General features: G+C 57.2%; 58 protein-coding genes and 1 other RNA gene (2 of these 59 only partly in view). 27 read left to right on the top strand and 32 right to left on the bottom strand.

The features are described from left to right. The 3 genes from EKL29_RS07735 to ykgO form a co-directional block, all read left to right on the top strand. Positions 1-1,367, top strand: partial view of a multidrug efflux RND transporter permease subunit AcrB gene (locus EKL29_RS07735; RefSeq protein WP_120451312.1) — the final stretch only. It extends 1,789 nt beyond the left edge of the window; 1,367 of the gene's 3,156 nt are visible here — the last part of the coding sequence; the start codon falls outside the window, past its left edge; it ends in the stop codon at positions 1,365-1,367. Positions 1,368-1,526: 159 nt separating this feature from the next. Further along, the gene (locus EKL29_RS07730; protein ID WP_120451311.1) at positions 1,527-1,778 is read left to right on the top strand and encodes a type B 50S ribosomal protein L31; all 252 of its coding nucleotides are present in this window, start codon (positions 1,527-1,529) and stop codon (positions 1,776-1,778) included. A gap of 11 nt (positions 1,779-1,789) precedes the next feature. Further along, positions 1,790-1,930, top strand: coding sequence for a type B 50S ribosomal protein L36 (gene ykgO / locus EKL29_RS07725; protein WP_071997379.1), 141 nt, complete (start codon positions 1,790-1,792; stop codon positions 1,928-1,930). 42 nt (positions 1,931-1,972) lie between these two features. On the opposite strand, the gene EKL29_RS07720 is transcribed toward ykgO, so the two are convergent. From EKL29_RS07720 to EKL29_RS07710, 3 genes are read right to left on the bottom strand one after another with little or no spacing between them, the layout of a single operon-like run. Continuing rightward, positions 1,973-2,851, bottom strand: a complete 879-nt coding sequence (locus tag EKL29_RS07720) for a metal ABC transporter substrate-binding protein (protein WP_120451310.1) — start codon at positions 2,849-2,851, stop codon at positions 1,973-1,975. Between the two features lie 12 nt (positions 2,852-2,863). Continuing rightward, positions 2,864-3,703 (bottom strand): metal ABC transporter permease, encoded by an 840-nt coding sequence (locus tag EKL29_RS07715; protein WP_126689267.1) that lies wholly within the window; start codon positions 3,701-3,703, stop codon positions 2,864-2,866. After that, complete coding sequence (locus EKL29_RS07710; protein ID WP_311778982.1) at positions 3,700-4,368, bottom strand: ABC transporter ATP-binding protein; 669 nt, start codon at positions 4,366-4,368, stop codon at positions 3,700-3,702. Before EKL29_RS07710 ends, EKL29_RS07715 begins: the two co-directional genes overlap by 4 nt. A gap of 349 nt (positions 4,369-4,717) precedes the next feature. On the opposite strand from EKL29_RS07710, the gene EKL29_RS07705 reads away from it, so the two are divergent. The 3 genes from EKL29_RS07705 to EKL29_RS07695 all read left to right on the top strand — a co-directional run bounded on the left by EKL29_RS07705 (position 4,718) and on the right by EKL29_RS07695 (position 5,839). Next, entirely contained in the window at positions 4,718-5,071 is a 354-nt protein-coding gene (locus tag EKL29_RS07705) for a hypothetical protein (RefSeq protein WP_120451307.1), read from the top strand. 148 nt (positions 5,072-5,219) lie between these two features. Further along, positions 5,220-5,597, top strand: coding sequence for an Hha toxicity modulator TomB (gene tomB / locus EKL29_RS07700; protein ID WP_120451306.1), 378 nt, complete (start codon positions 5,220-5,222; stop codon positions 5,595-5,597). Between the two features lie 23 nt (positions 5,598-5,620). Next, on the top strand, positions 5,621-5,839 hold the full coding sequence (locus EKL29_RS07695) for an HHA domain-containing protein (RefSeq protein ID WP_120451305.1): 219 nt from the start codon (positions 5,621-5,623) through the stop codon (positions 5,837-5,839). Positions 5,840-5,963: 124 nt separating this feature from the next. Here EKL29_RS07695 and ffs read toward each other — a convergent pair. Beyond that, positions 5,964-6,060, bottom strand: an RNA gene (gene ffs, locus EKL29_RS07690) — signal recognition particle sRNA small type. Positions 6,061-6,225: 165 nt separating this feature from the next. On the opposite strand from ffs, the gene EKL29_RS07685 reads away from it, so the two are divergent. Further along, on the top strand, positions 6,226-6,537 hold the full coding sequence (locus tag EKL29_RS07685; RefSeq protein WP_120451304.1) for an MGMT family protein: 312 nt from the start codon (positions 6,226-6,228) through the stop codon (positions 6,535-6,537). Positions 6,538-6,569: 32 nt separating this feature from the next. Here EKL29_RS07685 and EKL29_RS07680 read toward each other — a convergent pair whose 3' ends face one another. After that, positions 6,570-7,127 (bottom strand): YbaY family lipoprotein, encoded by a 558-nt coding sequence (locus EKL29_RS07680; RefSeq protein WP_120451303.1) that lies wholly within the window; start codon positions 7,125-7,127, stop codon positions 6,570-6,572. Between the two features lie 189 nt (positions 7,128-7,316). Here EKL29_RS07680 and tesB point away from each other — a divergent pair, with 189 nt between their 5' ends. Beyond that, positions 7,317-8,180 carry an acyl-CoA thioesterase II gene (gene tesB / locus EKL29_RS07675; RefSeq protein WP_120451302.1) on the top strand — a complete coding sequence of 288 codons (864 nt, stop codon included), beginning with the start codon at positions 7,317-7,319 and terminating at the stop codon, positions 8,178-8,180. A 118-nt stretch (positions 8,181-8,298) separates the two neighbouring features. On the opposite strand, the gene amtB is transcribed toward tesB, so the two are convergent. The 5 genes from amtB to EKL29_RS07650 all read right to left on the bottom strand — a co-directional run bounded on the left by amtB (position 8,299) and on the right by EKL29_RS07650 (position 14,243). Beyond that, positions 8,299-9,591, bottom strand: a complete 1,293-nt coding sequence (amtB, locus tag EKL29_RS07670) for an ammonium transporter AmtB (protein WP_120451301.1) — start codon at positions 9,589-9,591, stop codon at positions 8,299-8,301. 33 nt (positions 9,592-9,624) lie between these two features. Continuing rightward, the gene (glnK, locus tag EKL29_RS07665) at positions 9,625-9,963 is read right to left on the bottom strand and encodes a P-II family nitrogen regulator (RefSeq protein ID WP_033752690.1); all 339 of its coding nucleotides are present in this window, start codon (positions 9,961-9,963) and stop codon (positions 9,625-9,627) included. Between the two features lie 257 nt (positions 9,964-10,220). Next, positions 10,221-11,996: a SmdB family multidrug efflux ABC transporter permease/ATP-binding protein gene (locus EKL29_RS07660; RefSeq protein ID WP_126689266.1), complete on the bottom strand. Its 1,776-nt coding sequence runs from the start codon at positions 11,994-11,996 to the stop codon at positions 10,221-10,223. Continuing rightward, positions 11,983-13,758 (bottom strand): SmdA family multidrug ABC transporter permease/ATP-binding protein, encoded by a 1,776-nt coding sequence (locus EKL29_RS07655; protein ID WP_126689265.1) that lies wholly within the window; start codon positions 13,756-13,758, stop codon positions 11,983-11,985. The genes EKL29_RS07660 and EKL29_RS07655 overlap by 14 nt, the downstream gene beginning before the upstream one ends. Before the next feature lie 23 nt (positions 13,759-13,781). After that, positions 13,782-14,243, bottom strand: coding sequence for an Lrp/AsnC family transcriptional regulator (locus tag EKL29_RS07650; RefSeq protein WP_126689264.1), 462 nt, complete (start codon positions 14,241-14,243; stop codon positions 13,782-13,784). A gap of 115 nt (positions 14,244-14,358) precedes the next feature. On the opposite strand from EKL29_RS07650, the gene EKL29_RS07645 reads away from it, so the two are divergent. Beyond that, positions 14,359-15,390: a PLP-dependent cysteine synthase family protein gene (locus EKL29_RS07645; protein WP_218834573.1), complete on the top strand. Its 1,032-nt coding sequence runs from the start codon at positions 14,359-14,361 to the stop codon at positions 15,388-15,390. 34 nt (positions 15,391-15,424) lie between these two features. Here EKL29_RS07645 and cof read toward each other — a convergent pair whose 3' ends face one another. Beyond that, entirely contained in the window at positions 15,425-16,246 is an 822-nt protein-coding gene (gene cof / locus EKL29_RS07640; RefSeq protein WP_126689263.1) for an HMP-PP phosphatase, read from the bottom strand. 92 nt (positions 16,247-16,338) lie between these two features. Here cof and EKL29_RS07635 point away from each other — a divergent pair, with 92 nt between their 5' ends. Continuing rightward, complete coding sequence (locus EKL29_RS07635) at positions 16,339-18,021, top strand: SgrR family transcriptional regulator (RefSeq protein WP_126689262.1); 1,683 nt, start codon at positions 16,339-16,341, stop codon at positions 18,019-18,021. A gap of 77 nt (positions 18,022-18,098) precedes the next feature. Next, positions 18,099-18,794, top strand: coding sequence for a 7-cyano-7-deazaguanine synthase QueC (queC, locus tag EKL29_RS07630; RefSeq protein WP_120451295.1), 696 nt, complete (start codon positions 18,099-18,101; stop codon positions 18,792-18,794). 21 nt (positions 18,795-18,815) lie between these two features. On the opposite strand, the gene EKL29_RS07625 is transcribed toward queC, so the two are convergent. The 9 genes from EKL29_RS07625 to bolA all read right to left on the bottom strand — a co-directional run bounded on the left by EKL29_RS07625 (position 18,816) and on the right by bolA (position 29,207). After that, entirely contained in the window at positions 18,816-19,214 is a 399-nt protein-coding gene (locus EKL29_RS07625; protein WP_120451294.1) for a YbgC/FadM family acyl-CoA thioesterase, read from the bottom strand. Positions 19,215-19,316: 102 nt separating this feature from the next. After that, positions 19,317-19,640 carry a helix-hairpin-helix domain-containing protein gene (locus EKL29_RS07620; RefSeq protein WP_126689261.1) on the bottom strand — a complete coding sequence of 108 codons (324 nt, stop codon included), beginning with the start codon at positions 19,638-19,640 and terminating at the stop codon, positions 19,317-19,319. A gap of 139 nt (positions 19,641-19,779) precedes the next feature. Then, positions 19,780-21,648 (bottom strand): peptidylprolyl isomerase, encoded by a 1,869-nt coding sequence (ppiD, locus tag EKL29_RS07615; protein ID WP_120451292.1) that lies wholly within the window; start codon positions 21,646-21,648, stop codon positions 19,780-19,782. A 246-nt stretch (positions 21,649-21,894) separates the two neighbouring features. Next, positions 21,895-22,170: a nucleoid-associated protein HU-beta gene (hupB, locus tag EKL29_RS07610; protein ID WP_120451291.1), complete on the bottom strand. Its 276-nt coding sequence runs from the start codon at positions 22,168-22,170 to the stop codon at positions 21,895-21,897. A 214-nt stretch (positions 22,171-22,384) separates the two neighbouring features. After that, positions 22,385-24,739, bottom strand: coding sequence for an endopeptidase La (gene lon, locus EKL29_RS07605; RefSeq protein ID WP_120451290.1), 2,355 nt, complete (start codon positions 24,737-24,739; stop codon positions 22,385-22,387). 190 nt (positions 24,740-24,929) lie between these two features. Further along, positions 24,930-26,201 carry an ATP-dependent protease ATP-binding subunit ClpX gene (clpX, locus tag EKL29_RS07600; protein WP_120451289.1) on the bottom strand — a complete coding sequence of 424 codons (1,272 nt, stop codon included), beginning with the start codon at positions 26,199-26,201 and terminating at the stop codon, positions 24,930-24,932. Between the two features lie 127 nt (positions 26,202-26,328). Next, positions 26,329-26,952 (bottom strand): ATP-dependent Clp endopeptidase proteolytic subunit ClpP, encoded by a 624-nt coding sequence (clpP, locus tag EKL29_RS07595; protein WP_033752709.1) that lies wholly within the window; start codon positions 26,950-26,952, stop codon positions 26,329-26,331. A 336-nt stretch (positions 26,953-27,288) separates the two neighbouring features. Further along, positions 27,289-28,593, bottom strand: a complete 1,305-nt coding sequence (gene tig, locus EKL29_RS07590) for a trigger factor (protein WP_120451288.1) — start codon at positions 28,591-28,593, stop codon at positions 27,289-27,291. Positions 28,594-28,892: 299 nt separating this feature from the next. Continuing rightward, positions 28,893-29,207, bottom strand: coding sequence for a transcriptional regulator BolA (bolA, locus tag EKL29_RS07585; RefSeq protein WP_120451287.1), 315 nt, complete (start codon positions 29,205-29,207; stop codon positions 28,893-28,895). Positions 29,208-29,485: 278 nt separating this feature from the next. Here bolA and EKL29_RS07580 point away from each other — a divergent pair, with 278 nt between their 5' ends. The 8 genes from EKL29_RS07580 to EKL29_RS07545 all read left to right on the top strand — a co-directional run bounded on the left by EKL29_RS07580 (position 29,486) and on the right by EKL29_RS07545 (position 38,310). Next, positions 29,486-30,064: a lipoprotein gene (locus EKL29_RS07580; RefSeq protein WP_120451286.1), complete on the top strand. Its 579-nt coding sequence runs from the start codon at positions 29,486-29,488 to the stop codon at positions 30,062-30,064. A gap of 51 nt (positions 30,065-30,115) precedes the next feature. Next, entirely contained in the window at positions 30,116-31,606 is a 1,491-nt protein-coding gene (ampG, locus tag EKL29_RS07575) for a muropeptide MFS transporter AmpG (RefSeq protein WP_126689260.1), read from the top strand. Positions 31,607-32,052: 446 nt separating this feature from the next. Beyond that, a complete protein-coding gene (gene cyoA, locus EKL29_RS07570) occupies positions 32,053-32,979 on the top strand; it encodes a cytochrome o ubiquinol oxidase subunit II (protein WP_120451284.1) in 927 nt (308 codons plus the stop codon). Between the two features lie 4 nt (positions 32,980-32,983). Next, the gene (gene cyoB / locus EKL29_RS07565; protein WP_120451283.1) at positions 32,984-34,966 is read left to right on the top strand and encodes a cytochrome o ubiquinol oxidase subunit I; all 1,983 of its coding nucleotides are present in this window, start codon (positions 32,984-32,986) and stop codon (positions 34,964-34,966) included. Next, positions 34,966-35,583 carry a cytochrome o ubiquinol oxidase subunit III gene (locus tag EKL29_RS07560; protein ID WP_120451282.1) on the top strand — a complete coding sequence of 206 codons (618 nt, stop codon included), beginning with the start codon at positions 34,966-34,968 and terminating at the stop codon, positions 35,581-35,583. The genes cyoB and EKL29_RS07560 overlap by 1 nt, the downstream gene beginning before the upstream one ends. Next, the gene (locus EKL29_RS07555) at positions 35,583-35,912 is read left to right on the top strand and encodes a cytochrome o ubiquinol oxidase subunit IV (RefSeq protein ID WP_120451281.1); all 330 of its coding nucleotides are present in this window, start codon (positions 35,583-35,585) and stop codon (positions 35,910-35,912) included. Before EKL29_RS07560 ends, EKL29_RS07555 begins: the two co-directional genes overlap by 1 nt. Positions 35,913-35,925: 13 nt before the next feature. Next, positions 35,926-36,813, top strand: coding sequence for a heme o synthase (cyoE, locus tag EKL29_RS07550; RefSeq protein WP_120451280.1), 888 nt, complete (start codon positions 35,926-35,928; stop codon positions 36,811-36,813). A 132-nt stretch (positions 36,814-36,945) separates the two neighbouring features. After that, entirely contained in the window at positions 36,946-38,310 is a 1,365-nt protein-coding gene (locus EKL29_RS07545; protein ID WP_120451279.1) for an MFS transporter, read from the top strand. Between the two features lie 74 nt (positions 38,311-38,384). Here the strand turns inward: EKL29_RS07545 and adhP are convergent, their stop codons facing one another. Then, positions 38,385-39,410, bottom strand: a complete 1,026-nt coding sequence (gene adhP / locus EKL29_RS07540; protein WP_120451278.1) for an alcohol dehydrogenase AdhP — start codon at positions 39,408-39,410, stop codon at positions 38,385-38,387. Positions 39,411-39,564: 154 nt separating this feature from the next. Next, positions 39,565-40,056, bottom strand: coding sequence for a YajQ family cyclic di-GMP-binding protein (locus EKL29_RS07535; RefSeq protein WP_120451277.1), 492 nt, complete (start codon positions 40,054-40,056; stop codon positions 39,565-39,567). Positions 40,057-40,194: 138 nt separating this feature from the next. Between EKL29_RS07535 and panE the strand changes: the two genes are divergently transcribed. After that, positions 40,195-41,115 (top strand): 2-dehydropantoate 2-reductase, encoded by a 921-nt coding sequence (panE, locus tag EKL29_RS07530; RefSeq protein ID WP_120451276.1) that lies wholly within the window; start codon positions 40,195-40,197, stop codon positions 41,113-41,115. Next, positions 41,069-41,665 carry a protein deglycase YajL gene (gene yajL, locus EKL29_RS07525; protein ID WP_126689259.1) on the top strand — a complete coding sequence of 199 codons (597 nt, stop codon included), beginning with the start codon at positions 41,069-41,071 and terminating at the stop codon, positions 41,663-41,665. Before panE ends, yajL begins: the two co-directional genes overlap by 47 nt. A gap of 51 nt (positions 41,666-41,716) precedes the next feature. Here the strand turns inward: yajL and thiI are convergent, their stop codons facing one another. After that, positions 41,717-43,165 (bottom strand): tRNA uracil 4-sulfurtransferase ThiI, encoded by a 1,449-nt coding sequence (gene thiI, locus EKL29_RS07520; RefSeq protein WP_120451274.1) that lies wholly within the window; start codon positions 43,163-43,165, stop codon positions 41,717-41,719. A gap of 231 nt (positions 43,166-43,396) precedes the next feature. Here thiI and xseB point away from each other — a divergent pair, with 231 nt between their 5' ends. The 4 genes from xseB (at position 43,397) to EKL29_RS07500 (ending at position 47,460) form a co-directional block, all read left to right on the top strand. Continuing rightward, complete coding sequence (gene xseB / locus EKL29_RS07515) at positions 43,397-43,639, top strand: exodeoxyribonuclease VII small subunit (protein WP_120451273.1); 243 nt, start codon at positions 43,397-43,399, stop codon at positions 43,637-43,639. After that, positions 43,639-44,538: a (2E,6E)-farnesyl diphosphate synthase gene (gene ispA / locus EKL29_RS07510; protein ID WP_126689258.1), complete on the top strand. Its 900-nt coding sequence runs from the start codon at positions 43,639-43,641 to the stop codon at positions 44,536-44,538. The genes xseB and ispA overlap by 1 nt, the downstream gene beginning before the upstream one ends. Positions 44,539-44,557: 19 nt before the next feature. Beyond that, positions 44,558-46,423: a 1-deoxy-D-xylulose-5-phosphate synthase gene (gene dxs, locus EKL29_RS07505; protein WP_126689257.1), complete on the top strand. Its 1,866-nt coding sequence runs from the start codon at positions 44,558-44,560 to the stop codon at positions 46,421-46,423. A 62-nt stretch (positions 46,424-46,485) separates the two neighbouring features. Continuing rightward, a complete protein-coding gene (locus EKL29_RS07500) occupies positions 46,486-47,460 on the top strand; it encodes an aldo/keto reductase (protein ID WP_126689256.1) in 975 nt (324 codons plus the stop codon). 160 nt (positions 47,461-47,620) lie between these two features. Here the strand turns inward: EKL29_RS07500 and pgpA are convergent, their stop codons facing one another. The 6 genes from pgpA to nrdR all read right to left on the bottom strand — a co-directional run bounded on the left by pgpA (position 47,621) and on the right by nrdR (position 51,687). Then, positions 47,621-48,160, bottom strand: a complete 540-nt coding sequence (gene pgpA / locus EKL29_RS07495; RefSeq protein ID WP_371315516.1) for a phosphatidylglycerophosphatase A — start codon at positions 48,158-48,160, stop codon at positions 47,621-47,623. After that, the gene (gene thiL / locus EKL29_RS07490; RefSeq protein ID WP_126689255.1) at positions 48,105-49,082 is read right to left on the bottom strand and encodes a thiamine-phosphate kinase; all 978 of its coding nucleotides are present in this window, start codon (positions 49,080-49,082) and stop codon (positions 48,105-48,107) included. The genes pgpA and thiL overlap by 56 nt, the downstream gene beginning before the upstream one ends. 50 nt (positions 49,083-49,132) lie before the next feature. Next, on the bottom strand, positions 49,133-49,552 hold the full coding sequence (gene nusB, locus EKL29_RS07485) for a transcription antitermination factor NusB (RefSeq protein ID WP_120451267.1): 420 nt from the start codon (positions 49,550-49,552) through the stop codon (positions 49,133-49,135). Positions 49,553-49,571: 19 nt separating this feature from the next. Further along, positions 49,572-50,042, bottom strand: a complete 471-nt coding sequence (gene ribE / locus EKL29_RS07480; RefSeq protein WP_103795113.1) for a 6,7-dimethyl-8-ribityllumazine synthase — start codon at positions 50,040-50,042, stop codon at positions 49,572-49,574. Positions 50,043-50,131: 89 nt separating this feature from the next. Beyond that, a complete protein-coding gene (gene ribD / locus EKL29_RS07475) occupies positions 50,132-51,235 on the bottom strand; it encodes a bifunctional diaminohydroxyphosphoribosylaminopyrimidine deaminase/5-amino-6-(5-phosphoribosylamino)uracil reductase RibD (protein ID WP_126689254.1) in 1,104 nt (367 codons plus the stop codon). A 2-nt stretch (positions 51,236-51,237) separates the two neighbouring features. Beyond that, positions 51,238-51,687 (bottom strand): transcriptional regulator NrdR, encoded by a 450-nt coding sequence (gene nrdR, locus EKL29_RS07470; RefSeq protein WP_120451265.1) that lies wholly within the window; start codon positions 51,685-51,687, stop codon positions 51,238-51,240. 176 nt (positions 51,688-51,863) lie between these two features. On the opposite strand from nrdR, the gene lysM reads away from it, so the two are divergent. Together lysM and EKL29_RS07460 are read left to right on the top strand one after the other, a co-directional pair. Next, complete coding sequence (gene lysM / locus EKL29_RS07465; protein WP_120451264.1) at positions 51,864-52,301, top strand: peptidoglycan-binding protein LysM; 438 nt, start codon at positions 51,864-51,866, stop codon at positions 52,299-52,301. Between the two features lie 17 nt (positions 52,302-52,318). Beyond that, positions 52,319-52,882: a DUF3251 domain-containing protein gene (locus EKL29_RS07460; RefSeq protein WP_126689253.1), complete on the top strand. Its 564-nt coding sequence runs from the start codon at positions 52,319-52,321 to the stop codon at positions 52,880-52,882. 141 nt (positions 52,883-53,023) lie between these two features. On the opposite strand, the gene secF is transcribed toward EKL29_RS07460, so the two are convergent. The 3 genes in view from secF to yajC are tightly spaced (at most 25 nt apart) and all read right to left on the bottom strand, a layout consistent with a single transcriptional unit that may run on beyond the window. After that, the gene (gene secF / locus EKL29_RS07455) at positions 53,024-53,992 is read right to left on the bottom strand and encodes a protein translocase subunit SecF (RefSeq protein WP_120451262.1); all 969 of its coding nucleotides are present in this window, start codon (positions 53,990-53,992) and stop codon (positions 53,024-53,026) included. Positions 53,993-54,002: 10 nt separating this feature from the next. Beyond that, positions 54,003-55,850, bottom strand: a complete 1,848-nt coding sequence (gene secD / locus EKL29_RS07450) for a protein translocase subunit SecD (protein WP_120451261.1) — start codon at positions 55,848-55,850, stop codon at positions 54,003-54,005. 25 nt (positions 55,851-55,875) lie between these two features. Next, positions 55,876-56,197: the 3' portion of a preprotein translocase subunit YajC gene (gene yajC / locus EKL29_RS07445; protein ID WP_120451260.1), read on the bottom strand. 11 nt of this gene lie beyond the right edge of the window; the window shows 322 of its 333 coding nt (coding positions 12-333); its start codon lies beyond the right edge, outside the window — the gene reads right to left on this strand; its stop codon occupies positions 55,876-55,878.

Below are 56,197 nucleotides of genomic sequence, written 5' to 3'. Positions count from 1 at the left end.
TCCTGAATAAAGAGAAGGACAGCGTGCAGTCGGTGTTTACCGTTAACGGCTTCGGCTTCTCCGGCCGCGGTCAGAACACCGGTATCGCCTTCGTCAGTCTGAAACCCTGGGATGAACGCAGCAGCAGCAATCTGAAGGTACCGGCTATTGCCGGCCGCGCCATGGCGGCGCTGGGCCAGATTAAAGATGCGATGGTGTTCCCGTTCAACCTGCCGGCGATTATCGAACTGGGTAACGCCACCGGCTTCGACTTTGAACTGATCGACCAGAACAACCTCGGCCATGAAAAACTGACCGAAGCGCGTAATCAGCTGCTGGGTATGGTGGCGCAGCACGCCGATACGCTGGTAGGCGTGCGTCCTAACGGTCTGGAAGATACGCCGCAGTACAAGCTGACTATCGATCAGGAAAAAGCGCAGGCGCTGGGCGTGTCGCTGTCTGATATCAATACCACGCTGGGTGCGGCCTGGGGCGGCTCTTACGTTAATGACTTTATCGATCGCGGTCGTGTGAAGAAGGTCTACGTGATGGGCCAGGCCAAAGACCGTATGCTGCCTGACGACATCAGCAAGTGGTACGTGCGCAACAGCAGTGGCAACATGGTTCCCTTCTCCGCCTTCTCGTCGGCGAAGTGGCAGTATGGTTCGCCGCGTCTGGAACGCTATAACGGCCTGCCGTCAATGGAGATTCTGGGCCAGGCTGCGCCAGGCAAAAGCTCCGGCGACGCCATGAACCTGATGGAACAGCTGGCGGCGAAACTGCCTGCGGGCATCGGGTATGACTGGACCGGCATGTCCTATCAGGAACGCCTCTCCGGCAACCAGGCTCCTGCGCTCTATGCTATCTCGCTGATTGTGGTCTTCCTCTGTCTGGCGGCGCTTTATGAGAGCTGGTCAATTCCGTTCTCGGTAATGCTGGTGGTGCCGCTCGGTGTTATCGGCGCGCTGATCTTTACCACGCTGCGCGGACTGAGTAATGACGTTTACTTTGTGGTGGGTCTGCTGACCACCGTCGGTCTGTCGGCGAAGAACGCCATTCTGATCGTCGAATTCGCTAAGGATTTGATGGAGAAAGAGGGCAAAGGTCTGGTAGAAGCGACGCTGGAGGCGTGCCGTATGCGTCTGCGTCCTATCCTGATGACCTCGCTGGCCTTTATTCTCGGCGTGTTGCCGCTGGCGATCAGCACCGGCGCGGGCTCCGGCGCGCAGAACGCCGTCGGTACTGGCGTAATGGGCGGCATGGTCACGGCGACCGCGCTGGCAATCTTCTTCGTTCCGGTGTTCTTCGTGGTGGTACGCCGCCGCTTCAGCAAGAACAAATCGGAGCTGGAAAAAGGTCACCCGACCGAACAAAGCCATCAGCACTAATCTGATGCTGACTCAAAAAGGCCGCGCAAGCGGCCTTTTTTATGGGCTCCGCACCCGCTTCCCTTTTCACTCTTCCCGTTCAACCATTTATCAGAGTTGCATTCCGAATTGATGCGCGCCATAATAATGTTACTTTATAACATAACATTTGGAGGCGTTATGAAACCGAATATCCATCCTGCTTACCGCCCGGTCGTCTTCCATGACACTACCGTCGATCAATATTTCAAAGTCGGCTCCACCATTAAAACGGAGCGCACCATCGAGTTTGAAGGCGAAACCCTGCCCTATGTGACGCTGGATGTCTCTTCCGCTTCCCACGTCTATTACACCGGCAAGCAGAAAGAGTTTACTAAAGAAGGCAGCGCCGCTCGCTTCAACCAGCGCTTCGGTCGCTTTCTTAAAAAATAGAGGCGTAACAGATGCAGGTATTAAGCTCGCTGGCGTCAGCAAAGAAGCGCCACAAGGATTGTAAGATCGTTCGTCGTCACGGACGTGTGTTTGTGATTTGCAAATCGAATCCGCGCTTTAAGGCGGTGCAGGGAAGAAAGAAAAAACGTTAGGATGTGTCGTGATAGCTGGCCGGGGCTCTCCCCGGCCTTTTTTTATTTCATACTGCGGATCATGGCATCTACGTTATGACGGAATGCCGCGACATAGGTCGGCGCCGGGCCGGAAGGCTGTGACAGCGCTTCCGGATAGAGTTCGCCGCCCGGCTGAGCCTTCGTTGCACTGGCGATTTGCTTCACGAGGCGCGGGTCGGTCTGATTCTCAATAAAATAGGTATGGATATGTTCGGCCTGTAGCTGCTTTATCAGGCTCCCCACCTCGCTGGCGCTGGCCTCCGCTTCGGTAGAAAAGCCCACCGGCGCAAGAAAGGTTACGCCGTATCGCTGGCCGAAGTAGCCAAACGCATCGTGGCTGGTCAGCACCTTGCGCTTCGCCGCAGGTACCGTCGCGAAGGACGTTTTCGCCCAGCTGTCCAGCGCCTGCAGCTTCTGAATATAGTTTTCGCCGCTGCGTCGAATAGCGTCGGCATCCTGCGGGTCAGCTTTAATCAAGGCGTTCATCACGTTGGTGGCGTAGATAACGCCGTTATACATGCTGTTCCATGCATGGGGGTCGGTGACGGTTTTGCCCTCTTCCTCCATACTGCGCGTCGAAACGCCGCGTGAGGCGACCACCGGTTCGCCTTTATAGCCAGAGGCGCTGACCAGACGATCCATCCATCCTTCAAGGCCAAGGCCGCTGACGAATACGATATCTGCTTTAGCCAGCGCCTGGCTGTCCTGCGGCGTGGGTTCAAAGGTGTGAGGATCGCCGTTCGGCCCCACCAGCGATTTCACATTGACATGCTCGCCGCCGACCTGTTTCACAATGTCCGCCAGTACGGTAAAGCTTGCGACGGCATTAACGGTTTTCGCCATGGATAACGGGCTGATCAGCAGCGCGCCGATCGCCAGACTTAATGGTAACTTCTTCATAAATACCCCTGTTTAATGGCGGCGCAAAATGCCGCCGCATGGCCCTGCCAGAATGGAAAGAAAAAATATCAGCGCGGCGCTCAGCACCACCGCCGGGCCCGCCGGCAGCGAGTAGCGCCAGGAGAGCATAAGCCCGATAACGGCTGAAGCTATCGCCAGCGCCATGGCGACGGCCAGCATCCATGCCAGATGCCGGCTCCAGAATCGGGCGCTGGCGGCGGGCAGCATCATCAGCCCGACCGACATCAGCGTGCCGAGCACCTGAAAGCCCGCCACCAGATTCAGCACCACCAGCATCAGAAAAAGGCCGTGCACCAGCGGCGCACTCCATTTGCCCTGAGCTCGCAGAAAATCGGGATCGAAAGCGTCAATCACCAGCGGTCGGTAAATAACCGCAAGCATCAACAGGGTAAAGGCGGCGATGCCGCCTACCAGCAGCAGCGCCGGGTTATCCACCGCCAGCAGCGAACCGAACAAGACATGCAGCAGATCGACACTGGAGCCGCGCAGCGACACCAGCGTGACGCCAAGCGCCAGTGAACCCAGGTAGAAACCGGCAAAGCTGGCATCCTCTTTCAGTGGCGTATAGCGACTGACCGCGCCAGAGAGCAGCGCGACCGCCAGCCCGGCGATCAGCCCGCCGACGCCCATCGCCACCAGCGATAAGCCAGAAATCAGGTAGCCGATAGCCGCGCCGGGCAAAACCGCGTGAGACAACGCATCGCCAATCAGGCTCATCCGACGCAGCGACAAAAAGACGCCAAGCGGCGTAGCGCTGACGGCCAGCGCCACGCAGGCGATCAGCGCGCGGCGCATAAAGCCGAATTCGATAAAAGGCTGAATCAGCATCATGACGCCTGGCTCCGTAACGAGACTGACGCCTCAGCAGCAAGTCGGCCCGAGTCGTCGTCCATTGACAGCACGTCGCTGAAGTAGCGCTCGACCAGCGGTCGATCGTGCAATACCACCAGCAGCGTTGTGCCCGCCTGCTGCTGCCGCTGCAGGATTGTCATCAGCAGCGTCACCGTTTTGCTATCAATGCCGTTAAAAGGTTCATCCAGCAGCCACAGCGGACTGCGCTGCATTAACAGCCGGGCGAAAAGCACGCGCTGCAGCTGACCGCCTGACAGCGTGGCAGGCTGCGCCTCGGCGAAGTCGCGCATCTGTACCGCATCCAGCGCCTCGTCGATCTCGCGCCGCATGGCGCGATTGATACCACCGAACCAGCCGCAGCGCGGCCAGCAGCCCATCGACACCAGTTCGAAAACCGTTAAGGGAAAGCGCGTTTCCAGCTCGCTGCGCTGCGGCATCCAGCCGATGGCCTTGCGGGGAAGTTGCAGTTCGCACTTTCCGGCCACCGGTTTGATGAGTCCGGCAATGGTTTTCAGCAGCGTAGACTTACCGCTGCCGTTGGCGCCGATCAGCGCCGTCATACTTCCAGACGTTAATTCAGCATTAATGACTGGCGTCACCGCTCTGTTCTGATAACCCGCCTGGAGCTGAATAAAACGCATCACGAGACGATCCCCCACGCTATTGCCAGCGCCAGCAGGACGATAATCCCCAACGCGATGGCTAATCTTCCTGCCAGCGAAAGCAGCATTCCACTCTGATTCATCACTTACTCATTATGTTATAACATAACGTTACTCTATCGTATCTCTCTACTGTCGCGCGTGAGGAATATGTTTCAAAAGGTATCAGTATTCGCTGACGGCCTGACGATACGTCCCGCCATTTATCTGATTCAATGAGGAAAAAAGCTTTACGAATAATAACAATAGGTTTTGTCGTTAACAGATGAGTTGCAAAGAGGTTGCACAAGCCTAATGATCGGTTTATCACTCTACTGAACCGGTAAACGTTATGTCACTGCAGCTTGAAAGCAATATCAACCCGGATAACCCAGACGTCCCAGAATTAAAGGCGTTTATCCAACGGAATATTCCCAAAATAGCGCAACCCCTGGCAGGCGATCTGCAATGGTATTCACCACACGCTCAGTTAGTTCCTGAGAGTTTTAAAATAAAGTCTGTTGAAAAGTTAGCCAGCAATCGTTTTAAAATGCTTTATCAATTCGATGGACATATATTTAGTCCTTGCCTGGATTTAAATGAGACTTTTACCAGGGAAGAACAGGTTCTGTTTCATGTTTTTCCCGGCAGACTTGAGTTTGAGCTGATTGAGAACCAGCAACCCTCGCCCGCTGACGAATTGTAATATTTGGTAATTGAGGTGAGCAAAACTAATGATTGTGATTTATATTTAATGTAACCCTAGCTCTGACCGCTATTCATAATCGCTTCCTGGCCGCTTAACCTTAACTCGCCGCATTGCGGTATCTGTGCAAGCTATGGAGGGGAAAAAGATGGACGAGTACTCACCGAAACGGCATGATATTGCCCAGCTTAAATTCCTGTGTGAGAACCTGTTTGATGAAAGTATGGCGACGCTAACCGACAGCCATCACGGCTGGGTTAACGACCCGACTTCAGAGAACAATTTACAGCTTAATGATTTGATTGAGCACATTGCTTCTTTCACGATGAATTACAAAATAAAGCATGCTGAAGATGAAGATCTGATAACGCAAATCGACGACTATCTTGACGATACCTTTATGTTATTCACTAATTACGGTATCAATGCGCAAGATCTGAATCGGTGGCAGCGTTCCGCCCGGCGCTTATTTAATCTTTTTAGCGAAGAGTGCGCTTACCTTCAGCAACCCAGCCACTCCATTTAGGTAAACATGAGACCGGTTTATTTATGAACGATAAAACTCTGACTAAAACTGATTATTTGATGCGGCTGAGACGTTGCCGCTCGATCGATACGCTTGAACGCGTGATTGAAAAGAATAAGTATGAATTATCCGATGATGAACTGGCGGTATTCTACTCTGCCGCCGATCATCGTCTGGCTGAACTGACGATGAATAAGCTTTACGACAAAGTCCCTGGCTCAGTATGGAAGTTCGTGCGTTAACACACTGTTTTTCCTTTCTCTTTGCTACAACCTATCCCTTTTTCTGAATAAATCTGTAACTGGCCATGGAGTGGCGGTTATAAGAGACGTATGAAGATTTTTCGAGGGGAGAAAGTGGTGGAGGCTCTGCCAGCCACATCCCGGCACACGCGTCGCCTGCTGCGGCTGCTTCCTTCCGGACCTGACCGAGTTCACAAGTTAGCATTGCGGGAGGACCAACAGAGCCTCCATTGATAAGCCCTCTTTCGAAGGCGGGGGCATTATCAGGGAAGCCCCCGGCAATTGCAAGCGCCGTCCGGATGACCGTTGTTTTCTTGAACAATGGGTGCCGCCTGACGCCGCGCCGCTATGCTAAAGTAGGTCTTTACGCCTACCGGAACGACGTTATGGATCCGCAAGAGAGTTTTCAGCAGCGCATATGGCATATTGTCGCCGCTATTCCGCAAGGAAAAGTCGCTACCTATGGCGATATCGCCCGGCTGGCGGGTTCTCCACGCGCTGCGCGCCAGGTGGGCGGCGTATTGCGTCGTTTACCGCAAGGCACGCAGCTGCCATGGCATCGCGTGATTAACCGCCACGGCGCTATTTCTTTACAGGGCGACGATCTGCTACGACAGCGCGATGCGCTGGCGGCCGAAGGCATTGAGATAAGCGATGACGGGCGTATCGCGCTGGAACAGTATCGCTGGCGGCCCTGACAGCGGGGCTATAACGCCCCGCTCTCATCAGATTACAGGCTGGTCGGCGCAGGTACAGAAGAAGATGGGGTCACCTGCGTCGGAGAGGTTGACGGCACCGTAGTGGCCGCGCCGGGCTGTGTAGGCAGCGCCGTTTGCGGTACCGGCACCAGCAGCAGTTCCGCTTTGGTTCCGCCCTGGTTAATTACTGGCTTAACGGAATCGGTAATAAACGCCAGCTTGCCGTCAATAGTGATGGCCGCACTCAGCAAAATACGCGCGTTGGGCTGAATGTCAGCAGGATTAAACGGCAGCACGAAATGGAACGGCGCCTGCTTGCCCTGCGTGTGTACGGCGCGCTGCGAAAGCACTTTCGATGGCGCGTTCGCCATTGACGCATCGGAGAGCGTAACCGTCAACACCGCGTCAGGCGGTAGCGCGACGCGCTGACGAATATAGACTGAACCGCTCACGTTTGGCTGCGCAATCGCTGCCTGCTGTCCTGCTGCGCTTGCGCCCAGCGTCGGCACCGGTACAGATTTGCTGTGATCGGCACAACCTGCGGCGGCTGCAATTAACGTAATACCACTTACCACTTGCCAGAGTTTCATTGATGTCGTCTCCATCTGATCACTATGATTATCGGCTGCGAATTTATCGACTGGGATTTCATTCGCCTTATAGGGTTAATCCTGGCATAAAATCCAGATATTTCCTGTCGGTGCCTGATGCACTCTTTGATTGACGTTAACTGGTCGGATCTTTCACACTGAGCCGGTTAACTTTGTGAGGATTGCACTATGAGCCAGGCGCTGGAAAATCTGCTGAATTTATTAAATCTGGAAAAGCTGGAAGAGGGCCTCTATCGCGGCCAGAGCGAAGACTTAGGACTGCGTCAGGTCTTTGGCGGTCAGGTCGTCGGCCAGGCGCTCTACGCGGCGAAACAGACGGTGCCGGAAGAGCGCATCATTCACTCTTTCCACAGCTACTTCTTACGACCGGGCGACAGCAAGAAAAGCATTATTTACGATGTGGAAACGCTGCGCGACGGCAAAAGCTTCAGCGCGCGGCGCGTCAGTGCGATTCAGAACGGCCAGCCTATATTCTATATGACCGCCTCTTTCCAGGCGCCGGAGAGCGGTTTCGAGCATCAGAATGAGATGCCTGCGGTGCCCGGCCCCGAAACGCTGGCATCGGAACAGGATCTGGCGCAAAAGATGGCGCATCTGCTGCCGGAAAAGGTGCGTGAAAAATTCATCGCCGAGCGACCGCTGGAGATACGCCCGGTACAGATTCACAATCCGCTCAAAGGCCGCGTCGACGAGCCGGTGCGCCAGGTCTGGATCCGCGCCAACGGCGGCTTGCCTGGCGATCTGCGCATCCATCAGTATCTGCTGGGCTACGCCTCCGATTTAAATTTCCTGCCGGTGGCGCTTCAGCCGCACGGCAAGGGCTTCCTTGAGCCAGATATGCAGGTCGCCACTATCGATCACTCGATGTGGTTTCACCGCCCGTTTAACTTCAGCGACTGGCTACTCTACAGCGTGGTAAGCACCTCCGCCTCCGGCGCACGCGGTTTTGTGCGCGGCGAGTTCTATAACCAACAGGGGGTGCTGGTCGCCTCCACCGTGCAGGAAGGGGTGATGCGCCAGCGCAGCGAATAACTTATCCGGGCGCTGAAAAACGCAGCGGGCTGGCCCGGCGACGGGCAAAAAATAAGGGGCGAATAGTCGCCCCTTGTCGCGTTATAGTAGGTTGTGCACTGCTCTTCTTTGCCCCGGCTTACTGGTTGTAAGCGTTCTCGCCGTGGCTGTTCACATCGAGACCTTCGCGCTCCTGCTCTTCCGGCACGCGCAGACCCACGATCATATCTGCCAGCTTAAAGCCGATAAAGGCGACCACCGCAGACCAGACGATAGTAATGGCGACGCTGTAGAGCTGCACCCATACCTGATGTCCCATGGTGACCCCTTCCGCATAACCGACGCCGCCCAGCGAAGAGGAGGTGAATACGCCGGTCAGAATACAGCCAATAATGCCGCACACGCCGTGCACGCCGAAGACGTCACAGGGATCGTCCACGCGCAGCATTTTCTTCAGCGAGGTTACGCCCCACAGCCCAGCCAGACCGCCCACCAGGCCGATAATCAACGCCCCGCCGACGCCTACATAGCCACAGGCTGGGGTAATGGCGACCAGACCGGCGATAAAACCTGAACAGGCGCCCAGCAGCGACGGTTTGCCGCGTACGGCCCACTCGCCGAAGGTCCAGGAGAGCACCGCGCCTGCGGTCGCTACTACGGTGTTCAGAAAAGCCAGCGCGGCGATCTCGTTAGCGGCAGAGGCCGAACCGGCGTTAAAGCCAAACCAGCCCACGTAAAGGATCGCCGTACCGGTGAAGACCATCGGCAGGTTATGCGGTTTAAACGCCTCTTTGCCGAAGCCCGCGCGCTTGCCTACCAGATAGGCGCCCACCAGTCCGGCAATAGCGGCGTTAATATGCACGACCGTACCGCCTGCGAAGTCCAGCGCGCCATCCTGCGCCAGGAAACCGCCCGCCCAGACCATATGCGCAATCGGCAGATAAGCCAGAGTGACCCAGACGCCGACAAAAATCAGCACGGCGGAGAAGCGAATACGCTCGGCGATAGCGCCGACGATCAGCCCCACGGTAATACAGGCGAACGACGCCTGGAATGCGACGTGGATATACTGATAGAAGGTGCCCATCACCGCCTTCAGCTCGATGTTTTTCAGCATCGCCCACTGGAAGCTGCCGAAAAAGGCGTTGCCTTCGCTGAACGCCAGCGAATAGCCATACACAATCCACAGCACGCAGACTAACGCAAAGGTCACCGCGACCTGCGTCAGCATAGAGAGAACGTTTTTGCCGCGGATCAGGCCGCCGTAAAAGAGTGCGATCCCTGGAACCGTCATAAACAGCACCAGTGCGGTGCAAATCATCATAAATGCGTTGTCGGCCTTATCCGCAACCGCCGGCGCGGGCGCAGCCATCGCCAGCGAGGGTAACAGGGCCAGGCTGATGAGGCCCAACAAGGTCAGTGCTTTATTCATTTTTTTCCATCCCATCAGATTACGTAGCCGAAATCAGAGCGCTGCTTCGTCGGTTTCACCGGTGCGAATACGAATAACGCGCTGAAGCTCAGCGACAAAAATTTTGCCGTCACCGATCTTGCCGGTGTAAGCCGCCTTGCTGATCACATCCACCACTTCGTCGAGCTGGTCGTCGGCAATAGCGACATCAATCTTGACCTTGGGCAGAAAGTTCACGCTGTATTCAGCGCCGCGATAGAGCTCTGCATGGCCTTTCTGACGGCCAAATCCTTTAACCTCAGAAACGGTCAGCCCCTGAATGCCGATAGAGGAGAGCGCTTCGCGCACATCCTCCAGTTTGAATGGTTTGATGACTACGGTAACCAGCTTCATTACATCCCCTCCGGGTAGTAGACAAGTGAGTCGCCTCAGACGTGCAGAGACAGAAGCAAAGGCTGTGCCAGGAATGAAAAAGCGTGCGCGGTGCGCCCTGAATGCAGCGCAGTATGGCTTAACGTGGCAGGAAAAAAGGACCGGGAGAGAAAAGCGAAACGAGATAACGACAGGGCTGCACTTCTTTGGTGCTTCGGGCCTCAAAGAAGTGCAGCGATACGGAACATTCTGATAAATGCGCGCAAAAAAGGTGCAATTTACTCGACGGAGGCGACGGCTGTGCCCGACACCAGTTCATCGCCCGCCTGCTGCAGCTGATACATTTGCCAGTATCGCCCCTGACGCGCCAGCAGCCCGACGTGATCGCCCTGCTCCACCACCTGACCGCGATGCAGCACCAGAATGGTATCGGCCTCGGTAATGGTCGACAGACGATGGGCGATGACCACCAGCGTGGTGTGCTGACGCAACGCGCGCAGGGTCTGCTGAATCGCCTGTTCGGTGCCGGAGTCGATATTGGCGGTCGCCTCGTCGAGGATGAGGATCTGCGGCATCTCTACCAGCACGCGCGCCAGCGCCAGCAGTTGCTTCTGTCCCACCGACAGATTGTTCCCCTGCTCGCCTAAACGCGTATGAATGCCGTCAGGCATATCGCGCGCCAGCGAGGCGAGCTGCACCTGTTCCAGTACCTGCCAGACCGCCTCTTCACTGATATCGCGGCCGAGGCGCACGTTAGCCAGCAAACTGTCCGCCAGCACCACAGGATCCTGCTGCACCATGGCAATGCCGCGACGCAGAGTCCGATGGCTGAGCTGGCTGACGGGACGATCGTCCAGCCTTATTTCGCCGCGTGTCGCCGGGTAATAGCCCATTAAAAGGCTGGCGAGGGTGCTTTTTCCGCTGCCGGTATGCCCTACCAGCGCGACGAAACTGCGCGCTGGCACGTCAAGATTGATATCGCTCAGCACGTCACGATCGCCGCGATAGGCGAAGCTCAGGTGACGCAGCGAGATACGTCCTGAACTCAGCGGGCGATCGTCATCGCCGTAATGCTGCTGCGTCGCGTCCATCAGCTCGAAAATGCGTTCGCCCGACACCACCGCCTGCTGCAGCATCGACTGTTGCGTCGTCAGTTCGATCAGCGGTTCGTTGAGACGACCAAGGTAGGTGATAAAGGCATAGAGCACACCGACCTCAAATATGCCCGGCGAGGAGAAGCTGAACAGCATCAGCAGACCGCAAAGGATCAGCGCGGAAAAGAGGCTAAGCAGCGGGCGCAGCAGAAAACCGTCCAGCCGCAGCGTCTGCATACGCGCCAGATAGTGCGAACGACTGGCTTCGTTCATACGCTCGCCGAAGCGCGCCTGCTGACGAAACTGCTGGATCACGCTCATGCCGTTGATCACTTCGTTAAAACCGTTGTTGATATCCGCCAGATAGCTGCGTACGCGGCGCGCAATCGGCGTGCTGTAGCGCTGATAAATCAACATCACCGTCAGCACCAGCGGAAAGATCACCATCGCCACCAGCGCCATGCGCCAGTCAAGGCTGAACATCGCCACCATCATCGCGCCGATCAGCGCCGCGCCGCGCAACACTGTCGCCACCACCGTGACGTAGAGATCTTTAATCACCTCGGTGTCGTTGGTAACGCGTGAAATAATCTGCCCGACCGGCTGGGTATCGAAGGCGCTGAGCGGCTGACGCAGCGCCGCGTCCATAACGTCGCTGCGCAGCCGCTGCACCACGCCGATCGCCGCGCGGTTAAACAGCAAAGCCTGAAAATAGTGCAGTCCCGCCGCCAGCAGCTGCAGCAAAATAAAGCTCACCACCAGCCCGGCGACGATGCCCCAGGGCATCCGGTGTTTCGCCACCAGGTTGTCGATAAAATAGCTGACCAGCACAGGTCCGGTCACCTCGGCCGCGGCGGCGATCCAGAGCATGCCGACCGCGAGGCCTAGCGACCGGCGCCATGGTTTGCCATAGGCGAGCAGCCGCTTCAGCGTCGGCCATAAGCGTTTAGACTTCGCCATCGGGCGCTCCTTTTGCTGATTCATCCTCATCCAGCGCCGCCTCAAGCTGCTGATAGCGATACATATCGCGATACCATCCCGGCTGCGCCGCCAGCGCATCGTGATCCCCGCGCTGGGCGACCACGCCCTGTTGCAGCACCAGAATTTCGCTCGCCTCCGCCAGCGCCGACAGACGATGCGCGCTGATGATCAGGGTGCGGCCCTGCCCCCAGCGGCGCAGGTTATGCAGGATGTCATGTTCGGTGCGGCCATCGACCGCCGACAGGGCATCGTCGAGGATCAGGATCTCCGCGTCGAGCAACAGCGCGCGCGCAATAGAGATACGCTGCTTCTGGCCGCCGGAAAGCATTACGCCGCGCTCGCCCACTTCAGTGTCATACCCCTGCGGCAGACGCAAAATATCCTCGTGCACGCAGGCCAGTTGCGCTGCGCGCTCGATCTCTTCCTGACTGGCGTCGGGCCTGCCCAGCGCGATATTGTTCGCCACGCTGTCAGAGAAGAGGAACGGCGTCTGGCTGACCACCGCCAGGCGGCTGCGCCAGCTGTCGATGCGCAGCTGCGTCAGCGGAATGTTGTGATAGCGGATCTCACCCTGTTCAATATCGAAATGGCGTTGCAGCAGGCTGAGCAGCGTGCTTTTTCCGCTGCCGGTCGGGCCGCACAGGCCGAGCATCTGGCCAGGTTTCAGCTCAAAGCTGAGGTTGCGCAGCACCGGCGCGACGCTGGCCGGATAGCGAAACTCGCGGATCGCCGCCTTTAGTACGCCAGGGTTCGCAGGCGGAACCTGCTCGCCATCTTCCACCGCGGGCGCTTCCGCCAGCAGCGCGCCGATGCGGCTCCAGGCGGCGCTGCCGCGCTCGACGATATTGAACATCCACGCCAGCGCCAGCATCGGCCAAATCATCAGGCCAAGATACATAACAAAGCTGGTAAGCTGACCAAGCGTCAGCCGATCGTGCCATACCATCCAGCTGCCGCCGCCGATCGCCAGCAGGTTCGAGAAGCCGATTGCGATATAGATCGTAGGGTCGAAGCGGGCGTCGACGCGCGCCACGCGCAGGTTTTTCTCGCCGGTATCGCGGGCAATCGCGGAAAACTGCTCGGACTGGTGCGACTCCAGGCCAAAAGCCTTAATCATACGGATGCTGGTCAGGCTCTCCTGCGTCTGATCGTTAAGGCTGGAAAAGGCCGCCTGCGCCAGCTTAAAACGGTCGTGCAGCTGGTTGCCGTAACGATGGATAAACAGCGCCATGATCGGCATCGGCACCAGCGACAGCAGCGTCAGTTGCCAGCTAATCTGCAGGCTCATCACCAGCAGCACCACGCAGCCCATTACCAGCGAATCCACCAGCGTCAGCACCCCTTCGCCGGCGGCGAATACCACGCGATCCACATCATTAGTGGCGCGCGCGATAAGATCGCCGGTGCGATGGCGCAGATAAAAAGCCGGGTGCTGGCGGCTGAGCTGACGGTAAAAATCTTCGCGCAGTTCGACGGCAAGCTGATAGGAGGCGCCGAACAACAGCACGCGCCAGACATAGCGCAGCAGATAGGTCGCCACGGCGGTAACCAGCATCACGCCGATCCACATCATAATGGTGCGCGCGCTCATGCTGCTATGCGTAACGCCATCGACGATAACGCCTACCAGATGCGGCGGCAGCAGCTGCAGGATAGCGATGATAATCAGAAGAGTGACCGCGCCCAGATAGCGTCGCCACTCGCGAATAAAATACCAACTTAACTGGCTGAATAATCGCACTACGCTCTTCTCTTTCTTTTGCCTCAGGGGGCAACGGGTAACGCCGTGGTGTATTTAATCTCCTCCATGGCGAAGCTGGAGGTGACGTCAATCAGGCCCGGCACGCTGTTAACCAGACGCTTGTAAAATTCGTCGTAACGTTTCATATCCGCCACCTGAATACGCAGCAGGTAGTCGTATTCGCCCGCCGTACGGTAGAACGCCAGCACATCAGGCATCTCCTGCACCGCCGTGACGAAGCGCTGATACCATTCGCGGCTGTGCTGCTGCGTTTTTACAAACATAAAGGCCGTAAGCGACAGGCCGAGCTTCTCCGCATCCAGCAGCGCGACGCGCGCGCGGATAATACCGTCATCCTCCAGCTTTTTCAGTCGCTTCCAGCACGGCGTGGTGGTGAGGTTGACGGCGTCCGCCAGCGCCTGCAGCGACAGCGTGCAGTCCCGCTGTAGCAGATCCAGTAAATGGCGGTCAGTTTTATCTAACATTTGCCTCTCCGGGAGAATATTTTTCTCCATTGGTGCCATTATAGCCGGAATAAAGCCAACTCTTTTTCCTGCCCGTGCCTTACAATCAGCGCATCTTTTTTGCCGGACTAGCATCATGAGTAACTGGACTCGCCACGCCATTAATGAGATCAACGCGGACTTTCAACGTTCTGCCGAAACCCACCTGATTCGCTTCCGCCTGGCGGATTATCCCGGCATCGCGTTCTATCTGAAAGATGAGAGCACCCATCCCAGCGGCAGCCTGAAACATCGCCTGGCGCGCTCGCTGTTTCTCTACGGGCTGGCGAACGGCTGGATTAAAGAGAACAGGCCGGTGATTGAGGCCTCATCCGGCAGCACGGCGGTGTCGGAGGCCTATTTCGCCCAGCTGCTCGGCCTGCCCTTTATCGCCGTGATGCCGGCGAGCACCGCGAAGCGCAAAATTGAACAGATCGCGTTCTACGGCGGTCAGTGTCATTTTGTCACCGATCCCTGCGAGCTTTACAGCGCGTCAACACAGCTGGCGCGCGAGCTGAACGGCCATTTTATGGATCAGTTCACCTACGCCGAACGCGCCACCGACTGGCGCGGCAATAATAACATCGCCGAAAGTATTTTCCGTCAGATGGCGCTCGAGCCCTTTCCGGTGCCGCACACGCTTATTATGGGTGCAGGAACCGGCGGCACCTCGGCGACGCTGGGGCGCTATATCCGCTATCAGGGTTTTGCCACTCAACTGCTGGTGGTCGATCCCGAGCATTCGGTATTCTTTGATTACTGGCACAGCCGTGATGCGGCGCTGCGCAGCGCACGCGGCAGCCAGATTGAAGGCATCGGCCGCCCGCGCGTCGAGCCCTCTTTTATGCCGGACGTGATTGACGAAATGATGAAAGTGCCTGACGGCGCGACGCTGGCGGCAATGCTGAAGCTGGCGCAGATTATTGGCCGCAAGCCTGGCGCCTCAACCGGTACCAACTTCTGGGGCATGATGCAGGTGGCGAAACGGATGCGTGCGAAAGGCGAACAGGGCGCGCTGGTGACGCTGATGTGTGACAGCGGCGAACGCTATCCCGACAGCTACTACGATGAAAGCTGGGTCGCGCGACAGTTTGGCGATATCAGCGGCTGGCAGCGCGAGCTGGAATAAAATAGCGGACTTCCTGTCCGCTTCACTGTAATCCTCAGCATTCGGGGGAATACGCGAGGTGCGGCGTGGCCATCCAGTGATTTAAATAGTGAGACACCGCCTGTGTCTCGCAATGGCCGATAACCGGCAAATGGGGCAGCGCGGACTTGAGCTGACTCATGGCGTTACCCATAACAAAACCTTTGCCTACCAGCGACAGCATTTCGCGGTCGTTCATGGCGTCGCCGAAGGCCATGCACTCCGCCAGCGTCAGCGAGAGATGCTGGCATAACATCGCCAGCGCACTGCCTTTGTTGCAGTTGAGCGGCAAGACCTCCAGACAATCCAGCGCCGAAAAACAGATATGCGCACGGTCGCCGAACGCCGCATCCAGCTGCGTTTTCAGCTGGCAAAGCGCATCGTGATTATCGACGAAGCAAATCTTGGTGACTTCATGGGCGGGAAAGCTTTTCAGGTCGCGCAGCTGATAGCTAAAGCCGCTCATGGAGTGCGCCTGCAGCAGCTCCGGCACAGGCACGTCGGTAAACCAGCCCTCATCATTAAAAACGTGTACCGTCGCAGCGCTCTTCCAGCGGCTGTGGAGCACCTCTTCCGCCACTGACGGCGAGAGATCGCTGGCAAACAGCACGTTACCCTCCAGATCGTGAACGCGCGTGCCGTTGCCGGTAATCAGCCATGCGGGTAGCGTGATGCGCTGGCGCAGGATCTGCATTTCCAGCAGATGTCGTCCGGTGGCGAACGCCAGATGCACGTCACGCTGATGTAGCGCCAGCAGACTGGCGAGCGTCTGCTGACCCAGCTGGTGGCTGGGCAGCAGCAGCGTGCCGTCCATATCGAATGCGGCTAGTCGCGCCATGGCTCTCTCCCGTTAATAAGTCAGAAGAGACTATCGCCTGGCAATCCCGGAACTAATAGTGAATACTTTGCGAAAACTGTTCCGGGTTTCTTATGCGCCAGCTTAATCGCCTCAACCAGTTCCAGCGCCTGTGGCAGCACAGCCAGGGCTCGCCCCAGCAAACCTGCGTGGCCGAGATGGCCAGCCGCTGCTTTTGTAGCGATCGTCATCTGCGCACCCTGCTGTCGCAGTGGCAGCATGCAGGCTGGCTGCGCTGGCAGGGCGAATCAGGGCGCGGCAAGCTTGGCTTACTGACCTTTCTGCGCACGCCGGAGCAGCTGCGCCAGCAGCTGTTGCAGACGCAATTGCAGGCGGGCAACGCCGCAGAAGCGCTGCAGGTGCTGGATATGGCGCCGGAGCGGCTGATGAACCTGCTGCGTCCGCTGATGGGTGGTCAGTGGCAAAACGACGCGCCGGTGCTGCGCATTCCCTACTACCGCCCGCTGGAATCGGTCGCGCCGCTGCAAATCAGCGGACGCGCCGAGCAGCATCTGGCGCGCCAGCTCTTTTCCGGCGTGACGCGTTTTGAAGCGGATGAGCCGGTAGGCGATCTGGCCCATCACTGGCAGCACGCCGATGAGGGCCGCGTCTGGCTCTTCTGGCTGCGTCCTCGGCTGTTCTGGCATAACGACGAGCCACTCCAGGCCGCGCAGCTGGTCGAGCAGTTTCAGCGCATCCTGCAGGACGAGCGCGCGCGGCGTCTGTTGGCGGACGTTGAAAGCGTAGACGCGCCGCACCCGCTGGCGCTGCGTTTTCAGCTGAGCAGCAGCGATTACTGGCTGCCCTACCGGCTGGCGCATCAGCTCTGCCTGCTACCGCATCCGCAGCAGCCGCGCCTTGGCAGCGGCCCCTGGAAGCTGGCGCACTTTACGCCGGAGCTGGTGCGTATTGAGAGCCACGCGCGCTGGCACCTGCAGTTGCCGCTGATGCAGGCGGTGGAATACTGGATTACGCCGACGCTGTTCGATCGCGCGCTAGGCACCAGCTGTCGTCATCCGGTGCAGATCGCTATTGGCGACGCGGCGGATCTGGCATCGCTGCGTCCGGTCAGCCGCAGCATTAGCCTGGGCTTTTGTTATCTTGCCTGTCGTCCGCGCGCAGGCTTCAGCCCGGCACAGGCGCGTCGTCTGTTCCGTCTGCTGCAGCAAAGCGGCATCGTTGCGCAGCTGCCGCTGGAAGAGGGACTGATTACGCCAAGCAAAGAGCTGCTGCCGGGCTGGCCGGTGCCGCCTGTTGAAGATGAAGCGCCGGATCTGCCGCCGCGTCTGACCCTGCACTACCAGCTGCCGGTGGAGCTGCATGAGATGGCGCAGGCGCTGCGTCAGCTGTTGCTGGCGGAAGGCTGTGAGCTGACTATTATCTTTCACAACGTCAAAAGCTGGCGACGCTTTGAGGATCTGGAGCAGGCCGATCTGGTTATGGGCGATCGGCTGATTGGCGACGCGCCGATCTTTACCCTGGCGAGCTGGCTGGAACTCGACCGGCTGTGGCCCGCAGCCACCAGCAGCCGCCTTCGTCAGGAACTCTTGTCGATACAGCAGCTGGCCGACGGCGATGCGCGCAGCGACGCGCTGCACCAGCTTTACCATCGTCTGATGTGCGACGGTCTGTTGCTGCCGCTGTTCAACTACCGCTATCAAATCTTCGCGCCGCCTGGCGTAGAGGGCATTCAGCTTAATACGCTCGGATGGTTCGATTTCAGCCGCGCCTGGGTTCCCCCGCCGCTGGCGATGTGAAGTATCGTTTCAGGCTGTTCAGCGGCCCGGAGAGTTATTACCATAGGCGCAAAATTTTCGACCAGGACAATATTATAATGAAACGAGCCGTAGTCGTGTTTAGCGGTGGACAAGACTCCACTACCTGCCTGATTCAGGCGTTGCAGCAGTATGATGAAGTGCACTGCGTCACGTTCGACTATGGTCAGCGTCATCGCGAAGAGATCGACGTTGCCCGCGCGCTGGCACTGAAGCTGGGCGCGCGCGCCCATAAAGTGCTCGACGTCACTCTGCTGAACGAGCTGGCGGTGAGCAGCCTGACCCGCGATAATATTCCGGTCCCCTCTTACGATCCCGCCGCCAGCGGCCTGCCAAGCACCTTTGTGCCGGGACGCAATATTCTGTTCCTGACGCTCGCCTCGGTTTATGCGTATCAGGTAGAGGCGGAAGCTGTCATTACCGGCGTATGCGAAACCGATTTCTCCGGCTATCCCGACTGCCGCGATGAGTTTGTCAAAGCGCTGAACCATGCGGTCGCGCTGGGCATGGCGCGCGAGGTGCGTTTCGAGACCCCACTGATGTGGCTTAACAAAGCCGAGACCTGGGCGCTGGCTGATTACTGGCAAAGCCTGACGCTGGTCCGTGAAGAGACGCTGACCTGCTATAACGGCGTTAAGGGCGACGGTTGCGGCGAATGCGCCGCCTGCCATTTGCGCGCTCGCGGTCTGAACGACTATCTCGCCGACCGCGACGGCGTGATGGCGGCAATGAAAAGCAAAAGCGGTTTAGCCTGAGTCTGCGCGCCGCACGGTTAATCAGGCTGAGAAAGCCTCCAGCCGCGCGCGCAGCTCGCTCTCCAGCGCTACCGCTTTCTGCGTGCGCAGATCGATGCAGACAAAGGTAAGCGCCGCATCTGCCACCAGAGTCTCGCTGCCCTCCAGCGTCACGCGCTGGGTGATAATGCCGCTTTTGCCGTTCAGCTGCGTGATTTCACTGTGAATAGCCAGAACGTCGCCCAGCACGGCTGGGCGACGGTAGTTGATATTAATGTTCACGACTACGAACGCCAGCTGCTGCTCTTGCAGCCAGTTAAACGCGCCGGCCTCCTCGAGCCACTGCCAGCGCGCCTCTTCGAGAAACTCCAGATAGCGCGCGTTGTTGACGTGCTGATACACATCAAGGTGGTAGCCGCGAACTTTAATAGTGGTCTGCATGCCTGACATCTCCTGTCGCAAAAGGGCTAAACTGGTATGACCTCTTTAGCGTAGCAAAACTCCTTTTGCAGTGCGGCAAAAGCGTCAGGGTTGCGCCTCAGCTCACAGTTTCAGCCGTTCAGCGTTCCGTTCGATCAGCGCATTGCCAATGCCCGGCACCTCTTTTAACTGTTCAATAGCGGTAAAGGGGCCGTACTGCTCGCGGTAGCTGACGATCGCCTGCGCCTTTTTCAGCCCCACGCCGTTCATCGCCGCCGACAGCTGTTCGGCTGTCGCGTCGTTAATGCTGATTTGCTCGATCTGCGGTCCGGCCGCCTGCGCCACCGGCGTTTCGGTTGCGGTTTCCGCCGCCGCCAGGCCGGGATGATAAAGGGCGCCGCCAAGCGCTAAGGTTAAGTAAAGTGCTGACAACGTTGATTTAGACATGCTCTGTTTCTCCTTGTGTTTAACAGCAGGGAGAGCGTGACAGAGAGGCGGGGAAGCCGCAAAAGGCAAAATCTACCTATGGAAAAGGCCGCGCAAGCGGCCTTTTTAATTTTCACTGCAAAACAAATTTTTGCGAGCGTTACTGCATTTGCGCAGCGGCGCCATATTTGATTTTGGCCTCTTTACGCAGGTTAGCGAGCAGCGCTTCGAATGCCAGCTGCGCGTTGTTCTGCGTTACGCCCCTGACCATTTCGTCGACCTGCTCCTGCGGCAGCGTGCCGCTGCTGACCTTATCCAGCGCCACCAGCACGACATTGCCCTGCATATCTTCGCTGACGCCCCATGAGGTTTTACCGTCAACGGGCTGCGGCAGATTAAAGGCGGTCTGCGCTACCGGATCCTGACTGTTGCGATCGACGGTTTTGCTGGCGCTCAGCGTCAGCCCGGCCGCGCTCAGCGCGTCCTGCTTGCCCGCCTTGAGATCGGCCAGCAGCTTATCCGCCTGGGCTTTCGCCTGCTGTTCGGCTTTATCATGCTTCAGCGTGTCGGCGATTTGCGCTTTGACCTCTTCCAGCGGTTTGATCGCCTCAGGCTTGTGCTCGCTAATGCGCAGCACGAATGCACGATCGCCATCCACGGTAATAACGTCGGAGTTATTGCCGGGCGCGCCATTCTGGCCGAGCAGGCCGCCGTTAAACACGGCGTTTTTCACCGCGTCGAAGTTCAGCTCCTGCGGCACGCTGTCGTGGCTGAACCAGCCGGTTTCAACCACTTTCAGACCTGAAGCCTGCGCAGCGCCAGCAAGAGACTCATTGTCGTTGCTCGCCGCTTCGCTCACCTTCTGCTGTTGCTGGTAGAAGGCGTCGACCGCTTTCTCCTGTTTCGCTTTACTGGCCACGGCGTCGCGCACCTCAGCCAGCGGCTTGATCTGCTCCGGCTGGATATCGTCCAGGCGCACCACCAGGAAGCCGACCGACGATTTAATCACGCCGGAAAGCTGCCCTTTTTGCGTCAGACCGGCATTTTTCAGCTCATCCGGCGTCGTGGCAGGCTCCAGCCAGCCCATATCGCCGCCTTTGCGCGCGGAGATAGGATCGATCGATTTGCTTTTCGCCAGCGCGGCAAAGTCCGCGCCGCCCTTCAGCTGTTCCAGCACGGCGCTGGCGTCCGCTTCGGTTTTGGTCTGGATGACGCTGTAGCGATTGCGCTGCGGCTGGGTGTAGTCCGCTTTATGTTGATCGTACCAGCTCTGAATGTCCGCATCGCTGACGTTCGTCTGCATGCTGGCGGCATCCATTTTGATATAGCTGACGCGAAACTGCTCCGGCGCCATAAAGTTGTTTTTATGCTGCTGGTAGTACTGCGAAACTTCGTCGTCGGTCGCGGTTTGCTTTGTCGCCAGCGCATTGACGTCGATTGTCGCCTGACGAATATCGCGCTTCTGCGATACCAGGTCGACCAGCTTGCTGGTTTCATTTTTCAGCATAAAGTCAGTATTCGCGACGGCATTGATCAGCTGCTGGGTCGCCAGCTGCTTGCGCAGCGCTTCCGCATAGCGATCGGCGGTAAAGCCCATGCTGCTGAGCAGGCCGTTATATTTGGCGTTATCGAATTTGCCGTTGGTCTGAAACGCCTGCTGCGCGAAGATCGCCTGCTTCACCTGATCGTCGCTGATATTAATATGGAGATCGTTGATGTACTGATCGAGCAGCGCCTGGTCTACCAGCTGCGACAGCGCCTGCTGACGCATCTGCTGCATGAAACCGTCGTTGCCAGCAAGCTGAGAGAACTGATCGCCCAGCATTTGCTGCTGGCGGCTGCGCTCGCTGTTGAACGCCTGATCTAACTGCGCGCGGCTGATTTCCTGTCCGTTGACTTTAGCGGCGTAATCGCTGCCGCCGCCGATAAGGTAGTTGCCAACGCCGGTCAGCACGAAGGAGAGAATAATCAACCCCAAAATAACCTTGAGCACGACATGATTCGACGCCGCGCGTAAATTGTCCATCATGGTATGACAACGCTCCGCTGTAGTGTGGATGTAAATCTCGGGCGCAACGCCTGTCGGATAAAGGCCGTTACGCAACTGCCGTTTAGCCTGGCAGCTTTACTCCTGTAGAGACAAGTCTTACAGCGATTTATCCCCGGATCCGAATAAAAAAGGCACATCAAATTTGATGTGCCCGTATGTTACATGAGAACGCATGAACCGTCCTCTAGTCCACGGAAGAAAATGCTTCTGCGGACGGGTGCGTTGTCATGCGTTGACAGCGTCTTTCAGCGCTTTACCGGCGCGGAAGCCCGGCACTTTGCCTGCGGCAATGGTGATCTCTTTGCCGGTTTGCGGGTTACGGCCGGTACGTGCGGCACGTTCGCGTACGGAGAAAGTGCCAAAGCCTACCAGAGCCACTTCGTCGCCGCCTTTCAGCGCGTCGGAAACAGAACTGGTGAATGCTTCCAAAACACGTCCCGCTGCTGCTTTAGAAATGTCAGCGTCTGCAGCAATTTTGTCGATCAACTGTGACTTATTCACTCTCTTCATCCCCTCTTTTATTATTTCACTTCACATCCGCGCGTCCTGCCGGATACGAATGCGCAGCACGTTATATCAAGCCTGTTGAGCCGAAACAACGGAATTCATCTTAATCGCTGTTTCCGCAGCCCCCTAAATTAACGGCACTAAAAAAAGCTGGCAAGCGCTCATTGGCCTGCCAGCTTCGCTTTTTAATGCTTTATGTCGCTAATCACTATTTTGCGGTAGCAACCTGCATGCCGTAAGGGGCGTTTTCCAGCGCAAGACCTAATACTTCTTCGATACGCTTCACCGGATGGATCTCCAGATCGGCAATAACGTTAGCCGGAATTTCTTCCAGATCGCGTTTATTATCGTCCGGGATCAGCACCACTTTAATGCCGCCGCGATGGGCCGCCAGCAGCTTCTCTTTCAGCCCGCCGATCGGCAGCACCTGACCGCGCAGCGTGATCTCGCCGGTCATTGCCACGTCGGAACGCACCGGGTTGCCGGTCAGACAGGAAACCAGTGCGGTACACATCGCGATACCGGCGCTCGGGCCATCCTTCGGCGTCGCGCCTTCCGGCACGTGAACGTGGATGTCGCGCTTCTCGTAGAAATCGCCGTTGATGCCCAGCTTCTCAGCGCGCGCACGCACCACGGTCAGCGCCGCCTGAATCGACTCCTGCATGACTTCGCCGAGCGAGCCGGTATAGGTCAGCTTGCCTTTACCCGGCACGCAGGCGGTTTCGATGGTCAGCAGATCGCCGCCCACTTCCGTCCAGGCCAGGCCGGTCACCTGACCAACGCGGTTTTCGCTGTCGGCGCGGCCATAGTCGAAACGCTGAACGCCCAGGTAATCCTTCAGGTTGTCGCCGTTGATGGTAATGTGCTTCTGCTCTTTATTCAGCAGCAGCGCTTTTACCGCTTTACGGCACAGCTTCGACAGTTCGCGCTCCAGGCTACGCACGCCCGCTTCGCGGGTGTAGTAGCGGATAATGCCGATGATCGCGCTGTCTTCGACCGTGATTTCGTTCTCTTTCAGGGCGTTACGCTCAATCTGCTTCGGCAACAGATGCTGCTTAGCGATATTGAGTTTCTCATCCTCGGTATAGCCAGAGAGGCGGATCACCTCCATACGATCCAGCAGCGGTGCCGGAATGTTCATGGAGTTAGAGGTCGCGACGAACATCACGTCGGAGAGATCGTAATCCACTTCGAGGTAGTGATCGTTAAAGGCGATGTTCTGCTCGGGATCGAGCACTTCCAGCAGTGCGGAAGCGGGATCGCCGCGCATGTCGGATGACATTTTGTCGATCTCATCCAGCAGGAACAGCGGGTTCTTCACGCCGACCTTCGCCATTTTCTGGATCAGTTTGCCCGGCATAGAGCCGATATAAGTCCGACGGTGCCCGCGAATTTCCGCTTCGTCACGCACGCCGCCCAGCGCCATACGCACATACTTACGGCCGGTCGCCTTAGCGATAGACTGACCCAGCGAGGTTTTACCCACGCCCGGCGGTCCCACCAGACAGAGGATCGGGCCTTTGATTTTGCTGACGCGGCTCTGTACGGCGAGATATTCAAGGATGCGGTCTTTAACACGCTCCAGACCGTAGTGGTCGGTGTCCAGTGTCTCCTGGGCTTTGCGCAGGTCTTTCTTGACCTTGCTGCGCGCGTTCCAGGGTACCTGAACCATCCAGTCGATATAGCCGCGTACCACCGTCGCTTCGGCGGACATCGGCGACATCATTTTTAATTTCTGCAGCTCGGCTTCGGCTTTTTCACGCGCTTCGGCCGGCATTTTCGCCGCGTCGATTTTGCGCTTCAGGGCTTCGTACTCATCCGGCACGTCGTCCATTTCGCCCAGCTCTTTCTGAATCGCCTTCATCTGCTCATTCAGATAATATTCGCGCTGGCTCTTCTCCATCTGCTTTTTAACGCGGTTGCGAATGCGTTTCTCAACCTGCAGCAGATCGATTTCCGACTCCATCATCGCCATCAGATATTCCAGACGTTCGTTCACGTCTGACATCTCCAGCACTGACTGCTTATCGGCTAATTTCAGCGGCATATGCGCAGCAACGGTGTCGGCCAGACGCGCCGCATCGTCGATATTGTTCAGCGAGGTCAGCACTTCCGGCGGGATCTTCTTGTTCAGCTTGATATAGCCTTCAAACTGATTGATCGCCGTACGTACCAGCACTTCCTGTTCGCGCTCTTCGATTTCCGGCGAGATCAGGTATTCCGCCTGCGCGGTAAAATGGTCACCATTATCCGCCAGGGTAGTGATATGCGCGCGCTGCAGGCCTTCTACTAAAACTTTGACGGTGCCGTCAGGGAGTTTCAGCATCTGCAATACAGAGGCTACGGTCCCTACAGAGAAGAGATCGTTAATGCCAGGTTCATCCGTTGACGCCTCTTTCTGGGCAACCAGCATGATCTTCTTGTCATGATCCATCGCCGCTTCGAGGCAACGAATCGATTTTTCCCGACCAACAAACAACGGAATTACCATGTGCGGATAAACCACCACGTCGCGCAATGGCAACACGGGGATTTCAATGCGTTCAGAACGCTCAGGATTCATAGAGCTCTCTCTTAGTTAGTGTCCGCCAGGTGATGGGCACCGCATAATGCAGGGAATGTGCAGTTAAACCCACAGGATTATGAGTATATGGGGATGATCGTTCGACATTCAACGTCATGAGAGCGAGAAAAACAAAAGGGGAAAGAATTTTCCCCTTTTTTAATAATATCAATGCCCTTGCGGTGGCGAATTATTCGCCAGAAGCCTGAGCTTCATGCTTACCGTAGATCAGCATTGGCTCTGACTGACCTTCGATCACCGACTCGTCAATCACCACTTTCTCCACGTCTTCCATAGAAGGCAGGTCATACATGGTTTCCAGCAGCGCGCCTTCGACGATAGAGCGCAGGCCACGCGCGCCGGTCTTACGCGACATCGCTTTTTTAGCGATGGCGGTCAGCGCTTCGTCGCGGAACTCCAGCTCGACGCCTTCCAGGTTGAACAACGCCTGGTACTGTTTGGTCAGGGCGTTCTTCGGTTCGCGCAGGATCTGGATCAGCGCTTCTTCGCTCAGCTCGTTGAGCGTCGCGACCACCGGCAGACGGCCGATAAACTCCGGGATCAGGCCGAATTTGATCAAATCTTCAGGCTCTACCTGAGAGAGCAGCTCGCCTTCGGTCGCTTTTTGCGACTTGCCTTTCACCGTTGCGCCAAAGCCAATGCCGGAGCCGGTTTCTACGCGCTGGGAAATCACTTTGTCCAGGCCAGCGAATGCGCCGCCGCAGATAAACAGAATTTTCGAGGTATCAACCTGTAAAAACTCCTGCTGCGGATGCTTACGGCCGCCCTGCGGCGGAACCGCTGCCACGGTGCCTTCGATCAGCTTCAGCAGCGCCTGCTGCACGCCTTCACCGGAGACGTCGCGCGTAATGGACGGATTGTCCGATTTACGCGAGATTTTATCGATCTCATCGATATACACGATGCCGCGCTGCGCTTTCTGCACGTCGTAGTCGCACTTCTGCAGCAGCTTCTGGATGATATTCTCCACGTCTTCGCCTACATAGCCCGCTTCGGTCAGCGTTGTGGCGTCGGCCATGGTGAAAGGCACATCCAGCAGGCGCGCCAGCGTCTCCGCCAGCAATGTTTTACCGCTACCGGTAGGACCAATCAGCAGAATGTTGCTTTTGCCCAGCTCAATACCGTTGCTGGTATCGCCGTTGCGCAGGCGTTTGTAGTGGTTGTACACCGCAACCGCCAGCACTTTTTTCGCCTTTTCCTGGCCGATAACATAATCATCGAGGTGATGGCGGATTTCGTGCGGCGTAGGCAGCGCGCTACGTTCGCGATGCGGGGCAACTTCTTTAATCTCTTCGCGAATGATGTCATTGCACAGATCGACACATTCGTCGCAGATATACACTGACGGCCCGGCAATCAGCTTACGCACTTCATGCTGGCTTTTGCCGCAAAAAGAGCAGTACAGCAACTTCCCTGAACCGTCTTTGCGCTTATCTGTCATCAGTTAACCTCTTCTTGTTCTCAGGCCATACTGGCGTACGGCGCAGGCCGTGCGAACACGGCCAATATTCATTCAACTCAAACCCGTTTCCCAGTAACTATAGCGTAAGGAAACGGGCAGATGAGTCTTATTCGCGATGTGTCAGGACGGAGTCGACTAAACCATACTCTACCGCTTCACTCGCCGAGAGGAAACGGTCGCGCTCGGTATCGCGCTCAATTTCTTCCAGCGACTTGCCGGTGTGCTCCGCCATCAGCTCGTTCATGCGCTGTTTCACTTTCAGAATCTCTTTCGCATGAATCTCAATATCAGTCGCCTGGCCCTGATAGCCGCCCAGCGGCTGGTGGATCATCACGCGCGAGTTCGGCAGGCAGAAGCGTTTGCCTTTCGTGCCGGCGGTCAGCAGGAACGCGCCCATTGAGCAGGCCTGGCCCATACAAATCGTGCTGACGTCAGGCTTGATAAACTTCATGGTGTCGTAGATCGACATGCCCGCGGTAATGACGCCGCCGGGGGAGTTAATATAGAGATAGATATCTTTCTCTGGGTTTTCCGCTTCCAGAAACAGCATTTGCGCCACGATCAGATTGGCCATGTGATCTTCAACCTGACCGGTCAGGAAGATGACGCGCTCTTTCAGCAGGCGGGAATAGATGTCGTAGGAACGCTCGCCGCGCGAAGTCTGTTCAACCACCATGGGCACCAGCGCATTGCGCGGCGCAGTAAATTCACGATCGCCACTGTATGACATTACCGTCTCCTGGATATAGTTCATTGGCAACATTCTGTACCGATTTTCTCTGAAGCGAGCCCGCTCTGCGCGGCTCAGCTTCGTTTCCGACACCTTCAAGGACGGTTAATCAGCCAGTCTAACTCTCTTCTGCATACTCCCTCAATCTGGGGATACTGCCCTGCTGTTTCAAGCATAACAACCTTTTCTCTATTCGCTAACCTGGAAAAAGCGCAACGTGAATAATTTGCCGGTTTATTAAGCGACTAGCGGCCGAAGAGCGGAGATTGTGCCGGAAAAACAAAAAAGCCCGCGACTTCACAGCCGCGGGCTCAGCACTTCTGGTTAAATCAGCGATCAGGCAGCAGTAGTCTGATTCATCAGTTCCTGGAAGCTGGTCGCTTTCTCAGTTACTTTCGCTTTTTCCAGAACGGCTTCAACCGCCTGCTCTTCCAGCGCAACGTTGCGCATGTTGTTCATCAGCTCATTGTTTTTGCTGTAGAACTCGATCACTTCCTGCGGATCTTCGTAAGCGGAAGCCATCTCTTCGATCAGTGCGTTAACGCGCGCTTCGTCAGCTTTCAGCTCGTGGGTGCGGATGACTTCGCCCAGCAGCAGACCAACGATAACGCGGCGTTTCGCCTGCTCTTCGAACAGCTCGCGCGGCAGTTCCAGCGCTTGCTTCTCGTTGCCGCCGAAACGCTGCGCAGCCTGGCGACGCAGCACGTCGATTTCGCTGTCGATCAGCGCAGCCGGCACGTCGATTTCGTTAGCTTTCACCAGACCGTCGATCGCCTGCGTCTTCACGCGGTTGCGGATAGCGCCTTTCAGCTCGCGGTCCATGTTCTTACGCACTTCCGCGCGCAGACCTTCAACCGAACCATCTTCCACGCCGAAACGCTTGATGAAATCTTCGGTCAGCTCTGGCAGTTCGCGCGTTTCAACTTTCTTCAGCACGATGTCGAACTTCGCGTCTTTACCTTTCAGGTTTTCCGCGTGGTAGTCTTCCGGGAATTTCACGTCAATAGTGAAGGTTTCGCCAGCTTTATGACCAACGATGCCCTCTTCGAAGCCCGGGATCATGCGACCCTGGCCCATCGCCAGCACGAAGTCAGAGGCTTTGCCGCCTTCGAACTCTTCGCCGTCGACTGAACCGGTGAAGTCGATGGTAGCGCGATCTTCAGCCGTAGCCGCCGCATCGCTCTCTTTCCAGTTAGCCTGCTGCTTGCGCAGCGTGTCCAGCATGGCGTCGACGTCAGCTTCGGTCACTTCCACCAGCGGTTTTTCTACTTCGATGCTGTCCAGACCCTGCAGTTCAACTTCCGGGTAGACTTCGAACTCGACCGCGTAGGTGAAGTCTTCGCCTTCTTTATACTCGCCCGGCACGTAGTTCGGCGCGCCAGCCGGGTTGATTTTTTCTTTGATGATGGCGTCAACGAAGTTGCGCGTCATCAGCTCGCCCAGCACGTCCTGACGAACAGAAGCGCCGTAGCGCTGTGCGATGATATTGGCCGGCACTTTGCCTTTACGGAAACCATCGATACGGACTTTTTTCGCCACTTCCACCAGTTCTTTCTTCACTGCGCTTTCGATGCTGTCAGCGGGGACAGTAATCGTAATGCGACGGCCCAGACCCTGCGTGGTTTCTACTGAAACTGTCATCTTGTTACCTCAAAAAATCGCGTGCTCGGTCAACTTCAGACACCACACATTATGCAATGCGCCGTATCCAACAACCGGGACGGCTTCCATTAAGAGAACCTGATCCCTGTCACCAGAAGCGTCCCGAAGACATTCCGGAAAAATAGACGCAGCATTATAGCGGCATCGCCCTGGTGAGTCGAGGCTGTAAACTCACCACTTTTTAGCGGCTTTGCTGCTTTTTTGCGCCGGAGATCGCGTTTATCGCTTAATAATGAAAAAAAACGGCCCGCAGGCCGTTTTTTCAAACAGAGAAGATGTCAGGCGAGCGTGCCGGCGCCGCGGCAGTTTGGCGAAGCGAGCACGGTATCCTGCAGCCCTTCCCATTCCTTTAAAGTGTAAGTGTGCAGCGCCAGCGCATGTACGCTGCCTGCCAGTTCGGCGGCAAGCTCGCCATAAATAGCCCGGTGGCGCGCGAGAAAGCGCTGGCCAGCAAAAAGATCGCTGACGATAACGACCTTAAAATGGCTTTCCGAACCCGCTGGCACATTATGGCGATAGCTTTCGTCATGCACTTCCAGATGTGCCGGCTGGAAAGCCAGGCGCAGCTTCTCTTCGATTTGTTCGCGGATCATTGTCTCTTTCCTCAATGGCGAGCGCTGTGCCCCATCTGGTTAAATATTAGTAGGTTTTCAGACGCATCCGCACAGATGTGTGAAAATATTTCTGCCAGCCTCTAAGCCGACCGGCATGATAGCGCAGCGAGAGCGGCGGTCAACGGTGAGTTTTCCTGAGCATATAAAAAAGGCGCTTGCCCTTAATTTCCCTCTTTCGAGGGCTTTTTTCACTGCCGCGCAATGCTATGATGGCCGCAGTTTTTGCAAACCAACCCACAACATTAACGAGAATAAGTATGTTGAAAAAACTGTTATTTCCCCTGCTGGCCGCGTTCATTTTGGCCGGCTGTGCCAGCAACAGCAATACGCTGACCATTCAGCCTAAAATCGAGCTGCCACAGCAGGATCCAAGTCTGATGGGCGTGACTGTCAGCATCACCGGTGCCGACCAGCGCAGCGATCAGGCGCTGGCGAAAGTGAATCGCGACGGCCAGCTGGTGACCCTCACCCCATCGCGCGATTTACGCTTCCTGTTGCAGGAAGTGCTGGAGAAACAGATGACCGCGCGCGGCTATATGATCGGCCCAGATGGCGCTGTCGATCTGCAAATTGTGGTGAATAACCTTTATGCGGACGTTACCCAGGGCAATGTACGCTACAGCATCACCACCAAAGCGGATATTTCGATTATCGCCACCGCGAAGAACGGCAATAAACAGGTGAAAAACTATCGCCAGACTTACAGCGTAGAAGGCGCGTTCAGCGCGACCAACGATAAGATCACCAATGCAGTGAACTCGACGCTGGGCGATGTCATCTCCGATATGGCACAAGACACCAGCATCAACAACTTTATCAAGCAAAACGCGCACTAATCCGCCGTACTCTATGCCCGGCACGCTGCCGGGCATCGCTTCAGGGTCACAATGAATCACTACCTCCGCATCTTCACCCAACGAAACGCCGCTGTTTTACTCCTGCTTGGCTTTGCTTCTGGCCTGCCGCTGGCGCTGACCGCCGGCACGCTGCAGGCGTGGATGACGGTAGAAAATGTCGATTTGAAGACCATCGGTTTTTTTTCGCTGGTCGGCCAGGCGTACGTATTTAAATTCCTCTGGTCACCGGTGATGGACCGCTTTACGCCGCCGTTTCTCGGACGACGTCGCGGCTGGCTGATAGTGACGCAGCTGGCGCTGATCGCCGGTATCGTCGCCATGGGTTTTATGCAGCCCGGACGCGATCTGACGCTGCTCGCCGCTCTGGCGGTACTGGTCGCTTTCTGCTCCGCCTCGCAGGATATTGTTTTCGACGCATGGAAAACGGACGTGCTGCCGCCGGAAGAGCGCGGCAGCGGCGCTGCGATCACCGTGCTGGGCTACCGGCTGGCGATGCTGGTCTCCGGCGGGCTCGCGCTCTGGCTGGCGGATCGCTATCTCGGCTGGCAGGCGACTTACTGGCTAATGGCATTGCTGATGATTCCCGCGCTTATCGCCACGCTGATGGCGAAAGAGCCCGATACGCGCGCCACGACGCCTCACTCGCTGCGTGAGGCGGTATCGCTGCCGCTGCGGGATTTTTTCCAGCGCAACAACGCCTGGCTGCTGATCACCTTAATCGTTCTTTATAAGCTCGGTGACGCCTTCGCCGCCTCACTGACCACCACCTTTTTGATTCGCGGCGTCGGTTTCAACGCTGGCGACGTGGGGCTGGTAAACAAAACGCTCGGCCTGCTGGCGACTATTATCGGCGCGCTTTACGGTGGCGTGCTGATGCAGCGACTGAGCCTGTTCCGCGCCCTGCTGATTTTCGGCATCTTACAGGCGGTATCTAATTTCGCTTACTGGCTGCTGGCGGTTACGCCCCATCACTTATGGAGTATGGCCAGCGCGGTCTTTGTAGAGAATCTGTGCGGCGGCATGGGCACGGCCGCTTTCGTCGCCCTGCTGATGACCCTGTGTAATAAATCGTTCTCCGCGACGCAGTTCGCTCTGCTTTCGGCGCTCTCTGCGGTAGGCCGCGTTTATGTCGGTCCCGCAGCCGGCTGGCTGGTCGAACTCTGGGGATGGCCTGTTTTTTACGCCTTTACCGTCGTGGCGGCGCTGCCGGGCCTGCTGCTGCTGCTGCTGTGTCGCGACACGCTGAATGTCGCGCAACGTAGCGAGCAATTTTTACCGCGCACGCGTTTTGCCGCTGGCTACCGCTGGACAACGCGTCTGTTCTGCGCAGGATGCGCGTTTATTGCGCTCTGGCTGGTGGCGCTGGCGTTTCAGGCGCTGAATCTGTGGCAGAGGGAAAACATGCATGCCGGCCTGTTCGAAGTGGGCATGGCGTTGCTGGTGCTGGCGGTGTGCAGTGGGGTGGCGCTTGATTATATCGCGCAGCGGAAAAACGCAGCGGCGATCGCACCCGTTGATTAACAACGGGTATTATTTCAGCGTGAAACTGAAACAGACGATCTCTGCCGAGAAGGAAAGTTATACTTTGCCAACGCGTGTTATTTTCCAAGAAATATTAAGATTAAAATTCTTCGCTTAACAAATATATTAAAAACCGGTGCGTAATTATGTTGTATAAATTTCATCACACAAATGATGCAGATTTGTTAACGAATTGAGCACCAAAAGTAAGGTTTATTCTTTCCCTGATTTCTTTAGGGATACTTTCATCGGTTTTTGTTATAATTAGTGCCAACTGCTTGTCGCAGTTAATAATTTGTCACCCCAGGCAACATCTGTGACACCCTTAGCAAAAGGTGTCAACACGCTGCTGACATATCCTTATGCTGGTTTACACTGCATAAACCTTCCCGTAAAATGCGCGCACACTTAAACGACAATAAGCCCTTTGTCATTGAGGTCGTTAAATGAGACTCAGGAAATACAATAAAAGTTTGGGGATTTTGTCATTAATTGCAGGCACTTTGTTAATGAGTGGCTGCGATAATGCGTTGTTAAATCCCAAGGGACAGATTGCACTTGAGCAACGTTCGTTGATTCTGACAGCCTTCGGCTTGATGTTGATCGTCGTTATTCCCGCAATCTTGATGGCGGTGGTGTTTGCATGGAAATATCGTGCATCCAACACTGAAGCGAAGTACAGCCCTAACTGGTCACACTCTAATAAAGTGGAAGCCGTGGTCTGGACCATTCCGATCCTGATCATTCTCTTCCTCGGCGTGCTGACATGGAAATCAACTCACGCGCTGGAGCCGAGCAAACCGCTGGCCTCCGACGTTAAACCGGTTGAGATCCAGGTAGTGGCGCTGGACTGGAAATGGTTGTTTATTTACCCGCAACAGGGTATTGCTACCGTTAACCAGATCGCTTTCCCGGCTAATACGCCGGTGAGCTTCAAAATTACCTCCAACTCCGTCATGAACTCTTTCTTCATTCCGACGCTCGGCAGCCAGATCTACGCCATGGCGGGCATGCAGACTCAGCTGCACCTGATCGCCAACGAGCCAGGAACGTTTGACGGTATTTCCTCGAACTTCAGTGGTCGAGGTTTCTCTGGTATGAAGTTCAAAGCCATTGCAACCAAGGACGATGCGGAGTTCCAGCAGTGGGTCGCCAAAGTTAAAGCGGCGCCTAACACGCTGACCACGATGGAAGATTTCGAGAAAGTGGCTGTGCCAAGCGAAAATCATCCGGTGGAATATTTCTCTTCAGCGAATCCTGAACTATTCAAGCAAGTCATTGCTAAGTTCATGACCAGCCACGGGAAGATGGACATGCCGCAGCACGAAGGCATGGACATGAGTCACACCGCTTCCGCGGGAGCCGAGGAATAATACGATGTTCGGAAAATTAACACTGGATGCAGTGCCGTACCATGAGCCAATTATCATGGTCACGGTTGCCGGGATCATCATTGGTGGTCTGGCAGTCATCGCTGCCCTAACCTACTTTGGTAAATGGCAGTATCTGTGGTCAGAATGGCTTACCTCCGTCGACCACAAAAAACTGGGTATCATGTACATCATCATGGCGTTCGTCATGCTGCTGCGCGGCTTTGCCGATGCGATTATGATGCGTACCCAACAGGTGATGGCTTCCGCTGGGGAAGCTGGCATACTCCCGCCGCACCACTACGACCAGATCTTTACCGCGCACGGCGTGATTATGATCTTCTTCGTGGCGATGCCTTTCGTTGTTGGTCTGATGAACATCGCGGTACCGCTGCAAATCGGCGCGCGCGACGTTGCTTTCCCGTTCCTGAACAACCTGAGCTTCTGGTTTACCGCGATCGGTGTGATCCTGGTTAACCTGTCGCTGGGTGTGGGCGAGTTTGCACAGACTGGCTGGCTGGCCTATCCGCCGCTTTCAGGCGCGGAGTACAGTCCTGGCGTCGGGGTCGATTACTGGATCTGGAGTCTCCAGCTGTCCGGTATCGGGACCACGCTGACCGGTATCAACTTCTTCGTTACCATTCTGAAGATGCGTGCGCCGGGCATGGACCTGTTCAAAATGCCGGTGTTTACCTGGGCTTCCCTGTGTACCAACGTCCTGATCATCGCTGCGTTCCCGGTTCTGACCGTGACCCTGGCGCTGTTGACGCTCGATCGTTACCTTGGCTTCCATTTCTTTACCAATGATATGGGCGGTAACATGATGATGTACGTCAACCTGATCTGGGTCTGGGGTCACCCGGAGGTGTACATCCTGGTTCTGCCGGTGTTTGGCGTCTTCTCTGAAGTCACTGCGACCTTCTCGAAAAAACGTCTGTTCGGCTACACCTCGCTGGTGTGGGCGACCATCGCCATTACCGTACTGTCGTTTATCGTTTGGCTGCACCACTTCTTCACCATGGGTGCGGGCGCGAACGTTAACGCCTTCTTCGGCATCATGACGATGATCATCGCGATTCCGACCGGCGTGAAAATCTTTAACTGGCTGTTCACCATGTACCAGGGTCGCATCGTGATGCACTCTGCCATGCTGTGGACCGTTGGCTTCCTGGTCACCTTCTCTGTAGGTGGTATGACCGGTGTTCTGCTGGCGGTGCCGGGTGCGGACTTCGTGCTGCACAACAGTCTGTTCCTGATTGCGCACTTCCATAACGTCATCATCGGCGGCGTGGTATTCGGTTGTATGGCTGGCGTGACCTACTGGTTCCCGAAAGCTTTCGGCTTTACCCTGAACGAAACCTGGGGCAAACGCGCTTTCTGGTTCTGGATCATCGGCTTCTTCGTCGCCTTTATGCCGCTGTATATCCTGGGCTTCATGGGTATGACCCGTCGTCTGAGCCAGGACATCGATCCGCAGTTCCACGCTCTGCTGGTGGTTGCGGCTGTCGGTGTGGCGCTGATTGCGTGCGGTATCCTTTGCCAGCTGATCATGTTCTACGTTTCGGTCCGTGACCGTGACCAGAACCGCGATCTGACCGGTGACCCGTGGGGTGGACGTACGCTGGAGTGGGCAACCTCTTCACCGCCGCCGTTCTACAACTTTGCCACTATCCCGCATATCCATGAGCGCGATGCGTTCTGGGAAATGAAAGAGAAAGGCGAAGCGCACAAGCAACCGGCTCACTATGAAGAAATTCATATGCCGAAAAACAGCGGCGCGGCTATCGTTATCGCTGCATTCGCTACGGTGTTCGGCTTTGCCATGATCTGGCATATCTGGTGGCTGGCTGGCCTCACCTTCCTGGGCATGATTGTGACCTGGATTGTGAAAAGCTTCGATCAAGACGTGGACTACTACGTTCCGGTTGCCGAGATTGAGAAGATCGAAAAGCAGCACCTGGACGATATCAGCAAAGCGAGTCTCAAATAATGGCAACTGAAACTCTGACAAAACACCACCACGACGCCCATGCGGAGCATGGGCATCACGATGCAGGAGCCAATAAAGTCTTTGGCTTCTGGATCTACCTGATGAGCGACTGCATTATCTTCGCAACGCTGTTTGCGACCTATGCAGTAATGGTCAACAGCACTGCCGGCGGTCCGGCAGGTAAAGACATCTTCGAACTCCCGTTCGTTCTGGTTGAAACAGCGCTTCTGCTGTTGAGCTCCATTACCTACGGCATGGCGGTTATCGCCATGAACAAGGAAAACAAAGGCGCCGTTATCGGCTGGCTGGCGTTGACCTTCCTGTTCGGTGCTGGCTTTATCGGCATGGAGCTTTATGAGTTCCATCACCTGATCGAAGAGGGCTTTGGTCCAAACCGTAGCGGCTTCCTGTCCGGCTTCTTTACGCTGGTCGGTACCCACGGTCTGCACGTGACCTCTGGCCTGATCTGGATGGCGGTACTGATGTTCCAGATCGCGAAAAACGGTCTGTCGGCAACTAACCGTACCCGTATCATGTGCCTGAGCCTGTTCTGGCACTTCCTGGACGTAGTGTGGATCTGCGTGTTTACCGTTGTTTATCTGATGGGAGCCATGTAATGAGTCATTCTGTAACTGAACATGGTGCATCGCACGGTAGCGTTAAGTCCTACATGATCGGCTTTATCCTCTCTATCATCCTGACGGCAATCCCGTTCTGGATGGTAATGGATGGAAGCGCGTCGCACGCTACCATTCTGGGCGTAGTGCTTGTCTGTGCAGTGGTGCAGGTGCTGGTTCACCTGGTTTACTTCCTGCATCTCGACAGCAAGTCCGAAGGCGGCTGGAACATGGTGGCCATCGTCTTCTCGGCGGTCATTATCCTGATCGTCGTGGTTGGCTCGCTGTGGATTATGTGGAACCTCAACTACAACATGATGGTTCGCTAAAGAGTCGCTCGTAATGATTAAGCAATACCTGCAAGTAACAAAACCAGGAATTATTTTCGGGAATTTAATTTCTGTGATTGGCGGATTTCTGCTGGCTTCGAAAGGCAGCATTGATTACGCCCTGTTTCTCGCCTCTCTGGTCGGCGTATCGCTGGTTGTCGCATCGGGTTGTGTTTTCAACAACGTGATCGACCGCGATATTGACGTGAAGATGGAGAGAACCAGGAATCGGGTGCTGGTAAAAGGCCTCATCTCCGCGAAAGTAAGCCTGATTTATGCTACCGCGCTAGGTATTGCTGGCTTTGCGTTGCTCTACTTTGGTGCCAATCCGCTGGCCATGTGGCTGGCGGTCATGGGCTTCGTGGTTTACGTCGGTATTTACAGCCTCTACATGAAGCGTCACTCAGTATACGGGACGCTGATTGGCAGCCTGTCTGGCGCAGCGCCGCCGGTGATCGGCTACTGCGCCGTCACCAATGAGTTTGATGCGGGCGCGCTGATCCTGCTGGCGATCTTTAGCCTCTGGCAGATGCCGCATTCCTATGCGATTGCCATCTTCCGCTTTAAAGATTACCAGGCGGCGAACATTCCGGTTCTGCCGGTAGTGAAAGGCATCTCCGTAGCGAAGAATCATATTACGCTCTACATTCTGGCGTTTATGATCGCCACGCTGATGCTGTCGCTGGGCGGTTATGCGGGTTATAAATATCTGGTGGTCGCGGCGGCCGTTAGCGTGTGGTGGCTGGGAATGGCGTTATCAGGTTACAAGACCTCGAACGATCGCGTCTGGGCACGTAAGCTGTTCGTCTTCTCTATCGTGGCTATCACCGCGTTGAGCGTGATGATGTCGGTGGACTTTATGGGACCGGCATCAAAAGATCTGCTGACCTATGTGTGGTAAAGCCGCACTGCTATAGCATGCTAAGGGCGCGATTTCGCGCCCTTTCTTTTTGTTACCACTTCTTAAACACTATCATTTTACCCGCCCTGCCCTGCTCCCTAAAATAGATACGGCAAACTTACAGAGGTTGGAATGAACGATAATAAAATGACGCCGGTGGAGCTTCGCGCCACATGGGGTTTGGGCACGGTATTTTCCCTGCGAATGCTGGGCATGTTTATGGTCCTGCCGGTATTAACTACCTACGGTATGGCTCTTCAGGGTGCAAGTGAAACGCTTATTGGCCTGGCGATCGGTATCTACGGTCTGGCGCAGGCGATCTTTCAGATTCCTTTCGGCCTGATGTCTGACCGTATCGGCCGTAAGCCGCTGATCGTCGGCGGCCTGCTGCTGTTTGTGTTGGGCAGCCTTATCGCGGCGAACACGACCTCTATCTGGGGCATTATTCTCGGCCGCGCCTTACAGGGTTCCGGCGCGATTGCCGCTGCCGTCATGGCGCTGCTGTCTGATTTGACCCGTGAACAGAACCGCACCAAGGCGATGGCCTTTATCGGCATCAGCTTCGGCGTCACCTTCGCCATTGCGATGGTGATCGGTCCGATTGTCACTCACGCGCTCGGGCTGCACGCGCTGTTCTGGATGATCGCTATCCTCGCCTCGCTGGGCATCGTAATCACCCTGCTGGTGGTGCCCAACGCGCCGGGGCATGTGCTGAACCGCGAATCGGGCATGGTGAAAGGCAGCTTCCGCAAGGTGCTCGGCAATTCGCGTCTGATCAAGCTCAACGTCGGCATTCTCTGCCTGCATATCTTGCTGATGTCCAGCTTCGTCGCCCTGCCCGGTCAGTTCGAGCAGGCTGGTCTGCCAGCCGCCGAACACTGGAAAGTTTATCTGGTGACGATGCTGATCGCCTTTGTCGGCGTGGTGCCTTTTATTATCTATGCAGAAGTGAAGCGCCGCATGAAGCGCGTATTTGTCGCCTGCGTAGGATTGATCGTTATCGCGGAGATCGTGCTGTGGGGCGCGGAAGGTCACTTCTGGACGCTGGTGATCGGCGTGCAGCTTTTCTTCTTCGCCTTTAACCTGATGGAGGCGATTCTGCCTTCGCTGGTCAGCAAAGAGTCGCCGGCCGGCTACAAAGGCACCGCGATGGGGCTCTATTCCACCAGCCAGTTTATCGGCGTGGCGATCGGCGGCAGCCTCGGCGGCTGGGTATTTGGGCATTTCGATGCGCAAACCGTATTCCTGGTCGGCGCGATTGTTGCTGCGATCTGGCTGTTCGTTGCCATGACCATGCAGGAGCCGCCCTATGTCAGCAGCCTGCGTATCGTACTGAGCGATAGCGCGCTGGCGGTACCGAATCTGGAACAGCGTCTGAAAGCGCAGCCGGGCGTGTCGGCCGTGCTGATCGTGCCGGAAGAGAAAAGCGCCTATATCAAAATCGACAGTAAGGTCACCAGCCGTCCCGAGCTGGAAGCACTGCTGGCAAGCAGCTGAGCGCTTTGCGATAAAGCATGACGCATCGACTAAAGAACCGGCCTGGCGCCGGTTCTTTGTTTTTCACGCCCGGCTCAGAGCGACATATCGACGACAACGCGCCCCTCGATTTTCCCGGCGCGCATACGCGCGAAGATATCGTTAATATTGCTCAGCGGCTCGATCCCAATAGTGGCTTTGACTTTATGCCTTCCGGCGAAATCGAGCGCCTCCTGTAGATCTTTCCGCGTGCCGACAATGGAGCCGCGCACGGTAATGCCATCCAGCACCATATCGAAAATAGAGAGATCGAATTTACCCGGCGGCAAGCCGTTAAGCACCATTGTGCCGCCGCGCCGCAGCGTCCCGATAGCCTGCTCGAACGCCTTAGGCGATACCGCCGTTACCAGCACGCCATGGGCGCCGCCGAACGCTGAATGGAAAACCTGCGCCGGATCCTCGTTACGGGCATTTACCACGACGCTGGCGCCGAGGCGCTGCGCAAACGCCAGTTTTTCATCGTCGATATCTACCGCCGCGACATTTAAACCCATCGCTACGGCATACTGCACAGCCATATGCCCCAGCCCGCCAATACCCGAAATCACCACCCATTGGCCAGGCCGGGTATCCGTCATTTTTAGCCCTTTATAGACGGTAACGCCTGCGCAAAGGATGGGGGCGATTTCTGCATATCCGATGTTATCCGGCAATATGCCGACATAATTCGCATCGGCGAGGCAATATTCGGCAAAGCTACCGTTAACCGAATAGCCTGCATTTTTCTGGCTCAGACAAAGCGTTTCCCAGCTGTCGAGGCAGTGTTCGCAATGGCCGCACGCTGAATAGAGCCAGGGTATCCCGACGCGATCGCCCAGCTTGAGATGCGTGACATCCGGCCCTTTCGCCACCACTTCCCCGACGCCTTCATGGCCTGGAATAAAAGGCAGCGCAGGTTTCACTGGCCAGTCGCCTTCCGCCGCATGCAGGTCGGTATGGCACACGCCGGTCGCGGCGATTTTGACCAGAACCTGGCCCGGTCCTGCTTCCGGTACGGGCACCTGTTCAATGGTTAACGGCTCGCCAAAGGCTTTCACTACCGCAGCTTTCATCGTTTTCATGATTTATCTCCAGTCAGTCAGGCTCATAAACCAATGTGCACGACTTTGCCATGCACAGCGTTGATATAAAGCAGGGTAAAATGGATACAGGTCGTGTGACAATATTGAAAAGCGTAACGTGCGGACACCACTGTGGCCGCACGCTATGAGAGGATTAATCGCGGAAGTTTTTAAACTGGAAAGGTTGACCGAGGTTGCCGCCGCGCACCAGCGCCATCGCGCCCTGCAGATCGTCACGCGATTTGCCGGTCACGCGCAGCGAATCGCCCTGAATCTGCGTCTGCACCTTCAGCTTGCTGTCTTTAATCAGCTTGACGATTTTCTTCGCGACTTCGGTTTCAATGCCTTTTTTCATTTTGGCATCGACACTCCAGTTTTTACCGCTGTGCTCGATCTCCTCAGGAATATCGAGCGCGGCGCCCTCGATGCCGCGCTTGAGCAGCTTCTCACGCAGCATATCCACCAGCTGTTTCACCTGAAAATCGGACTCGCTGGTCACTTTGATGGTTTCATTCTTTTCGTTGAGCTCGAAACTGGCGCTCACGTTGCGAAAATCGAAGCGGGTTGTTAATTCACGGTTGGCATTTTCGACCGCGTTGCGAACTTCCTGCATGTCGATTTCTGAAACGATATCGAAAGATGGCATCTCTTCTTCTCCTGACGCTAAAGTGACATGCATAATACGCGTCTTGCCGCACTAAACAAAATCAGGCTGCGCACAACGCTATACTTATTATCGCTGTGTATTAAAGAACAAACGACAAACCCGGATACGGGAGGCAGTATGAAAATTACCGTGTTGGGTTGCGGGGCCATTGGCCAGGTCTGGCTTGCGGCCCTTGCACGCCAGGGCCATGAGGTTCAGGGATGGTTGCGCGTGCCGCAGCCCTACTGTTCCGTCAACGTTATCGATTACCAGGGCAGGGTGAGCAACAACACCTTTATCGCCAACGATCCGCTGTTTCTGGCTGACAGCCAGCTGCTGCTGGTGACGCTGAAGGCACCGCAGGTTTCGCCTGCGGTGCGTAACCTGCAGAGCGTGCTGTCGGAACATTGCCCTGTTCTGCTACTGCATAACGGTATGGGCACGCTGGAGGAGCTAAAAGGACTCAGCCAGCCGCTGCTGCGCGGCATCACCACGCATGCGGCGATGCGCGACGGCACCGTGATAAAGCATGTCGCCAGCGGCATCACCCATATCGGTCCCGCTAACCGTAAAAGCGCGGCCTACAGCGACCTCGCTGATATTCTGCACGCGGCGCTGCCGGACGTCGCCTGGCATGACAATATCGGCGCCGCCTGCTGGCGCAAGCTGGCGGTAAACTGCGTGATCAATCCGCTCACCGTCGAACACGACTGCCAGAATGGCGCGCTGCGTGCCTGGCCGGAGCAGATCGACATGCTCTGCCAGGAGCTGAGCTGGGTGATGGAGCGCGAAGGCCAGCACATCACCGCCGACAGCCTGAGCGACATCGTTTATAACGTGATTGAAACCACGGCGGCCAACACCTCTTCGATGCTGCAGGATGTACGGGCGCAGCGTCTGACTGAAATAGATTACATCACCGGATTCCTGCTGCGCCGCGCGCGCGCGCAGGGGATCGCCGTGCCGGAAAACACCCGCTTATATGAGTTTGTAAAACGCAAGGAGTCCCATTATGACCGCGAACACGCCAGTTCTGGTTTGCCTCGCACATGGCAGTGAAGAGACCGAGGCGGTTACCACCATCGATTTGCTGGTGCGCGGCGGTCTGAAGGTGGTCACCGCCAGCGTAGAGAGCGACGGCGCGCGCGAAATCGTCTGTTCGCGTGGCGTTCGCCTGCTGGCCGATGCGCCGCTGGTGGAGGTTGCCGACGACGACTACGCGGCGATTGTGCTACCGGGCGGTCTGAAAGGCGCGGAGACCTTCCGCGACAGCCCGCTGCTGGTGGAAACGGTGCGCCAGTTCCATCTTTCCGGCCGCATCGTGGCGGCAATCTGCGCAGCGGCTGGCACCGTGCTGGTGCCGCACGATCTCTTCCCGGTCGGCAATATGACCGGCTTCCCCGGTTTAAAAGAGACGATTCCCGCGGAGAAGTGGATGGAGAAACGTGTGGTGTGGGATCCACGCGTAAATCTGCTGACCAGCCAGGGGCCGGGCACGGCGATGGATTTCGCGTTAAAGCTGATCGATCTACTGGCAGGAAAAGAGAAAGCGGCGGAAGTCGCGTCCCAGCTGGTGCTGGCGGCAGGCATCTACGATTACAGCGAATAACGATCTTCTGTCCGTCGGCGGCTAAAACAGGCCGCCGACGGACAGCGTCTTTTACGGACGATAAACCTTCACGTTTTTAAAGCCCTGCTCATGCAGATAGAGCGCCTGCAGCTTGCTCATCACGCCGCGATCGCAGTAGAGCAGCCAGGTTTTGCTCTGGTCGAGATCGGCGAACTGGCTGCTGAGCTTGTAAAACGGCAGCGATTTCACCTCGGTGCCCTGCAGCGCCAGCGGCTTATCTTCCTGCTCGTCAATGGCGCGGATATCCAGCACCCTATCGTCGCTGCCGAACGAGTCCACGGTTTCAACTTCCACCACTTCCTCTTCGGCCTGCTCGGCGATATCGCGAATATCGACGTTGCTCGCCTCTTCCACTACGCGCTGCAGAATGCTGAAGTCGAAATGCTGCTCTTCCGCCTCAATCTTCGCTTTCACCGCTTTTACCGTCGGGCTTTTAGAAATCACGCCGCAATATTCCGGCATGGTGCGGGCAAAATCTTCAGTGCCGATGTCGCGCGCCACCTTGATGATGTGCTCTTTATCGTGCGAGATCAGCGGACGCAGGATCAGGGTATCGGAGGCGTTATCGATCAGGCGCAGGTTGGTCAGCGTCTGGCTGGATACCTGGCCGAGCGCTTCGCCGGTCACCAGCGCCTGAACGCCATAGCGCTCTGCGACCATTGACGCGGCGCGCACCATCATGCGCTTCAGCACCACGCCCATCTGGCCGTCATCTACTTTTTCCAGAATCTCGCCGACCACCGGCTCGAAGTTAATCGCTACAAAGCGCACGCGATGCGAGCGGCCGAAGCGGTTCCAGATATAGTGCGCGACCTGACGCACGCCGATTTCATGCGCTGCGCCGCCGAGATTAAAGAAGCAGTAGTGTACGCGGCAGCCGCGGCGCAGCAGCATATAGCTGGAGACGCCAGAGTCGAATCCGCCAGAGATCAGCGACAGCACATCTTCCTGCGTGCCGATCGGGAAGCCGCCCAGCCCCTCATAGCGCCCGGTGATCAGCAGCAGGCGATCGTTCTCGATTTCGAGATGCACGGTAACGTCCGGCTTGTTGAGCTGCACCTTCGCGCTGGCGATATGCTGATTCAGGCCGCCGCCGACGTAGCGCTCTACGTCCTGCGAGCTAAACTCATGTTTACCGCGGCGCTTAACGCGCACGCAGAAGCTTTTGTTTTGCAGGCTGTCGCCATAGAGCGCCAGCGTCTGCTCAAAAATATCGTGCACGTCGGTATAGGCACGGTCTTCGACCGACAGCACATGGTGAATGCCGGGAATGCGGGTGAGCTCATCCACAATCACGCCGCGCAGCCCTTCGTCTTTCGAACGGACTTCGATGTGATCCCAGTGACGCACCACGGCGATATCCTCACCGACGGTTTTCAGCACGTTGCGAATATTGCTGGTGAGGATTTTAATAAAGCGCAATCGCACCGACTGACTTTTGATGGTGATTTCGGGAAATAACTTGATGATAAACTTCATGGCGACACGAATTCGTTGGGCAAATAAGTGCGAGCACGCGGCACTTAGCTGGTAAAATCACAAAAATTGTGGGCTAAAGGGCGCATCCGCATCCGAGGCGCGAGAGTATATCACCTTTGTCAGATGACTGCTTCTGCAACCGCAGTCACATTGATTATTTTGCTAATCAAACGCTCTCCGCTACCATGACCGATTACGAGATAAAGTCTTACACGTGAGTCGACACTGAATATGCCGAAAAAAGCCGAACCGCCCGCTAGTTTTGAAACCTCCTTACAGCAGTTGGAGCAGATCGTCAGCCGGCTGGAGAGCGGCGAGCTGCCGCTTGAAGAGGCGCTGAATGAGTTTGAGCGCGGCGTACAGCTGGCGCGCAACGGTCAGCAAACGTTGCAACAGGCCGAGCAGCGCGTACGCATTCTGCTCAGCGACGATAAAGAGGCCGATCTCAGCGCCTTCACACCGGAAAAAGAGTAATGGATTTTATTCACCTGCTGAGCGTTTATCCGGAACGCGCAAACGCTGCGCTGTCGCGCTTGTTAGAGCCGCTTCCCTTTCAGAGTTCTCCTCTGGTTAATGCCATGCGTTATGGGGCATTATTGGGCGGTAAACGCCTGCGTCCTTTTCTGGTCTACGCCACCGGCGAAATGTTTAACGCGGACCCGACGAGCCTCGATGCGCCTGCCGCCGCCGTGGAATGCATTCACGCCTACTCCCTGATCCATGACGACCTGCCAGCGATGGATGATGACGCGTTACGCCGCGGCCAGCCGACCTGCCATATTAAGTATGGCGAAGATACGGCGATACTCGCAGGCGATGCGCTGCAAACCCTGGCGTTCTCTATTCTGGCTGAAGAGCCGATGCCGGGCGTCAGCGACGCAAGCCGCATCGCAATGATTGCCGAACTGGCGCGCGCCAGCGGCGTAGCGGGCATGTGCGGCGGCCAGGCGCTCGATTTAGCGGCGGAAGGCCAGCGCGTCGGGCTGGAACAGCTGGAGCAGATCCATCGCCATAAAACCGGCGCGCTGATCCGCGCCGCCGTGCGCCTTGGCGCGCTCGCGGCAGGCGAACGCGGACGCGACGCGCTGCCCGCGCTGGATCGCTACGCTGACGCGATCGGCCTCGCGTTTCAGGTGCAGGACGATATTCTTGATGTGGTAGGCGACAGCGCGGTTACCGGCAAAAAACAGGGTGCCGATCAGGATCTGGATAAAAGCACCTACCCGTCGCTGCTGGGGCTTGATAACGCCCGAGCGAAAGCCAGGGAGCTTCACCAGCAAGCGCTGAGCGCGCTGGATATTCTTGCGGCGCAATCGTTAGACACCACAGCATTGCAGGCGCTGGCAAGCTTCATAATTGAACGCGACAAATAACTTCCATAATGAGTCTCTGATGAGTTTTGATATTGCAAAATACCCGACACTGGCGCAGGCAAGCACCGTTGAGGAGCTGCGTTCTCTCCCGAAAGAGACGCTTCCGGCGCTGTGCGATGAACTCCGTCAATACCTGCTGGACAGCGTGAGCCGCTCAAGCGGCCATTTCGCTTCGGGTCTGGGCGTCGTCGAGCTGACCGTCGCGCTGCATTACGTCTATAACACCCCGTTCGATCACCTGGTGTGGGACGTCGGGCATCAGGCCTACCCGCATAAAATTCTGACCGGCCGTCGCGATCGCATCGGCACCATTCGCCAGAAAAACGGCCTGCATCCTTTCCCATGGCGCGGCGAGAGCGAATATGACGTGCTGAGCGTCGGGCACTCTTCGACTTCGATCAGCGCCGGGCTGGGCATGGCGGCGGCGGCGGAGCGCGAAGGCCTGGGTCGCCGCACCGCCTGTATCATCGGCGACGGGGCAATCACCGCCGGTATGGCGTTTGAGGCGATGAACCACGCGGGCGATATTAAGCCCGATATGCTGGTGATCCTTAACGACAACGAGATGTCGATCTCTGAGAATGTCGGCGCGCTGAACAACCGTCTGGCGCAGATCCTCTCCGGCAAAACCTACTCGCGCCTGCGCGAAGGCGGTAAACGCGTGCTGGGCGGACTGCCGCCGATCAAAGAGCTGGTGAAGCGCACCGAAGAGCACCTGAAAGGCATGGTGGTGCCAGGCACGCTGTTTGAAGAGCTGGGCTTTAACTATATCGGCCCGGTCGACGGTCACGACGTCCTGACGCTGGTCACCACGCTGAAGAACATGCGCAGCCTGAAAGGGCCGCAGTTCCTGCATATTATGACCAAAAAGGGCAAAGGCTACGCGCCGGCAGAAGAAGATCCCATTGCCTGGCACGCAGTGCCGAAGTTCGATCCCGCCAGCGGCGCGCTGCCTAAAAGCGCCGGGGGTCTGCCCAGCTATTCTAAAATTTTCGGCAACTGGCTGTGCGAAATGGCGCAGGACGATCCGAAGCTAATGGCGGTCACGCCCGCGATGCGCGAAGGCTCCGGCATGGTGGAGTTTTCACGACGCTATCCGTCCCAGTACTTCGACGTGGCGATTGCCGAACAGCACGCGGTTACGTTCGCTGCCGGTATGGCGATCGGCGGCTATAAGCCGATTGTGGCGATCTACTCGACTTTCCTGCAGCGCGCCTACGATCAGGTGATCCACGACGTGGCGATCCAGAAGCTGCCGGTGCTGTTCGCTATCGATCGTGGCGGCATCGTCGGCGCCGACGGCCAGACTCACCAGGGCGCATTCGACCTCGCGTTTCTGCGCTGCGTGCCGGAGATGGTGATTATGACGCCGAGCGACGAGAACGAATGCCGTCAGATGCTCTATACCGGCTATCACTATCAGGACGGGCCGAGCGCGGTGCGCTATCCGCGCGGCAACGCGGTCGGCGTCGAGCTGACGCCGCTGCAGAGCCTGCCGCTCGGCAAAGGCGTGGTGAAGCGCAAGGGCGAAAAGCTGGCGATCCTCAACTTCGGCACCCTGCTGCCTGCGGCGGCGGAAGCGGCGGACGCGCTCAACGCCACGCTGGTGGATATGCGCTTCGTTAAGCCGCTGGATGAGGCGCTGATCGCCGAGCTGGCGCAGAGCCATGAGTCGCTGGTCACGCTGGAAGAAGGCGCGATCAAAGGCGGCGCGGGCAGCGGCGTCAATGAGACCGTGATGGCGAAGCGCCTGCGCGTGTCGGTGCTCAACCTGGGTCTGCCGGACGAATTTATCCCGCAGGGCACGCAGGATGAAGTACGTCGCGATTACCAGCTGGACGCGCAAGGCATTCAGCAGCAAATTCGCGACTGGCTCGCTCAGTAAAATCCCCTGCCCTCCTCTCCTGCTATGCTTAGCTGATTGTTTAATGCATAGCAGGAGTCTTCATGAAAACCACGCAGTTAGGCAACACCGACCTTCAGGTTTCCCGCCTCTGTCTCGGCTGTATGACGTTTGGCGAACCGGATCGCGGTCGTCACGCCTGGACGCTGCCGGAAGAGAGCAGCCGTCCGCTGATCCGCCAGGCGCTGGAAGCGGGCATCAACTTTTTCGATACCGCGAATAGCTATTCCGATGGCAGCAGTGAAGAGATTGTCGGCCGCGCGCTGAAAGCGTTCGCGCGGCGCGAGGATATTGTGGTCGCCACCAAGGTTTACTTCCCGCTCAGCAATCTGTCGCAGGGTCTGTCGCGCAAAAATATTATGCAGTCGATCGACGACAGTTTGCAGCGCCTGGATATGGAGTATGTCGATCTGCTGCAAATTCACCGCTGGGATTATGAAACGCCGCTGGAAGAGACGCTGGAAGCGCTGAGCGACGTGGTGAAAGCGGGCAAAGCGCGTTATATCGGCGCCTCTTCTATGTACGCCTGGCAGTTCGCTAAAGCGGTGTACACGCAGCGCCAGCATGGCTGGGCGCAGTTCGTCAGCATGCAGGATCAGTACAACCTGATTCAGCGCGAAGAGGAGCGCGAGATGCATCCGCTCTGTCTGGCGGAGAATATCGCCGTGTTGCCCTGGAGTCCGCTGGCGCGCGGCAGGCTGACGCGTCCCTGGGGAGAGACCACAGCGCGTTCGGTATCGGATGAGTTCGGCAAAACCCTCTACAGCGCCACGGAAGAGAACGATGCAGCTATCGCACAGCGCGTAGAGGCGATTGCCGCGCAGAAAGGCGTCAGCCGCGCGCAGGTCGCGCTCGCCTGGCTGCTGCATAAGCCCGCCGTCACCGCGCCGATTATCGGGGCATCGCGCGCCGAACAGTTAGCGGATCTTGTGAAAGCAGTTGAGGTCACGCTGAGCGCGGAGGAGATTGCCGAGCTGGAGACGGTCTATCAGCCCCATCCGGTAGTGGGATTCGAATAAGGTTCTTTTTCAGGCCGCACGACCCTGGCGGAAGCGGGTGGCGTGGGCAGAAGAGCAAAGCGTCCCGCGCCAGGGATGGCGCGGGCCGAGCGAGCATGGATGCCTGGAGCGACTTTGCGATCGGCCCACGCCACCCGCATGGGCACGTTATACCAGCCTGTCAGAATCCCAGCCAGCGCCCCGCCGCATAGAGCAGCGCCGCTGAGATCACGCCGGCGATAATATCATCCACCATAATCCCCATGCCGCCGTGAACGTTGCGGTCGAACCAGCGGATCGGCCAGGGCTTCCACATATCGAAAATGCGGAATATGACAAAACCGGCCAGCACCCACTGCCAGGTATGCGCCGGGATCGCCATCAGCGTAATCCACATGCCGATAAACTCATCCCAGACAATGCTGCCGTGATCGTGCACGCCCATATCTTTAGCGGTGCGGTGACAGAGATACACGCCAAGACTGATCCCCAGCAGCACGATCAGCGAGTAGAGATCCTGCGGCAGCCGCGCCATCAGCCACCAGAAAGGGATCGCCGCCAGCGATCCCATCGTGCCTGGCACAAAAGGACTTAATCCGCTGCCGAAACCGGTGGCGAGCAGATGCCAGGGATTGCCCATGCGCAGACGGCTTTTCGCCACATCCTTATTTAGCGTCAAAATGATCAAATCCCTTATGACTGAAGGTAACCGGTTTGCCATGCTCCAGCAGCGTCAGCCCTTCTGCTTCCGGCATCAGCTGCCCGATACAGGTAAAGGGCACGCCAAGGTGGCCCAGCGCGACGTCAAGCGCGCCGCGGTTCATCTCCGGTACGGTAAAGCAGAGCTCATAATCCTCGCCGCCGCTCAGCGCCCAGCGCTGCACCTGCTCAGGCTCGAAGTGGTCGCGCAGCGCGGGTGACAGCGGCAGCGCGTCGAGATTAAGCCGCGCGCCGCAGCCACTCGCCTTGAGAATATGGCCGAGGTCGGAAATCAGACCGTCGGAAATATCGATTGCCGCCGAGGCGAGCGAACGCAGCGCCTGTCCCTGCAGGATGCGCGGCATCGGCCGCAGATGGCGCTTAATCAGCACTTCATGCACCGCCGGATCGTTGATACGGCGATGATGCTGCAGCAGCGCCAGACCCGCCGCGCTGTCGCCCAGCGTGCCGGTCACGTAAATCCAGTCGCCCGGCTTCGCGCCGGAACGTTTCAGCGCGCGCCCTTGCGGCACCAGACCGTGAATGCCGAGCGTCAGGCTCAGCGGACCACGCGTGGTATCGCCACCTACCAGCTGCATATCGTAATACTCCAGCAGCTCGAACAGGCTTTCGCTGAAGGCTTTCAGCCAGGCCTCGTCGACCTCCGGCAGCGTCAGCGCCAGCGTCAGCCACGCTGGATCGGCGCCCATCGCCGCCAGATCGCTGAGATTAACCGCCAGCGCTTTATAGCCGAGATCGGCAGGATGGATATCGCGTAAAAAGTGGACGCCCGCCACCAGCGTATCGGTGCTGATCGCCAGCGTCTGTTTCTCTGGCACGCTCATCAGCGCGCAGTCGTCGCCGATGCCGGTTTCGACATCCCGGCGGCTGCGGGTTCTGCGATTGAAATAGCGTGCGATGAGTTCGAATTCGCCACAGGACATGATTGCGTTCCGCTTACTGATGAAAAAAGGCCAGCAAGCTGGCCTTTTCTTTATTTGCGATTGGGTCTGATTTGTGGAGCGGCTTTATCCAGCACGCCGTTGACGAACTTATGGCTGTCTTCAGCGCCAAACACTTTCGCCAGCTCGATCCCTTCGTTGATGGCCACTTTATAGGGCACATCATCGCGCTTGCTCAGTTCATACAGCGAAATACGCAGGATTGCTTTTTCTACCTGGCCCAGCTCTTCCAGCTGGCGCGACAGGTAAGGTTTCATCAGCCCATCCAGATACGCGCTGTTGGTCGCCACACCGGACAGCAGTTCGCGGAAATAGGTAATGTCGACGTCTTTGACGTCTTGTTCCGCCAGAAACTGGTATTCCACATCGGCAATGTCGTTTTTAGACAACTGCCAGGAGTAGAGCGCCTGGACAGCGCACTCGCGGGCGCGGCGACGAGCAGCAGGTTTCACAAAATTCCCCTTACAAAAATCAGGCTTTGATGGCTTTCAATACGTTAATCATTTCAAGTGCGGTCAGGGCCGCTTCGGCGCCTTTGTTACCCGCTTTGGTACCGGCACGCTCAATAGCCTGCTCGATATTTTCCGTGGTCAGCACGCCGAACGTTACCGGGATTTCGCTGGTCATCGCGACATTAGCGATGCCGGAGCTGGCTTCGCCGGCGACATATTCAAAGTGAGCGGTGCCGCCGCGAATAACGGTGCCCAGCGCCACAATGGCGTCGTGCTTGCCGCTGTTCGCCAGCGCGCGGGCTGCCAGCGGCAGTTCGTACGCGCCTGGAACCCAGACGACGGTGATGTTTTCATCTTTCACCTGACCGATACGCTTCAGGGCATCGATCGCGCCGTCCAGCAGGCTGTCGTTGATGAAGTTGTTAAAACGCGCGATGACGATGGCAACATTGGCCTCAGGCGTGGCAACAGCAGCTTCGATAACTTTCATACTTATCCTTTCAGGGTTTTGTTATGGCCCCGCAGGGGGGCGGATTCTATCACACTCTTTGGCGGCGTGCTCTCGCTTTTCCGCCACTGTCAGCGCGGCGTCAGCGTCAGGCGCAGATCGGGGCCGACCTGGCGCACGTCGCAGAATGAAAAGGCTGGCGCATCAGCCAGACGCTGCAGGCCAGGCAGCTGACACAGGCCGCGCGCGGCGTCGCCGAGCAGCGTTGGTGCCAGATAGACAATCAGCTCATCCACCACGCCCGCCTGCAGCAGCGCGCCAGCCAGCGACGCGCCCGCTTCGACCCACAGGCTGTTCACCTGTCGTTTGCCGAGCAGCATCATCAGCGCTACCAGATCGAGCTGCTCTCCGCGCCGCGGCACAGCTATCTGCGTCACGCTCTCCGGCCAGGGCTGCTCGTCAGGCGCGGCGCGCATCAGCCAGGTTTCACCCGGCTGCGTAATCAGTTTATGCTGCGGCGTAACCCGGTTGCGGCTGTCCACCACTACGCGCAGCGGCTGGCGCAGCGCAGCTTCGTCCAGCAGCGAACGCGACGCTTCATCCAGCTCTGGCCAGCGCACCGTCAGCGAAGGATTATCCGCCAGTACGGTGCTGCTACTGCTGAGAATAGCGGAACTTTGCGCGCGCAGACGCTGCACGTCTCGACGGGCGGCGGCCGAGGTAATCCACTGGCTTTCGCCGCTCGCCATGGCGGTACGGCCATCGAGCGAGGCGCCGAGCTTGAGCTGAACAAAAGGAAAGCCGGTGCGCATACGCTTCAGGAAACCGCGATTCAGCGCCTCCGCTTCCGCCATCATCAGGCCGTGGCTCACCGCGATGCCCGCCTGCTGCAGGCGGTAGAGACCGCGCCCGGCGACCTGCGGATTGGGATCCTGCATCGCCGCGACCACGCGGCTGACGCCGGCGGCGATCAAGGCGTCGCAGCACGGCGGCGTGCGGCCGTGATGGCTGCAAGGCTCCAGCGTAACGTAAGCGGTCGCGCCGCGCGCCCTGTCACCCGCCATGCGCAGCGCATGCACTTCGGCATGCGGCTCACCAGCACGCTGATGCCATCCTTCGCCGACTATCGCGCCGTCGCGCACGATAACGCAGCCCACGTTGGGATTGGGCGTCGTTGTGAAACGTCCGCGCCGCGCCAGTTCCAGCGCGCGCGCCATATAGCGTTCATCAGTCATGGTTAATCCTGTAACTTAGCGATCTCCGCGCCGAAATCGCGAATATCTTCAAAGCTGCGGTAGACCGAGGCGAAACGGATATAGGCGACCTTATCCAGCTTTTTCAGCTCGTCCATCACCAGATTGCCGATCAGCTTGCTGGGAATTTCCCGCTCGCCGGTGGCGCGCAGCTGAGTTTTGATATGGTTTACCGCGCTTTCGACCGCATCGGCGCTCACCGGACGCTTCTCCAGCGCCTTCATCATGCCGCTGCTGAGCTTGTCTTCGTTAAAGGGTTCGCGCACGTCATTGCTTTTCACTACCCGCGGCATCACCAGCTCCGCCACTTCGAAGGTAGTGAAACGCTCATGGCACACCAGACACTGACGGCGACGCCGCACGGACGATCCTTCGCTAACCAGACGGGAATCAATGACTTTCGTGTCCACAGCTGAGCAAAATGGGCAGTGCATGACGGTTCCTGACGCTAAATAAATGGGCCACACAGTGTAGCGCGAATGGCAAGTCAACAAAATGTATAAGCGTGCCTTTCCACTTTTGCCTTTCGGCAGGAGACGTAGCGAGAAAAAGTCTATGCTTAATGATGTCGTCAGAAAGGCGGCTTACACCACGACAATCTGGAGGATATATGGGTTTGTTTAACTTTGTGAAAGAGGCAGGCGAAAAACTGTGGGACGCAGTATCCAGCCATGATGACGCCAGCAAAAAGCTGAAGGAGCACATCGACCAACTGGGCTTACCGGACAGCGACAAAGTGAACGTGGCGGTAAACGGCGACACCGTAACGGTGAGCGGCGACGGCATTTCTCAAGAGCTGAAAGAGAAAATTTTGGTGGCGGCCGGTAACGTCGCGGGCATCACCAAAGTCGACGACCAGGTTAAAACAACCGACAACGCGCCGGAAGCGGAGCTCTACACCGTGAAAAAAGGCGACACGCTGAGCGCCATCTCTAAGACCGTTTATGGCAACGCCAACGAATACAACAAAATTTTCGAAGCCAACAAACCGATGCTGACGCATCCTGATAAAATCTATCCAGGCCAGGTATTACGTATTCCTAAATAACGGAAAAGGAACGCTTTATGATCAGGACGGTTTGGGCGCCGCTGGCGTGTACGGTAGCGCTGCTAAGCGGCTGTAGCTCGACGCCCACCAGCCCAAAAGTGAATCAGCTGCATCAGGAAGTGAGCCAGCTGAATCAGCAGATGCGCCACCTGACGAATCAGGCGAGCGCTATCGAAATCCAGGGGCAGCTTAACAGCAACTCGACGCAGGGAGCCTGGCTGGTGCCACAGGCTAACACGCCGGTGGAGCTGCAAACGCAGCTCGGCAAGCTGCGCCTCTCGCTGACGCGCCTTGCCGCGGAAGCCAACGGCGCGCGCGCCAACCTCACCATTAGCGCGGCAGAGAGTCAGGCCGTTCCGGCGCTGCACGCGCGCGTGGTGTGGGGCGAGCGAGACCCGGCGACGGGCAAACCGCTGGAGGCGAGCAGCCTGAGCCAGACTATTGAGGTGCCGTCCACGCTACTGCCGCGCGCCTCGGTAACAGTGCCGCTGCGTCTGAGCGGCTTCGCGCCGGGGCAGATCGGCTTTGTACGCGTGCATGACGTCGTCGGCGACGCCCCTGCCGTTCCTGCCGCGCCGTAAGGAGCGGCACGGAGGACGGAGAGGGAAAACGGCGCACGCATCACAGCGCTGAGCGAGCGGGCGATCCCCTTCCCCTCCTTATCCGCTCCCAAACAAAACAGGCTGCCAGATGGCAGCCCGTTTTTTTATCACGCTTGCGCGTTACGGCATGATTGAAGGCTGATCCGCGCCCTCTTTCTCTACCTTCTGCACCAGCATATGTTCGCGCTTCATGCCCAGCTTCAGCGCCAGCGCGGAAGAGACATAAATCGACGAAATGGTGCCGATGGTGACACCGATCAGCATCGTCAGCGAGAAGCCTTTCAGCAGCGCGCCGCCAAAGATGAACAGGATCAGGATCATCGCCAGGGTGGTCAGCGAGGTGATCAGGGTACGGCTCAGCGTCTGGGTCAGCGACACGTTGGTAATATCGTAAGAAGAGCCGCGACGGATCTTGCGGAAGTTCTCACGAATACGGTCAGACACCACGATTTTATCGTTGAGCGAGTAGCCGATCACCGACATCAGCGAGGCGACAATAGTCAGATCGATCTCGATATGCGCCAGCGACAGAATGCCGCAGGTGATGATCACGTCATGCGCCAGCGCCAGTACGGTGCCGAGTGCCAGACGCCACTCAAAACGAAAGCCGATATAGATCAAAATCGCAATCAGCGCCGACAGCAGCGCCATCGCGCCCGCCTGCGCCAGGTCGCTGCCCACGCTCGGGCCAACGAACTCAATGCGCTTCACCGTCGCGTTCTGCTGGGTGGTCTGATTGATGATGGTAATGATCTTGTTGCCCAACTCCTGCCCAGCCGGACCGTCCATGGGCGCCATGCGCACCATCACGTCACGGCTGCTGCCGAAGTTCTGCACGATAGGATCGGCATAACCCGCTTTTTCCAGCCCGTCACGCAGCGTATCCAGCTCTGCGGGTTTCTCCAGCGCGATCTCGATCACCGTACCACCGGTAAAATCGAGACCCCAGTTGAAACCGCGCACCGAGACCATGGCGACAGACGCCACGATCAGCAGGCCGGAGATAATAAACGCCAGCGTGTCCCAGCGCATAAAGTCGACGACTTTACGCCCGTGGTTCAGCTGTTCAATATTGTATTCCTGTGCCACAACGCACTCCTCAGATAGACAGCTTGTTGATGCGTTTGCCGCCGTACACCAGGTTCACGATGGCGCGCGTTCCAACGATCGCGGTAAACATCGAGGTGGCGATACCAATAGCGGTGGTAATCGCAAAGCCTTTAATTGAACCCGTACCAACGGCATACAGGATGATGACCTTGATCAGCGTCGTTACGTTAGCGTCGACGATACTGGAGAAGGCGCCTTTATAGCCTTCATGAATCGCCTGCTGCACGGAACGTCCGTTTCTCAGCTCTTCCTTAATACGCTCGTTAATCAGTACGTTCGCATCCACCGCAACCGCCAGCGTCAGCACGATACCGGCGATACCCGGCATGGTAAGCGTGGCACCCGGCAGCAGCGACATGATGCCGACAATCAGCACCAGGTTGCACAGCAGCGCGCTGGTGGCGATCAGGCCGAACTTCTTATAGAACACCACCATAAACAGAATGGAGGCGATCAGGCCCCACAGGCAGGCTTCAAGCCCCTGCGTGATATTCTGCGCACCCATAGTCGGGCCGATGGTGCGCTCTTCCACAATCTGAATCGGCGCAATCAGCGCGCCCGCACGCAGCAGCAGCGAGAGCTGGCGCGCTTCGTTCGGGTTGTTGATGCCGGTGATGCGGAAGCTGTTGCCAAGGCGAGACTGGATATTGGCGACGTTAATCACCTCTTCCTGCTTCACCAGCACCGCGCGGCCGTTGGCGTCTTTCTTACCGCTGTCTTTGTACTCCACGAACAGGGTCGCCATCGGCTTGCCGATATTGTCCTTGGTGAAGGTAGACATGATATTGCCGCCCGCGCCGTCCAGCGAGATATTCACCTGCGGCTGGTTGTACTCATCCATGCTGGACGTTGAGTCGGTGATGTGGTCACCGGTCAGGATCACGCGCTTGTAGAGCACAACCGGCTGGCCTTCACGCGTCTGTTTCACTTCCGAGTCGCCCGGCACGCGGCCGTTGGCGGCGGCAGTCGGATCGGCGGTGGTATTGACCAGACGGAATTCCAGAGTAGCGGTGGCGCCGAGGATCTCTTTGGCGCGCGCGGTATCCTGGATGCCCGGCAGTTCAACCACGATGCGGTCAGTTCCCTGACGCTGCACCAGCGGTTCGGCGACGCCGAGCTGGTTAACGCGGTTACGCAGGATAGTGATGTTCTGCTGAACGGCGTACTCGCGCGCTTCGCTGAGGCGCGCATCGCTCATCACCGCGCGCAGCGCATCGCTGCCGCTGGAAGAGATCACCAGGTCGCGATGGCGAGCAGTCAGCCAGTTAATCGCCTCATCGCGGCTGTTGCCGTCGCGGAAACGGATTTCCACGCCGTAGTTGGCGATTTTATTGACGTTGGTATAAGGGATATTTTTTTCGCGCAGGTCGCTGCGCAGGCTGTCGGCATTCTGCTCCTGCAGCTTGCCCAGCGCGGTGTCCATATCCACTTCCATCAGGAAGTGCACGCCGCCGCGCAGATCCAGACCGAGCTTCATCGGTTCAGCCGCCAGCAGGCTCAGCCAGCGCGGCGTAGCCGGCGCAAGGTTGAGCGCGACGACGTAGTTTTCGCCAAGCTTATTCACTATCGCTTCACGGGCGCGCAGCTGCACATCCGTATTGGCGAAGCGCGCCAGGATGGCGCCGTTTTCCAGCGCGAGGGATTTGCTCTGGATATTCTCTTGTTTTAACAGGTTCTGAATCTGATCCAGCGTTTGCTCACTGGCGGCGGCGCCGCGCGCGCCAGTGATCTGAACAGCCGGATCCTCACCATACAGGTTGGGAAGCGCATAGAGCAGGCCGACAAGAATGACGACGACCAGCATCACGTACTTCCACAAAGGATAACGATTTAACACGGCAGTTCCCTTAGGGAAGTAAATATTAGAGCGCCTTCATCGTACCTTTCGGCAGGACGGCAGCCACGAAATCACGTTTGATAACCACTTCGTTGGTCTCGTTCAGGGCGATAGAAACATAGCCCGTGTCGGAAACTTTGGTCACACGGCCTACCAGGCCACCGCTGGTCAGCACTTCGTCACCTTTGGAGATAGATTCCATCAGCTTTTTGTGCTCTTTCGCACGCTTCTGCTGCGGACGCAGGATCATGAAGTAAAAAATCAGGCCAAACACCACCAGCATGATCACCAGAGAATACGGACTTCCCTGCGACGGTGCACCTGCGGCTGCCACGGCGTCAGAAATG

The sequence above is a fragment of the Pantoea sp. YU22 genome, assembly GCF_003970755.1.
GTDB classification, from domain to species: domain Bacteria; phylum Pseudomonadota; class Gammaproteobacteria; order Enterobacterales; family Enterobacteriaceae; genus Pantoea; species Pantoea piersonii.
Note: the sequence above shows the minus strand (reverse complement) of the source record. Positions and strands in the feature narration are given on the sequence as shown.

Bases quoted from the DNA above. Each gene is read 5' to 3' on its own strand.
- xseB (WP_120451273.1), top strand. From the start codon at position 43,397: ATGCCGAAAAAAGCCGAACCGCCCGCTAGTTTTGAAACCTCCTTACAG.
- EKL29_RS07625 (WP_120451294.1), bottom strand. From the start codon at position 19,214: ATGCAGACCACTATTAAAGTTCGCGGCTACCACCTTGATGTGTATCAG.
- EKL29_RS07535 (WP_120451277.1), bottom strand. From the start codon at position 40,056: ATGCCATCTTTCGATATCGTTTCAGAAATCGACATGCAGGAAGTTCGC.
- clpX (WP_120451289.1), bottom strand. From the start codon at position 26,201: ATGACAGATAAGCGCAAAGACGGTTCAGGGAAGTTGCTGTACTGCTCT.
- glnK (WP_033752690.1), bottom strand. From the start codon at position 9,963: ATGAAGCTGGTTACCGTAGTCATCAAACCATTCAAACTGGAGGATGTG.
- ykgO (WP_071997379.1), top strand. From the start codon at position 1,790: ATGCAGGTATTAAGCTCGCTGGCGTCAGCAAAGAAGCGCCACAAGGAT.
- adhP (WP_120451278.1), bottom strand. From the start codon at position 39,410: ATGAAAACGATGAAAGCTGCGGTAGTGAAAGCCTTTGGCGAGCCGTTA.
- lon (WP_120451290.1), bottom strand. From the start codon at position 24,739: ATGAATCCTGAGCGTTCTGAACGCATTGAAATCCCCGTGTTGCCATTG.
- ribE (WP_103795113.1), bottom strand. From the start codon at position 50,042: ATGAAAGTTATCGAAGCTGCTGTTGCCACGCCTGAGGCCAATGTTGCC.
- EKL29_RS07680 (WP_120451303.1), bottom strand. From the start codon at position 7,127: ATGAAACTCTGGCAAGTGGTAAGTGGTATTACGTTAATTGCAGCCGCC.
- EKL29_RS07685 (WP_120451304.1), top strand. From the start codon at position 6,226: ATGGATCCGCAAGAGAGTTTTCAGCAGCGCATATGGCATATTGTCGCC.
- EKL29_RS07730 (WP_120451311.1), top strand. From the start codon at position 1,527: ATGAAACCGAATATCCATCCTGCTTACCGCCCGGTCGTCTTCCATGAC.
- EKL29_RS07645 (WP_218834573.1), top strand. From the start codon at position 14,359: ATGAGTAACTGGACTCGCCACGCCATTAATGAGATCAACGCGGACTTT.
- EKL29_RS07620 (WP_126689261.1), bottom strand. From the start codon at position 19,640: ATGTCTAAATCAACGTTGTCAGCACTTTACTTAACCTTAGCGCTTGGC.
- panE (WP_120451276.1), top strand. From the start codon at position 40,195: ATGAAAATTACCGTGTTGGGTTGCGGGGCCATTGGCCAGGTCTGGCTT.
- thiL (WP_126689255.1), bottom strand. From the start codon at position 49,082: ATGTCCTGTGGCGAATTCGAACTCATCGCACGCTATTTCAATCGCAGA.
- ppiD (WP_120451292.1), bottom strand. From the start codon at position 21,648: ATGATGGACAATTTACGCGCGGCGTCGAATCATGTCGTGCTCAAGGTT.
- cyoB (WP_120451283.1), top strand. From the start codon at position 32,984: ATGTTCGGAAAATTAACACTGGATGCAGTGCCGTACCATGAGCCAATT.
- cyoE (WP_120451280.1), top strand. From the start codon at position 35,926: ATGATTAAGCAATACCTGCAAGTAACAAAACCAGGAATTATTTTCGGG.
- amtB (WP_120451301.1), bottom strand. From the start codon at position 9,591: ATGAATAAAGCACTGACCTTGTTGGGCCTCATCAGCCTGGCCCTGTTA.
- EKL29_RS07460 (WP_126689253.1), top strand. From the start codon at position 52,319: ATGATCAGGACGGTTTGGGCGCCGCTGGCGTGTACGGTAGCGCTGCTA.
- EKL29_RS07500 (WP_126689256.1), top strand. From the start codon at position 46,486: ATGAAAACCACGCAGTTAGGCAACACCGACCTTCAGGTTTCCCGCCTC.
- EKL29_RS07560 (WP_120451282.1), top strand. From the start codon at position 34,966: ATGGCAACTGAAACTCTGACAAAACACCACCACGACGCCCATGCGGAG.
- EKL29_RS07695 (WP_120451305.1), top strand. From the start codon at position 5,621: ATGAACGATAAAACTCTGACTAAAACTGATTATTTGATGCGGCTGAGA.
- EKL29_RS07720 (WP_120451310.1), bottom strand. From the start codon at position 2,851: ATGAAGAAGTTACCATTAAGTCTGGCGATCGGCGCGCTGCTGATCAGC.
- yajL (WP_126689259.1), top strand. From the start codon at position 41,069: ATGACCGCGAACACGCCAGTTCTGGTTTGCCTCGCACATGGCAGTGAA.
- EKL29_RS07705 (WP_120451307.1), top strand. From the start codon at position 4,718: ATGTCACTGCAGCTTGAAAGCAATATCAACCCGGATAACCCAGACGTC.
- tig (WP_120451288.1), bottom strand. From the start codon at position 28,593: ATGACAGTTTCAGTAGAAACCACGCAGGGTCTGGGCCGTCGCATTACG.
- thiI (WP_120451274.1), bottom strand. From the start codon at position 43,165: ATGAAGTTTATCATCAAGTTATTTCCCGAAATCACCATCAAAAGTCAG.
- EKL29_RS07555 (WP_120451281.1), top strand. From the start codon at position 35,583: ATGAGTCATTCTGTAACTGAACATGGTGCATCGCACGGTAGCGTTAAG.
- EKL29_RS07660 (WP_126689266.1), bottom strand. From the start codon at position 11,996: ATGGCGAAGTCTAAACGCTTATGGCCGACGCTGAAGCGGCTGCTCGCC.
- EKL29_RS07545 (WP_120451279.1), top strand. From the start codon at position 36,946: ATGAACGATAATAAAATGACGCCGGTGGAGCTTCGCGCCACATGGGGT.
- cyoA (WP_120451284.1), top strand. From the start codon at position 32,053: ATGAGACTCAGGAAATACAATAAAAGTTTGGGGATTTTGTCATTAATT.
- nrdR (WP_120451265.1), bottom strand. From the start codon at position 51,687: ATGCACTGCCCATTTTGCTCAGCTGTGGACACGAAAGTCATTGATTCC.
- queC (WP_120451295.1), top strand. From the start codon at position 18,099: ATGAAACGAGCCGTAGTCGTGTTTAGCGGTGGACAAGACTCCACTACC.
- dxs (WP_126689257.1), top strand. From the start codon at position 44,558: ATGAGTTTTGATATTGCAAAATACCCGACACTGGCGCAGGCAAGCACC.
- ispA (WP_126689258.1), top strand. From the start codon at position 43,639: ATGGATTTTATTCACCTGCTGAGCGTTTATCCGGAACGCGCAAACGCT.
- EKL29_RS07635 (WP_126689262.1), top strand. From the start codon at position 16,339: ATGCGCCAGCTTAATCGCCTCAACCAGTTCCAGCGCCTGTGGCAGCAC.
- pgpA (WP_371315516.1), bottom strand. From the start codon at position 48,160: ATGGCAAACCGGTTACCTTCAGTCATAAGGGATTTGATCATTTTGACG.
- bolA (WP_120451287.1), bottom strand. From the start codon at position 29,207: ATGATCCGCGAACAAATCGAAGAGAAGCTGCGCCTGGCTTTCCAGCCG.
- cof (WP_126689263.1), bottom strand. From the start codon at position 16,246: ATGGCGCGACTAGCCGCATTCGATATGGACGGCACGCTGCTGCTGCCC.
- lysM (WP_120451264.1), top strand. From the start codon at position 51,864: ATGGGTTTGTTTAACTTTGTGAAAGAGGCAGGCGAAAAACTGTGGGAC.
- EKL29_RS07580 (WP_120451286.1), top strand. From the start codon at position 29,486: ATGTTGAAAAAACTGTTATTTCCCCTGCTGGCCGCGTTCATTTTGGCC.
- tomB (WP_120451306.1), top strand. From the start codon at position 5,220: ATGGACGAGTACTCACCGAAACGGCATGATATTGCCCAGCTTAAATTC.
- ribD (WP_126689254.1), bottom strand. From the start codon at position 51,235: ATGACTGATGAACGCTATATGGCGCGCGCGCTGGAACTGGCGCGGCGC.
- EKL29_RS07715 (WP_126689267.1), bottom strand. From the start codon at position 3,703: ATGATGCTGATTCAGCCTTTTATCGAATTCGGCTTTATGCGCCGCGCG.
- tesB (WP_120451302.1), top strand. From the start codon at position 7,317: ATGAGCCAGGCGCTGGAAAATCTGCTGAATTTATTAAATCTGGAAAAG.
- EKL29_RS07650 (WP_126689264.1), bottom strand. From the start codon at position 14,243: ATGTTAGATAAAACTGACCGCCATTTACTGGATCTGCTACAGCGGGAC.
- ampG (WP_126689260.1), top strand. From the start codon at position 30,116: ATGAATCACTACCTCCGCATCTTCACCCAACGAAACGCCGCTGTTTTA.
- clpP (WP_033752709.1), bottom strand. From the start codon at position 26,952: ATGTCATACAGTGGCGATCGTGAATTTACTGCGCCGCGCAATGCGCTG.